General features: G+C 43.5%; 54 protein-coding genes, 1 pseudogene and 1 other annotated feature (1 of these 56 running past the window's edge). Of the genes and pseudogenes, 1 reads left to right on the top strand and 54 read right to left on the bottom strand.

The features are described from left to right. From QZ998_RS02855 to QZ998_RS02810, 10 genes are all read right to left on the bottom strand, one after another. Positions 1-3,418: part of a non-ribosomal peptide synthetase coding region (locus tag QZ998_RS02855; RefSeq protein ID WP_296557845.1), annotated on the bottom strand (this coding region is incomplete at its 3' end). The annotated region extends 3,820 nt beyond the left edge of the window; the window shows 3,418 of its 7,238 annotated nt. Between the two features lie 80 nt (positions 3,419-3,498). After that, positions 3,499-5,262, bottom strand: a complete 1,764-nt coding sequence (locus tag QZ998_RS02850; RefSeq protein ID WP_296557850.1) for an MATE family efflux transporter — start codon at positions 5,260-5,262, stop codon at positions 3,499-3,501. Between the two features lie 56 nt (positions 5,263-5,318). Next, entirely contained in the window at positions 5,319-6,680 is a 1,362-nt protein-coding gene (locus QZ998_RS02845; protein WP_296557843.1) for a hypothetical protein, read from the bottom strand. Positions 6,681-6,754: 74 nt separating this feature from the next. Next, a complete protein-coding gene (locus QZ998_RS02840; protein ID WP_296557842.1) occupies positions 6,755-8,392 on the bottom strand; it encodes a cation:dicarboxylase symporter family transporter in 1,638 nt (545 codons plus the stop codon). Positions 8,393-8,473: 81 nt separating this feature from the next. Next, positions 8,474-9,109: a 4'-phosphopantetheinyl transferase superfamily protein gene (locus QZ998_RS02835; RefSeq protein ID WP_296557841.1), complete on the bottom strand. Its 636-nt coding sequence runs from the start codon at positions 9,107-9,109 to the stop codon at positions 8,474-8,476. A 199-nt stretch (positions 9,110-9,308) separates the two neighbouring features. Continuing rightward, positions 9,309-9,794, bottom strand: a complete 486-nt coding sequence (locus QZ998_RS02830) for a ferritin family protein (RefSeq protein ID WP_296557840.1) — start codon at positions 9,792-9,794, stop codon at positions 9,309-9,311. 55 nt (positions 9,795-9,849) lie between these two features. Then, on the bottom strand, positions 9,850-10,293 hold the full coding sequence (gene msrB, locus QZ998_RS02825) for a peptide-methionine (R)-S-oxide reductase MsrB (RefSeq protein ID WP_296557838.1): 444 nt from the start codon (positions 10,291-10,293) through the stop codon (positions 9,850-9,852). 58 nt (positions 10,294-10,351) lie between these two features. After that, entirely contained in the window at positions 10,352-12,412 is a 2,061-nt protein-coding gene (locus tag QZ998_RS02820) for a thioredoxin domain-containing protein (RefSeq protein ID WP_296557836.1), read from the bottom strand. 86 nt (positions 12,413-12,498) lie between these two features. Continuing rightward, positions 12,499-14,181: a hypothetical protein gene (locus tag QZ998_RS02815; RefSeq protein WP_296557834.1), complete on the bottom strand. Its 1,683-nt coding sequence runs from the start codon at positions 14,179-14,181 to the stop codon at positions 12,499-12,501. Continuing rightward, entirely contained in the window at positions 14,181-14,903 is a 723-nt protein-coding gene (locus tag QZ998_RS02810; RefSeq protein ID WP_296557832.1) for an ABC transporter ATP-binding protein, read from the bottom strand. Before QZ998_RS02810 ends, QZ998_RS02815 begins: the two co-directional genes overlap by 1 nt. A 224-nt stretch (positions 14,904-15,127) precedes the next feature. Here QZ998_RS02810 and QZ998_RS02805 point away from each other — a divergent pair, with 224 nt between their 5' ends. Beyond that, positions 15,128-15,991 carry a 4Fe-4S binding protein gene (locus tag QZ998_RS02805; protein WP_296557830.1) on the top strand — a complete coding sequence of 288 codons (864 nt, stop codon included), beginning with the start codon at positions 15,128-15,130 and terminating at the stop codon, positions 15,989-15,991. Between the two features lie 119 nt (positions 15,992-16,110). Here the strand turns inward: QZ998_RS02805 and QZ998_RS02800 are convergent, their stop codons facing one another. The 44 genes and pseudogenes from QZ998_RS02800 to QZ998_RS02590 all read right to left on the bottom strand — a co-directional run. After that, complete coding sequence (locus QZ998_RS02800) at positions 16,111-16,731, bottom strand: ABC-2 transporter permease (RefSeq protein WP_296557829.1); 621 nt, start codon at positions 16,729-16,731, stop codon at positions 16,111-16,113. After that, complete coding sequence (locus tag QZ998_RS02795) at positions 16,728-17,588, bottom strand: ABC transporter ATP-binding protein (RefSeq protein WP_296557827.1); 861 nt, start codon at positions 17,586-17,588, stop codon at positions 16,728-16,730. The genes QZ998_RS02800 and QZ998_RS02795 overlap by 4 nt, the downstream gene beginning before the upstream one ends. A 1-nt stretch (position 17,589) precedes the next feature. Next, positions 17,590-17,964, bottom strand: a complete 375-nt coding sequence (locus tag QZ998_RS02790) for a GntR family transcriptional regulator (RefSeq protein WP_296557825.1) — start codon at positions 17,962-17,964, stop codon at positions 17,590-17,592. 385 nt (positions 17,965-18,349) lie between these two features. Beyond that, the gene (locus QZ998_RS02785) at positions 18,350-19,030 is read right to left on the bottom strand and encodes a SprT family zinc-dependent metalloprotease (RefSeq protein WP_296557823.1); all 681 of its coding nucleotides are present in this window, start codon (positions 19,028-19,030) and stop codon (positions 18,350-18,352) included. Between the two features lie 55 nt (positions 19,031-19,085). Further along, positions 19,086-22,598, bottom strand: a complete 3,513-nt coding sequence (locus QZ998_RS02780) for an AAA family ATPase (RefSeq protein ID WP_296557821.1) — start codon at positions 22,596-22,598, stop codon at positions 19,086-19,088. Beyond that, on the bottom strand, positions 22,595-23,815 hold the full coding sequence (locus QZ998_RS02775) for an exonuclease SbcCD subunit D (protein ID WP_296557820.1): 1,221 nt from the start codon (positions 23,813-23,815) through the stop codon (positions 22,595-22,597). The genes QZ998_RS02780 and QZ998_RS02775 overlap by 4 nt, the downstream gene beginning before the upstream one ends. A gap of 139 nt (positions 23,816-23,954) precedes the next feature. Then, positions 23,955-24,356, bottom strand: coding sequence for a hypothetical protein (locus QZ998_RS02770; protein WP_296557818.1), 402 nt, complete (start codon positions 24,354-24,356; stop codon positions 23,955-23,957). 142 nt (positions 24,357-24,498) lie between these two features. Beyond that, positions 24,499-25,866 carry a cation:proton antiporter gene (locus QZ998_RS02765; protein ID WP_296557816.1) on the bottom strand — a complete coding sequence of 456 codons (1,368 nt, stop codon included), beginning with the start codon at positions 25,864-25,866 and terminating at the stop codon, positions 24,499-24,501. Between the two features lie 275 nt (positions 25,867-26,141). After that, positions 26,142-27,371: a U32 family peptidase gene (locus QZ998_RS02760; protein WP_296557814.1), complete on the bottom strand. Its 1,230-nt coding sequence runs from the start codon at positions 27,369-27,371 to the stop codon at positions 26,142-26,144. 31 nt (positions 27,372-27,402) lie between these two features. After that, the gene (locus tag QZ998_RS02755; protein ID WP_296557813.1) at positions 27,403-28,080 is read right to left on the bottom strand and encodes an O-methyltransferase; all 678 of its coding nucleotides are present in this window, start codon (positions 28,078-28,080) and stop codon (positions 27,403-27,405) included. A gap of 73 nt (positions 28,081-28,153) precedes the next feature. Further along, a complete protein-coding gene (mltG, locus tag QZ998_RS02750) occupies positions 28,154-29,236 on the bottom strand; it encodes an endolytic transglycosylase MltG (RefSeq protein WP_296557809.1) in 1,083 nt (360 codons plus the stop codon). A 102-nt stretch (positions 29,237-29,338) separates the two neighbouring features. Next, positions 29,339-29,707 (bottom strand): YlbF family regulator, encoded by a 369-nt coding sequence (locus QZ998_RS02745; protein ID WP_296557807.1) that lies wholly within the window; start codon positions 29,705-29,707, stop codon positions 29,339-29,341. Between the two features lie 73 nt (positions 29,708-29,780). Next, positions 29,781-31,478, bottom strand: coding sequence for a ribonuclease J (locus QZ998_RS02740; protein ID WP_296557849.1), 1,698 nt, complete (start codon positions 31,476-31,478; stop codon positions 29,781-29,783). A 43-nt stretch (positions 31,479-31,521) separates the two neighbouring features. After that, the gene (locus tag QZ998_RS02735) at positions 31,522-31,971 is read right to left on the bottom strand and encodes a Fur family transcriptional regulator (RefSeq protein WP_296557805.1); all 450 of its coding nucleotides are present in this window, start codon (positions 31,969-31,971) and stop codon (positions 31,522-31,524) included. Positions 31,972-32,192: 221 nt separating this feature from the next. Further along, positions 32,193-32,354: a hypothetical protein gene (locus QZ998_RS16850; RefSeq protein ID WP_366512380.1), complete on the bottom strand. Its 162-nt coding sequence runs from the start codon at positions 32,352-32,354 to the stop codon at positions 32,193-32,195. Positions 32,355-32,362: 8 nt separating this feature from the next. Further along, positions 32,363-32,650 (bottom strand): DUF1292 domain-containing protein, encoded by a 288-nt coding sequence (locus QZ998_RS02730; RefSeq protein WP_296557804.1) that lies wholly within the window; start codon positions 32,648-32,650, stop codon positions 32,363-32,365. Between the two features lie 84 nt (positions 32,651-32,734). Continuing rightward, positions 32,735-33,151 (bottom strand): Holliday junction resolvase RuvX, encoded by a 417-nt coding sequence (ruvX, locus tag QZ998_RS02725; RefSeq protein WP_296557803.1) that lies wholly within the window; start codon positions 33,149-33,151, stop codon positions 32,735-32,737. A gap of 30 nt (positions 33,152-33,181) precedes the next feature. Next, a complete protein-coding gene (locus QZ998_RS02720; RefSeq protein WP_296557801.1) occupies positions 33,182-34,126 on the bottom strand; it encodes an aldo/keto reductase in 945 nt (314 codons plus the stop codon). A 115-nt stretch (positions 34,127-34,241) separates the two neighbouring features. Continuing rightward, positions 34,242-34,493 carry an IreB family regulatory phosphoprotein gene (locus QZ998_RS02715; protein ID WP_026396169.1) on the bottom strand — a complete coding sequence of 84 codons (252 nt, stop codon included), beginning with the start codon at positions 34,491-34,493 and terminating at the stop codon, positions 34,242-34,244. 112 nt (positions 34,494-34,605) lie between these two features. Next, entirely contained in the window at positions 34,606-37,245 is a 2,640-nt protein-coding gene (alaS, locus tag QZ998_RS02710) for an alanine--tRNA ligase (protein WP_296557800.1), read from the bottom strand. An 86-nt stretch (positions 37,246-37,331) separates the two neighbouring features. Then, positions 37,332-37,562: a binding site (T-box leader), on the bottom strand. Between the two features lie 45 nt (positions 37,563-37,607). Continuing rightward, positions 37,608-38,681, bottom strand: a complete 1,074-nt coding sequence (locus tag QZ998_RS02705; RefSeq protein ID WP_296557798.1) for an AI-2E family transporter — start codon at positions 38,679-38,681, stop codon at positions 37,608-37,610. Beyond that, a complete protein-coding gene (locus QZ998_RS02700; RefSeq protein ID WP_296557797.1) occupies positions 38,682-39,209 on the bottom strand; it encodes a hypothetical protein in 528 nt (175 codons plus the stop codon). Positions 39,210-39,309: 100 nt separating this feature from the next. Then, positions 39,310-39,954: an acetolactate decarboxylase gene (locus tag QZ998_RS02695; protein ID WP_296557795.1), complete on the bottom strand. Its 645-nt coding sequence runs from the start codon at positions 39,952-39,954 to the stop codon at positions 39,310-39,312. Between the two features lie 96 nt (positions 39,955-40,050). After that, positions 40,051-40,428, bottom strand: coding sequence for an iron-sulfur cluster assembly scaffold protein (locus QZ998_RS02690; protein ID WP_296557793.1), 378 nt, complete (start codon positions 40,426-40,428; stop codon positions 40,051-40,053). A 39-nt stretch (positions 40,429-40,467) separates the two neighbouring features. After that, entirely contained in the window at positions 40,468-41,676 is a 1,209-nt protein-coding gene (gene nifS / locus QZ998_RS02685) for a cysteine desulfurase NifS (RefSeq protein ID WP_296557791.1), read from the bottom strand. Between the two features lie 20 nt (positions 41,677-41,696). Beyond that, complete coding sequence (locus tag QZ998_RS02680; RefSeq protein WP_296557790.1) at positions 41,697-42,104, bottom strand: Rrf2 family transcriptional regulator; 408 nt, start codon at positions 42,102-42,104, stop codon at positions 41,697-41,699. A 161-nt stretch (positions 42,105-42,265) separates the two neighbouring features. Beyond that, entirely contained in the window at positions 42,266-44,530 is a 2,265-nt protein-coding gene (locus QZ998_RS02675) for a bifunctional 4-hydroxy-3-methylbut-2-enyl diphosphate reductase/30S ribosomal protein S1 (protein WP_296557789.1), read from the bottom strand. A 7-nt stretch (positions 44,531-44,537) separates the two neighbouring features. Next, on the bottom strand, positions 44,538-45,119 hold the full coding sequence (locus tag QZ998_RS02670) for a lysophospholipid acyltransferase family protein (RefSeq protein ID WP_296557788.1): 582 nt from the start codon (positions 45,117-45,119) through the stop codon (positions 44,538-44,540). Further along, complete coding sequence (cmk, locus tag QZ998_RS02665) at positions 45,116-45,769, bottom strand: (d)CMP kinase (protein WP_296557787.1); 654 nt, start codon at positions 45,767-45,769, stop codon at positions 45,116-45,118. Before cmk ends, QZ998_RS02670 begins: the two co-directional genes overlap by 4 nt. 33 nt (positions 45,770-45,802) lie before the next feature. After that, positions 45,803-47,038 (bottom strand): NAD(P)/FAD-dependent oxidoreductase, encoded by a 1,236-nt coding sequence (locus QZ998_RS02660; protein WP_296557785.1) that lies wholly within the window; start codon positions 47,036-47,038, stop codon positions 45,803-45,805. Positions 47,039-47,064: 26 nt separating this feature from the next. Beyond that, complete coding sequence (locus QZ998_RS02655; RefSeq protein ID WP_296557783.1) at positions 47,065-47,967, bottom strand: MurR/RpiR family transcriptional regulator; 903 nt, start codon at positions 47,965-47,967, stop codon at positions 47,065-47,067. Between the two features lie 2 nt (positions 47,968-47,969). Further along, positions 47,970-48,551 (bottom strand): class I SAM-dependent methyltransferase, encoded by a 582-nt coding sequence (locus QZ998_RS02650; RefSeq protein WP_296557781.1) that lies wholly within the window; start codon positions 48,549-48,551, stop codon positions 47,970-47,972. After that, positions 48,544-48,939 carry a hypothetical protein gene (locus QZ998_RS02645; protein WP_296557780.1) on the bottom strand — a complete coding sequence of 132 codons (396 nt, stop codon included), beginning with the start codon at positions 48,937-48,939 and terminating at the stop codon, positions 48,544-48,546. Before QZ998_RS02645 ends, QZ998_RS02650 begins: the two co-directional genes overlap by 8 nt. Beyond that, on the bottom strand, positions 48,939-49,625 hold the full coding sequence (locus QZ998_RS02640) for a pseudouridine synthase (RefSeq protein ID WP_366512381.1): 687 nt from the start codon (positions 49,623-49,625) through the stop codon (positions 48,939-48,941). Before QZ998_RS02640 ends, QZ998_RS02645 begins: the two co-directional genes overlap by 1 nt. A 14-nt stretch (positions 49,626-49,639) precedes the next feature. Beyond that, on the bottom strand, positions 49,640-50,290 hold the full coding sequence (scpB, locus tag QZ998_RS02635; RefSeq protein WP_296557777.1) for an SMC-Scp complex subunit ScpB: 651 nt from the start codon (positions 50,288-50,290) through the stop codon (positions 49,640-49,642). Continuing rightward, positions 50,283-51,017: a segregation/condensation protein A gene (locus tag QZ998_RS02630; protein ID WP_296557776.1), complete on the bottom strand. Its 735-nt coding sequence runs from the start codon at positions 51,015-51,017 to the stop codon at positions 50,283-50,285. The genes scpB and QZ998_RS02630 overlap by 8 nt, the downstream gene beginning before the upstream one ends. A 3-nt stretch (positions 51,018-51,020) precedes the next feature. Then, positions 51,021-51,662, bottom strand: a complete 642-nt coding sequence (locus QZ998_RS02625; protein ID WP_296557773.1) for a site-2 protease family protein — start codon at positions 51,660-51,662, stop codon at positions 51,021-51,023. Positions 51,663-51,870: 208 nt separating this feature from the next. Next, positions 51,871-52,419, bottom strand: coding sequence for an NUDIX hydrolase (locus QZ998_RS02620; RefSeq protein WP_296557770.1), 549 nt, complete (start codon positions 52,417-52,419; stop codon positions 51,871-51,873). Continuing rightward, positions 52,406-52,888: a transcriptional regulator NrdR gene (gene nrdR, locus QZ998_RS02615; protein WP_296557768.1), complete on the bottom strand. Its 483-nt coding sequence runs from the start codon at positions 52,886-52,888 to the stop codon at positions 52,406-52,408. The genes QZ998_RS02620 and nrdR overlap by 14 nt, the downstream gene beginning before the upstream one ends. Positions 52,889-52,893: 5 nt before the next feature. Continuing rightward, entirely contained in the window at positions 52,894-53,946 is a 1,053-nt protein-coding gene (ftsZ, locus tag QZ998_RS02610; RefSeq protein WP_296557766.1) for a cell division protein FtsZ, read from the bottom strand. Positions 53,947-54,212: 266 nt separating this feature from the next. Next, positions 54,213-55,058, bottom strand: a complete 846-nt coding sequence (locus QZ998_RS02605) for an FtsQ-type POTRA domain-containing protein (protein ID WP_296557765.1) — start codon at positions 55,056-55,058, stop codon at positions 54,213-54,215. Next, positions 55,058-56,161: an undecaprenyldiphospho-muramoylpentapeptide beta-N-acetylglucosaminyltransferase gene (gene murG / locus QZ998_RS02600; protein WP_296557763.1), complete on the bottom strand. Its 1,104-nt coding sequence runs from the start codon at positions 56,159-56,161 to the stop codon at positions 55,058-55,060. Before murG ends, QZ998_RS02605 begins: the two co-directional genes overlap by 1 nt. Positions 56,162-56,164: 3 nt before the next feature. Next, entirely contained in the window at positions 56,165-57,304 is a 1,140-nt protein-coding gene (gene ftsW / locus QZ998_RS02595; RefSeq protein ID WP_296557762.1) for a putative lipid II flippase FtsW, read from the bottom strand. An 18-nt stretch (positions 57,305-57,322) separates the two neighbouring features. Further along, positions 57,323-57,671, bottom strand: a pseudogene (locus tag QZ998_RS02590) (UDP-N-acetylmuramoyl-L-alanine--D-glutamate ligase); the annotation flags it as partial.

The raw sequence follows: 57,671 nt of genomic DNA, 5'->3' as shown, positions 1-57,671 counted from the left end.
TCTCGGTGCTAACGATACTCACCCGGTAAAGGGGCTCCCGATAGAGGTCAAAGGGTTTGATAAAGGCCTCCCGAATCGTTTGATAGTCGGCTTCGGTGGTTTTAAGCAGTAAAACCTGGGGCGCGGCCTGATCATTGCGTTTCTGACAAACCCGGCCATTTTCATCGACCAGATAGGTTTTTAAATAGCTGTGATGATTAATCACGGTTTTTGTTGCCTCGGCCAGCTTTTTCGCACTGATCCGATTAGACAGCCGGATCTCCGAAGGAATATTGTATTGCAAGGCCTCTGGATCCTTTTGGCATTCCAGATAAACCCCCATCTGATTTTCAGTCAGAGGATAGCTAGATTGCTCTGCGTAGGTGACGGCTTGCTCGTGGGGCCCTTCCGATGTGGTCAACACCAGTTTTTCCAGCTTCTCAATGGTTTTATTGCTGATAATATCGGCTGTTTTAATTTCGATCCCGCAAAGTTTATGAAGCTTGACTGATAGTTTGATTGCCATCAGGGAAGAAAAGCCAATCGTAAAGAGGTCACAGGTAACCCCAAAATCATCGTTTCCGACAATCTCGCTGACGACGTCAAAGATTTTCTGTTGCAGTTCGCTCTGGGGGGCGACAATCTCGCCCCGGCTAATGGTGGGCTCCGGCAAAGCCTTTTTATTAAATTTACCATTGGGGGTCAGGGGCAGTTGCTCGAGCTGCATATAGGCCGTGGGGATCATAAAGGCGGTCAATTTTTCGGCCAAAAAAGCCTGCAACGCTGCCACCACTATTTCTTTTTTTGCCGTATAATAGGCACAAAGATGCTGGGTTCCCCCCAGTTCCTTGACATCGACGCAACAAGCCGTAATCCCTTCAAACTGAGCCATCCGGCTTTCGACCTCACCCAGCTCAATCCGCAAGCCGCGGAGTTTGACCTGACCGTCGATCCGGCCGACAAATTCAATTTCGCCATTTTCCAGCCAGCGGACAAAGTCCCCGGTGCGGTAGATCCGCTGGCCCTGCCAGTGGATAAACTTTTCCTGGGTCAGTTCCTCACGATTGAGATAAGACCGTCCCACGCCAGCACCACCGATACAAAGCTCGCCAACGGCACCAAGGGGCAGCAGTTGAAGGTTTTCATCGAGAACAAAGAGCTGGTAATTGCCAATCGGCCCGCCAATTAAAAGACAATCATTTTCGGTCTGAAATTTGCGAACGGTTGCAAAGATGGTACACTCGGTCGGGCCATAGGCCTGATACAAGTCGTAGCATGGCAGATTAATGGAGGGCAGTTTTTCGCCACCGATGGTCAAGGCTCGCAAACTTTTATTGTCGATTTCCTGGACAAACTGACGCCCCAACTGGGTCGTCATAAAAGCCAGGGTGACCTTGTTTTTTTCATAGTATGTGTTGAGCGCAATAAAATCCAGTCGGATTTCTGAGGGGATAATGCAGACCCCAGCCCCGGCGGTCAGATAAGGATAGATATCCATCATATGGGCATCAAAGCCAAAATTGGCGTAGGCACCGCAGCGGTCAGCTTCGGTAACTTCGTAATAGGACTCAAACCACTTGCAGAAGTTAGCCAAATTGCCGTGTTCCAACACACAGCCCTTGGGCATGCCGGTTGAACCGGAGGTATAAAGCACCACAAACTGATCGCTGGCTTCCGGCATATCAAGGATAACCCCCGGATCCTCTTCCAGGGTTTCAAGCAGTTCTTTTCTGATCACCGGGCCGGCATGATCCGGAAGGTGCTGCTCAGGCTTATCGTCTTCGCTAAGAATCAGCTTAACATCGGCATCGGCCAGCATATAGGCCAGCCGATCATTTGGAAAGCTGTAATCTAGCGGCATATAGGCACCACCGGCTTTAAGGACGGCCAACGGATAAATGACCATCAACTCACTGCGGTCAATCATAATCCCGACCACGGTTTCCTTCTGAACCCCCAGCCTACGGAGGTGTTTAGCCAGTTTTTCGGTAAGTAGGTCGACCTCTTGATAGGTCATCGATTTGTCTTTAAAAACAAGAGCAATTTGATCTGGCGATTTTGCGGCTTGATGTTTAAACATTTTGACAATGCTCGGGGATTGATCCAAATAATTCTGCTCGCTCTGGTTAAAGCTTGCCAATAGGCGCTGTTCTTCGCTGGGTGAAATCACTGGCATTTTTGAACAGCTGATTTCCGGATTCTCAATAATCTTTTCAATCATCGTTTCCATGGCTGCTGCCATATAACTAATTTGTTGATCACTGTAGCACTTCGTTTTGTAATCAAAGGCGATCGTCTGCAGTCCCCGGCTGTCATCCTTGGCCAGATTCACCCGCAGGGTGATCGCGGCAATTCCAGTTTTCATCACCCCGGCGCGAGCCGGATAGTCCATCGCTTTGGTAGAATTGGAAACAATCGCCACGTTCATCAGTTTTTCTGATACTTCAGCGAGCAGGTCTGAGAGGATTAGATCAAAGGGGTAGCGAGAATGGCTGAGGCTTTCTTTCATGGCTTCTTTTGACGCCATCAGAAATTTTGAAAAAGTGGTGTCGGCTTCAAAGCCTGTCACCACCGGCACCGTACTGACATACATGCCTAGCGAATGATTGATTTCATCGTCGTAAATCCGATTGCCAAAACCCATTGAAAGAACTGATTTTTTGACATTGTTGAAACGGGCAAAATAAAGACCGGAAAGAGCCAGCGCAAAAACAAAAGGTGAAATCGGTTTTTTAAAACTGTTTAGAAACTCATTGAGCTTGTCGGTGGTTGCCGGTTGTAGTTCCAGGACATGGCGTCTGGCGGCATTGCTTTGGGTGATGTTTACTTTTTGCGAAAGATCTCCAGCATCGCCCAATAGCGCCTGCCAGTAGGCCTTATCCTTTTGACAGTCCGCCGATTCTAAATAGGCTTTTTCCAGATCCAGATATTTCATGGTATTAGACGGGAGCGAATAAAGCTCCTTCCCATCTCTTAAGGCGTCAAATAGCGACATTATATACTCACAAAGAATATTCGTGCTGCTGCCGTCACAGATGACATGGTGAGGAAGCAGATGAACCATGGTTGTGTCAGCTCTTTCAATAATCCCAAAACGGTAAAGGGGCTGATTAAAAACACTGCCAAAGATAAAAAGATCCAGTTCTTCCATCGCTGCATCGACAGCTTCCGGGCTTTTATCCTTCCAGTCATAAACAATAATCCGGGACAGATCGGCCTCCCCCAGATATTGGCTGATCACTCCATTTTCATCCATTTCAAAACGGATATTCAAGTCTCCGGTATGTACTACCACATACGTTAATAGCTGCTTAAGCTGGTCTACACTATTTGCGGGAAATGAAATAATAAAGGGATAATTATTGATGGTGGTATTTTCCACAAATAATTCACTGTCTAAAATCCGCTTCTGCGGGTGACTGATGGGTTTATGTTTCATCGCTTCCTCCGAAATTTTTATTACCTACTAATCATCTTATTGACATATTAATTTATATACTGATATTTACTCACTGATATTTACTCACTGATCATGGTATTGTTGAAGTTTAGCACATAGCTATACTTAAAATCGCGTGCCATTTCTTTTACCAGCCGCAGCCCATAAGTATCGGCGACGCCGTGTTCATGGATATAGGCGACCGGATTAAAGGGTCGTCCATCATCACGAATTCGCAGCACCAGCTCCGACTCCAGAATCGACAAGCGGATATCGATGACATTTTTTTCTTTTTCCTTGAAACCATAGCGGATGATATTAACACACAATTCTTCCACAATCACCCCGACATGATTGGTGCGCCTGTCATCAATGCCGTTTTCGCGGCAGAAATCGATCAGCACCTGGGAAATCCCGGTGGCATCAGCCAGTGAGTTAGCTATCGTCACATCGATTAGCCGGGTATTGCTTTTCTCCAGTAGCAGGATCGGCATCAGCTCCAGTTTCGACCGTTTTTTTATCACCCCAGCCGTCAGCACCACCAGCGCCAGGGTCAGCATTTCTGAGATCACAAAGGCAATCCAGATGCCAATTTCGCCAAACTGGGCTTCCAGCAGCAGAATCAGCGGCAGGATGATCAGGATATTTTCAAAGATGCTGATCATCGATGAGAACCCCCGGCGGCTAACCGTCTGATAGTAACAGATCATCAGAAAATTAATCCCAAAAAAGGGCAATGAGAGCGAAAAGACCCGAATCGCTAGCTGAATCTCGGCCATCATTTTGGGATCGCCGGCGATCCCAAAAAGACCGGCAATCTGAAGCGGAAACAGCACAAAAATGACCACTAAAGAAGCACAAAGGCTTGTCACCGTCATCATCGCCGTTTTGATGATCGCTTCGATCCCGCGATAGTCCTTTTCACCGTAGGTACAGCCGACTACCGGGATAATCGTTTGAGCGGTTCCACCAATCACAATGCTTGACATCGACAGCATATTCAGACAAACCCCAAAGGTAGCCACTCCGATGGGGCCAATGGTAGCAATCAGAATGCTGTTAATGGTAAGGTTCTTGACAAAGCCGGTGGCCCCGGTTAAGGCCGAAGGCACCCCGGTAAATAAGATTTCTCCAAACCGCGTAAAATCGCTCACTGCCGGCCGCACAAATTTAAGATTGCGCTTGGCTGAAAGGAAATAGCTGAGGCTGACAAGCGCCCCCACCAGATAGCCGGTGACCGTTGCCAGCGCCGCGCCACTAATCCCCATTTTAAAGACGCCCATAAAGATCAGATCACAGCTTAGGTTAACCACGTTGGCAATGATTAAAATATTGGCGGCCAGTTTGGGGCGGGAATCGGTGCGGATAAAATAGACCATGCCGGGGATGGTAATCAGCGCCGGAGCGCCCAGCACCAGCACTGAAAAATAATCCTTCACCAGCGGCATCAGTGAACTTCCACCGCTTAGCAGGGCACTGATTGGCGCAGAAAAGATAAAGCCGATCGTGCCAAATGAAATTGACACGACCAGTAGCCCCAGCAGTGCCAGGGTAAAGCTTAGATTGGCACCCTGATGATCCATCCGGCCCTTGCAATGAGCCACCACCGTCGAGCCCCCCACCCCGATTAAGGCATAGATGGCACTAAAGAGAAAGATGATCGGGGCGCAGATATTTACCGCTGCAAAGGCCTCGGTTCCCAGGATGTTGCCGACAATAATCCCATCGACAATGATCCCTAGTGACAGCGCCACGTTCATCATAATGGTGGGAAAAAGATAGGAAAAGAATTTTTTCCTAAGCAAGATCCCCGAGCGTTGATAGGCGGTCGGGTTCGGCATCACTTTTTTCAAATCGTTTCTCCTCATCTTTTATTCTAACTTTTATTCTAACTTTTTTTCTAAAAATCAATAACAACAGTCTTAATTTTTCCACCTTTTGACTGAACCGGTGGCTGGTCAACAATTTCAAACACGACTGCATCCATCTGATTATCTTTAAACAATTGCTTGACATAGTGGGAAATCTGGCTGTCAACCTCTTCTTTATTGCTGCCATTGGCATAGACGATCCGCATCTCTAAAAGTTTCGGAGATTTTTGAACAAACTGGTATTGGAGGATCCCGTCGGTTTTGGTTGGCAGAAAATCCAGCATCACCGGAGCAATCGTCCGGCTTCCGCCGTCAATGTCAAAGGACACGTTTTCTCCGTTTCTTCCTAACAGTCTGACGATTGGCAGCTTGCTGCCGCAGGGGCACTGGCCGTCTTCAATGATGATACTGTCCTCGACATGATAGCGAATAATCGGCTGAAGATAATCCGCCAGGTTGGTGACCAAGACCCCGGCCGACATAGTTTGATCAGTCACCGGCTGATTGTTACTATCGACTGGCTCGATAATAATCCAGTCGTCATTGAGGTGCATATTCCCGCAAGTGCAGTTAAAGGCCACCTCGCCGCCTTCAGTGCTGCAAAAGGAATTGGCGATGGTACAGTTAAAAGCATCCTTCATCATCTTATACGCATACTCGGTGAGCTGTTCTGCCGAACAGGCAATCGCTTTGGGTTCAATTGTTAACCGGCCTTCCAATTTTTCCTTAGCCAGCACCGCCATCACCGAGGGATAACCAGTAATCAGCGCCGGTTCAAAGGCATTGAGATTGGCGACTATTTCGGGAATTGGGTCGAGGATTGAGCACAATAAAAAATTCTCCGGACAGGGCGAACTATTTTTCATCCGCTCAAAAGAGCTCACCGCTGAATGAAATCCCCCGGTCCCGATGATCGAGGCCATCTTGTAACGACTTGAATCCAGCCAGGGATCAATCCCCAGCCGCTCCATCAACCGTACTGCCATCATCGAACCGTGAACCTTGCCATGAAAGCTGTCCCGCACCATCCAGAGTGGCTGCCCGGTGGTGCCAGAGGTGGTCAGTACTGAGAATTCCTCCAGTAAGGGCATCCCAATGTTGTTTAGATCTGAAAAATAAACTTCCAATGCTTCCCGGCTTACCCGTTTATCGGTTACCCAGTCTTCAAAGTGGGGCATCAATTGTTTCTTTGAGGTCATCGGCAGATCGTTAAGGGTGTAATCCTCCGGCAAGTCCTGATAATATGTTTTAAAATAATCGGAATGCTCTCTGGCGTAATCGACCAGCTCATGGAGCCTTTTTTGCTGCAGTAGCTGTCGTTCTTCCTGGGTAAGATACTCAGCCTCCCGAACACTTTTTAGCAGTTCATCCCGTTTCATCTCTCGTATCATTTTTTTGCATACTCCTTTATAATTTATAACTTCGTGAGTTTCTGAATTTCAGTTACCCTAATTTTGTTTTTATTTTAAGCTTCTCTTTTCCCACTTACTTTATTTGTTTGAAGGGTCTTCTTAGCCTCAATTGCTTTTAGTCGATGCTCAGTGTGAAGCATCCCAATGTTGGTGGTCATCACATGGCCAGCAGTCGCCGGATAGTCCATAAAGATATCGATGGTCACTGCCAGAGCCAGGCCTTCCAAAGGAATTCCCAGTAAATTAAACACTATCGTAAAGAGAAATGCTCCCATTCCCGGTGATGGCGGAACCGCTATCGAGAGAATCATACAAAGGATTGCCACCGGAATCATGTCTGCAAATGAAAAGGCAATCCCATAAATATTTCCGACAAATAATGCAGTCAGGAGCAAGCCGGGAATTGCATTCTGTTTATTAAATAGAACCCCAACCGGAATAGAAAAGTGCACCAGGTAATCCCGTATTTTCTGTTTTCCCAAAGCCGTGGCGGTGTGACTGGCAAATGTGGCACTAGAGCTGGCAGTGGACAGCGCAATCAGCAAAAACGGCGCAGCGGATTTAAAATAGGCAATCGGACCGATCTTTTCATAAAACGCTAGGCTCAAGAGCATTACCAGCATGATAATCAGAAAGGATGAAAGCAGCAGAACAATCAACAGAATTGTTCCTAATAGCGCTGATCCCTCACCGGAGATCATCATATTCAAAATACTGATAAATACCACAACAGGCATCAGTGCGCACACTGCATCCAGAATCGTTGTAAAAATCAGGTTGCCCTCGTTAATCATCCGAGCGATGAAGGGAAAACGCCCCTTTAAAGTCAGCATGACAATGCCACCGATGATGGCAAGAAACATAATCTGAAGGGTATTCCCGTCCAGAAAGGGTTTTATCATATTGGCGGGAATAACCCCGAAAATCATTTCCCCAATCTGATTCCAAAGATCGCCCTGAGTCCCATGGTTGGTGGTCGCTGTATTTCCCAGTAAAAAAATCCGGGCTATTGCCAGCGAGACCCCTGTCGCCACAAGAATCACAGCGATGGACCAGGTTAGCAACAGTCGAAAAATCCGCTTCATTTGAGCCAGATTATCCATATTAAAGATGCTGCTGATGGCAGAGAAGAACAAAACTGGAATAACAATTGCGTTCAGGAAATTAAAAAAAGTGCTGCTAACCGGAGTAAGGATTGTCGTCCCGATCTGTTTTCCCAGATCAGGTGCGACTGCTTGAAAAATCAAACCTGAAATAATTGCCCCAACCAGCCCAATAACGGTGGTGATCGCCGGGTTCAGCGGTTTCTGTTTGAGGGTATACGAAACATTGTTACAACCATTTTCATAGGAATAAGTAACTGCTGACAAACCAATCAAAATACTCTGGCCGATCCGCTTATAATCAGACTCCTCATCGTCGGTTGTTTCTGGCAGCGTCAGCGGATTTTCCGGATCACCCCAGTAATTGAGAGCCAGAGTAATGGTCTTAAAGCGTTTCTGAATCGACAATTCAAAATTGCCCTTATCACTGCTTCTTTCCTGCCAATAGGCAATCGTCTCTTCAACAAAAAGCTGGGCTTTCATATTATCCGTGCTTGAACATTTGTATTTTTTTAGCGTCTCTTGAACAAAGGCATTGGCTTGGTCAAGGCTTAACAAACTCAGTGGCAGCAACTTTTTTGTTCCCATATTTTCTCCTTATGCTATTTTTTTTATGCCTATATTAATGGAGAATCATGCCAGGATTTTCCAAAGGACAAACATAAAATCCTAATAATGGCTAAATTCCAGGCTGCTAACAAGGCCCGATATTGGTCTTAATCCCAGCTCGGCAAATGACATCCCGGCAATCGAAAAGACATAGGCTTCTGCCGGGTCTACCAGCACGATGGCTTCTGAATCAATGGTATCCATTTTTTTTAAATTATCGACCAGTCCCTCGCCGGTTTTTTTGAGCAAACTTTCTTTTTTTGTCCAGATTTTAGCAAAGGCCAGGGCTTTGTTATCGCTTTCACTAATCAATTTAAGTTCACGCTCATGACAAACATGTCTAGCCAAGTCGGCATCATAGACTTCCACCCTTTCGATATCGACTCCCACTGCTGAGCGATGAATTGCACAGATCACCCCGTTCTGACAATGGCTGAGATTAAAATGGAGCTGGGGGTAATGGGTTAGCAAGGGCTTTCCTTTTGCGCAGTAACTAAATTCAATCTTTTCTGTTATGCCATACTCCCTTTTTAACCCATAATTTAGCAAAACATAAGCCAATACCGAAAGTTTCCGGTCAATCTTTTGCCGGTATGCGGCCGCCTTTTGCTGCCGCTCAGCAGGAAGCAATGCCAAACTTTGATCATACAAATCATCCGTAAATGTTTCTATCTGGTCAAATAAATAAACTGCCATCTGTTATCCTTCGCTTTTTATTTCATCAATAGCATCATTCCTTTTAATAATACCATTTTTCTAACTAATCTCATTTTAACAAATTTTTTATGTTTTTACTATTGCTTTCATAAAAAAAGGGCTAAACCATTCTTCATTGAAGATCGGTAAGCCCTTTTTTTTATCACATTAACCAGTAGATCGTCTAAAACAATGCGTCTTAATATTTTTCTCTAATACCAAATTCAGCTGCTTCGACCCATTGCTCCGGTCGTTCGACCAGGGTGATCAGGTTGTCAAAGATTTTAAAGTGATTCTCTTCCTGCTTAACCAGGTAGCCAAATAATTGCTTAGTTTGTTCCTCGCTTGCTTCTTTAAAAAATTTCTGATAGAGTTCAATACTGTCTTTTTCCATTTGCAAAGCCATCCGATAAGCATCCAATTGATTGGGGATTTTTTCAAATTCGTTTTTAAAGACCCCTCTGTCTTTAAAAACGTTGTCGGTGTTGGCGAGGGTCTGATTATCAGCTAATTCATAGCTTATTTTTTCGAGCTCGTTTTTTAGTAGCGCAGCATGATCTTTTTCGTCATCGGCCAATAACAAAAATACGGCGTTTAAAGGATTGTCTTTGTTGTGTTCTGCTTGTTCGCGGTAATACTTTTCGCCGTCAAGCTCCATCTTTATTGCAAATTCAACTGTATTCATTGATTTTCACCTTTCATTATTTATAGAATCGTCGCTCACGCGATAACCAACTAACCTACTCAACCAATTCCAAATAATCGCCATAACCCTGAGCTTCCATTTCATCGGCCGGAATAAAGCGGAGGGCGGCACTATTGATGCAGTATCGCAAGCCCCCGGTGGTGATCGGACCATCCTCAAACACATGACCCAAATGGGCATCGCCGGTGGTGCTGCGGACCTCGGTGCGTTTCATCCGCAGCGTGGTGTCACTAAGTTCTTTTACAACTTCTGAGTCGATCGGTTTGGAGAAGCTGGGCCACCCGCAGCCAGACTCAAATTTATCACTTGATGAAAAAAGTGGTTCCCCGGTGGTAATATCGACATAAAGGCCTTTGCGGTATTCGTTATAGTATTCGTTCTGAAACGGCGGTTCGGTAGCATTTTTTTGGGTTACCGCATATTGATCCGGCGTCAGCGTTTTTAATAGGGTATCTTGATCTTTTTTTTGATATTTCATCATGGTTCCTACCTTTCCTGCGACTATTCTATTACTACCCCATTTTTCGGGTTATTAATCAATCTTCGATAATTTTAAGAAAAGCTTCAAGATCATTCACCGGCTGCTCACAGCGATAGTCTTTACAGATATAGGCGGTCGGTTGACCATGAATCATCTGCTGATTGACAGCAAAGGCGTTGATTTTTTTTAGGTCTGTTTCGCTTTTATTAAAAAGCACCACTGAAAAAGGCAAGAACTGCTGATTCAACCGGCGGTTCATTTCGCGGATTGTGGTGTCCTTCTCATAGCCGGCAAAGACCACCTCAGTGGTTGGCTGTTCATGGAATAATTTAGCACAAAGCATCATCGTGCTGGCCATCGGCGCCTGATTTAAGTTTCCGGCAAAATAGCTAAACATACCGTTGACAATATCAAGGTATTTTTGTTGTCCGGTGATTTTCCCCAGCTTAAGCAGACAATAGGCTGCCAGTGCGTTGCCGGATGGCTTGGCGTTATCATAGACTTCCTTGGGCCTGGCAATAAGCCTTTCGGCATCGTTTCCGTATTGAAAGAAGCCGGCCGTTCCAAATTCATCGCCAAAGAGATTGATCATATCAACCGCCCGGACAATCGCCTTTTCCAGATAATCGGTTTTAAAGCTGGCCTGATATAATTCCAGATAGCCCCAGATGACACTGGCATAATCATCCAGATAGCCCAGAATTTTGGCCTCACCCTGGCGATAGCGGGCATAAAGCCGGCCACTTCGCCTGGTCATGTTATTCTCAATAAATGCCATTGCCTCTTCAGCCTGTTTAATATAGACGGTCTTGTTGAATATCCGGCCGGCCATGGCCAATGCTGCAATCATCAGCCCATTCCATGAGGTCAGGATCTTGTCATCCTTGTGGGGATGAACCCGCTTTTCCCGCTGGGCAAACAGATCAGCGGTCATCTCATCGAGAGCTTTTTCAAGTTCCGGATTGGCTTCAATCAGATCAATGTCACTATCAATCATATTGGCAATATTCTTACCCTCAAAATTACCTTTGGTCGTCATCGGATAAAATTTGAAAAAAACCGCAGCGCGCTTTTTACCCAATATCTTTTCGACCTTATCGGCGGACCAGACATAAAACTTGCCTTCTTCCCCTTCGGAATCGGCATCTTCGGCACTATAAAAGGCACCATCTGGCGATCGCAAATCGCGATTGACATAGGTGATCGTTTTTTCGGCTATTTTTTGATAGAGTGCATTACCGGTGGCCTGATAGGTTTCTGTATAAGCCATAATCAGCAGGGCATTGTCATAAAGCATTTTTTCGAAGTGGGGCACCAACCATTGTTGATCGGTTGAATAGCGCGAAAAGCCAAAGCCGATATGATCAAAAATACCGCCCTTGTACATCTGCTGCAGGGTTTTTTCGACCATCACCAGAGCATCTGGCTGTTTAAAGGCCTGATAGCATCGCAATAGATAAAAGAGATGATGGGGGGTGGGAAATTTAGGCGCCTTACCAAAACCGCCGTAACGATCATCAAAGCTTTCATCAAAAAAATCATAAGCATCAAAAAAGATGCTTTGCTTTAGTTCTGCTTGATCTTTTCGCAGCTCTAAATCATTGAGTAGTCCCGTTATCTTATTGGCCGAGTCAATAAGATCCTGATTATTTTTTCGCCACTGACTTTCAATGCCAACGAGAACATCGATAATGCCAGGATGCCCAGGGCGTGAGTGGTTGGGCAAATAGTTTGTCGCATAAAAGGGTTTGCGATCGGCGGTTAAAAAAACATTCAGAGGCCAGCCCCCCTGGCCGGTGCTGACCTGGGAAAAAGTCATATAAATCTGATCAATATCAGGCCGTTCTTCCCGATCCACCTTAATGCTGATAAAATATTTATTCAGGATTTCCGCCACTTTTTCATCTTCAAAGGATTCTTTTTCCATTACATGACACCAGTGACAGGTGCTGTAACCAATCGACAGAAAAACCGGTTTATCCTGCCTTTTAGCCAAATTAAAGGCCTCATCCGACCAGGGATACCAATTGACCGGATTATAAGCATGTTGTAATAAATAAGGACTCATTTCATGAACAAGTCGATTCGCTTTCTTTTGAACGTCGTCGAGAGCCATTCCTTCAACTCCTTTTGTTTTATTAACTGACTATCAGTTATTATCTGCTATTATCCTTCTCAACCATTAACTTAGGCTTTAATTTATTATTCGAAATTCAGCATTTCTACTTCAAGCCGCTTGCTGATCACCTGGTAAAAAACAACACTGAATCCCAAACTGATCACGGTAAATAAACCATAACCCAGTAACGCGTTGACAAAATATCCCAGCAAACCACTTATTCCAATTAGCAAGCCTGTATAGGCCATCCCTACAAAAAGCGTGATCACGACGTTCATATTGTTCTTTATTGCTTTCTGGGGATTATCCCAATTGAGTAGCGGTCGGTTCATGTCCATGAACAGTCCGAATAATAAAATCGGCAGAGATCCCAGGAGACCCAGGATAATCGTTAGTAGCAGGGTCGACAGAGCTAAGGGAAAAAAGAATTGTACCGCAATAATCGAAAACACAATCCCCAGACTCTGAATCAGTACCGCCACTCCGGTACGTCCAAGAATCTGGTCTTTTGCTGTCACCGGAATCATTCGGGTAAGCCAGGAGGTCTTGCCCTCCCGGGAAAAGGTCGTTGCCGTGGTGGCCGTGGTTCCTCCGAAAAAAATAAAAAAAGCAATCAGCAAGAAGTTAACCAGCACCGGCATTTCTCTAAAAAAATTCTGAATTCCCTGTAAATCGTCTGCTGGTATTTCAATAAATGAAAAACTGAGCAGGATGCAAAGCGGGGCAATAATGACCACACTGATATTATTAAAAAAATAAACCGGTGTCCGCATCAGCAAGCGCAAATCCATTATAAATATCGCCATCGCCCCATGGCTTTTTCTAGTGAGCGCTTTGCTTCGCGCATCGCCACTTAAGCGCTTGCCCTTTTTGATCACTTTTCCGCTGACAATACTCTTAATATAAACCCGTTCACCAATTGCTACCATCAAGGCGCAAGAAAAAAAGGTAATTCCCAGCAGCGCGCCGACCCAGGCAAATGACATCAGGGTAATTTTATTTAGCGCCCAGGCCATTAAAAAGCTGCTGGGCATGATATAGCCAATGATGTTTAAAAAACCCTCATTACTTGTCAGCATTGTATTCATCAACAGTTGAAAATCGACCTCGTCGCCACTTCCCAATTGGCTGGAAAACCAGATCTGCAACCCAAAAATAGCCGCAACACCGAGAAATACAAAAACAATCTGGATCATATCCTTTCGGCCTTTAAGGGAAGCCGATTGCATAATAAACATAATCACCGCGGTCACCAGTGAAAGCGGCAACACCGGGATGGTTAGAAAGACAAAAAATGCCAACAGCCCATAAAGCGGTCCCATTCCCTGGCCGATGCCATAAATAACTAGCACCGGAATAAATATTAAGCCCGCAAAAATATATTCAAAGGCCAAAATACTAAAAAATTTAGCAACGATCAGTTTTCTTTGGCTGATCGGCAGCGGGATCAGTTCTTCAATATTATCTGAAAAATAAAATTCCGATAGCACATACATCACCCCAAAAACGAGAATCAGCACCGTTGCTATAATATAGCCGATACTCAAAAAAACTGAACTTTGATTAATCATTGATAAGCCGAAATAGGTGGCGGTCATCACCGAGATGTACATAAAATAGGCCGGTATCAAGGCCACCGGAACAATAATCAGGGTAAAGAGCTGTTTGTAGAATTCTTTTTTATTGTATTTTTGATTATAAAAAAACAGCGATACACCCAAAGACTCATTAATAAAAAGTCTGGTCAGACTGATAATTTCTTTCATTATTCTGTCAACTCCAGGAAAATGTTCTCTAATGATTCCTGGCTCCCGGCTTTTTTTCGAATTTCGTCCATCGTTCCTACCTCAATGAGTTTTCCCTTTTTTATAATGGCGATCCGGTCACAGATTTTTTCCGCTACATCGAGAACGTGGGTAGAAAAGAAAACTGATCGCCCGCTATCGCAATGATCGCGCATGATTTTTTTTAGTTCAAACGATGCCTTAGGATCAAGACCGACCATTGGTTCATCGAGGATAAAAACCTGGGGATTGTGAATCAGTGCCCCCACCAGTGCCAGTTTCTGCTTCATCCCATGGGAAAAAGACCCAATCGGATCGTTGATGGCATCCTTAATTTCAAAAATATCCAGATATTTTTCGATCCGTTCCTGTCTTTCGCTAGCGGGCACCTGATAAACATCGGCCATGAATTTCAGATATTCAATCCCCTTAATCTTTTCAAACAGCTCCGGGGTGTCCGGGACATAACTGAATTGTTTTTTTGCTCCCAGGATGTCTTGCTGATTGTCGATGCCATTGATCGTTATTTTACCACTATTGGGTGCCAGCAGGCTGACAATCATTTTAATGGTAGTGGTCTTACCAGCGCCATTGGGTCCGACAAATCCAAAGATTTCACCAGGACGCACTTCAAAGCTGATGTTGTCAACTGCTTTCTCATTCTTATTTCCATATGTTTTTGAGACCTGTTCTAGTTTTAGCATAGTCGCTCCTTTTATATTTTTTATCCAGTTTATTTTAACACAACTACGCTGTTTTGCGACAGAAAAATTTAATATTGTTTTTAGAATCAAGGCATACAATAGTAACAATAATCTATACGGCACTCAAAAAAGTGACTAGTCAGGGATGATCAGGGTGAGCATCGCATCCGCGGTCACTTATTTTTTGGGAATTGCCTCATCCCTTAATGAAAGCAGGTAACCGCGTGATCACACAAAATGAAATTGCAGCATTGAAGGCCCAGGGGATCTTAGCCCAGCAGCAGGAAGGCTATTTTTCGATTCGGATTTTAAGCCGAGCCGGAAATTTCACCGCCGCTGAATTCCAGACACTGGCCGAAATCGCCCAAACATATGGGCGAGGTTATTTGGGCGAAACCACCCGATTAGCCATCGAAATCCCCTGGATCACTTACGACGATATTCCATTAGTTAAATCTGCCCTGACCGCCGGGGGACTTGTTTACGGTGGTACCGGTAAGAAAGTCCGACCGCTGGTAGCCTGTAAGGGTACCGTTTGCCAACATGGCCTTTATGACACCCAAAAACTATGTGGCATCTGTCATGACCAGTTTTTCGGTCGCGACCTTCATGCCAAAACCAAAATCACCTTTGTCGGCTGTCCCAACAATTGTGCTAAGGCTAACACCAATGACATCGGCCTGGTGGGACAAGCCTATATACAGTTTGACTGGGATGCCTGCATTAACTGCGGCAAATGCACCAAGGTCTGTCGATCTCAGTCACTAACGATGCTCAACCAAAAGCTCCTTTGGAATGAACGAAAATGCGTCAACTGTGGCAAATGCGCCCAGATTTGTAGCACCGGTTCGATCACCGAAGAGGTTCGCGGCATTGCCGTCTATCTGGGCGGGCGGATGGGTCGCGGTTACCGCTTTGGCGATCAATTAACGGATCTTTATGCGCCAGAAGAAATTCCTAATCTGATTGAAAAAATTCTGGAAACTTATCTGGAGCTTGGCAAAGACGGCGAACGGATCTGCCACCTTCTTGATCGTATCGGGATCAATTCCTTCGAAGATTCTTTGCAGGAACGGCTGGACGGTTAGTGACGGGACTTTTAAAAAACTGTTACCCGGCGCACAATAAGGGGCTGATTTCTCAGCCCCTTTTTTTATTAATAAGCACATTAAATATGTTTAGTGATGTCTTTCCGAATGGCTTCTTTCTAAAACTCTTTTTGCGAATAAATTTTAAGTGAGATCAGATAGGAAAGGATCACACCGGTGACCGAAAAACCGATCAATAAGATCAGATAGATCCAGGGATTTCCGGTGGTTGGCAGGGGGACATTGAATTGTTCCGCCAGCAGCATCAGGGCCGTGGGCAGCAGCGCGCAGAGAATCAGCATCAGCCGGGCTTTTTCAGTGCCAAATTTATAAATCAGGGGAATAATCACAGACCCAAATATTAAGGCAATCAGGTAGATTGCTCCAATAATAGCCAGAATTTCCAGGTCAAAGCTTTGTCCCATAATTACACTGCCGACTGCTCCGACAATCAATGATAATACCGCCCCCAGGGTGTTCAGGATGGCCATCACCAGATATTTACTGAGCACCATTTCTTTTCGAGTCACCGGCATGGTCAAAGCATAGGCATCCCACTTGGCCAGATCGTCATAGCTGATCGTCGTCACCACCATCATCGCAAACATCAGGATAATTATACCAAAAATAAAGCTATTTCCCTGGGGTATGAAAACAACGGCGAAAAAAAGCATCATCACTCCCAGCATTTTAAATGTACTTTTAAGATTAAGCAAATCTTTTAAGATCAGTCCCTTCATTGTTTTCCACCCCTTCCATAAAATAACATAATTTGTTCAATGGTTACCCCATCCATAAGGGCATTTGGATATTTTTTTCGGATAGCAGCCTTATCATTCACCAGCACTTCAAAACTAAACTGATTTTTGCGATAGCGGAGATACTCGCTTGCTTCAAGCTTGCCAAAATCTTCTTCTCCACATTTAAAAACCCCCATCTTAGAAAGCAAGGTCTCTTTTTCTTCATTCAGCAGAATTTTACCCTGGTGAATAAAGACAATATAGTCAGCGATCTTATCCAAATCACTGGTAATATGGGATGATATCAAAATGGAATGTTCCTCATCCTGAATAAAATCCATAAAGACATCGAGAATTTCCTCCCGGACAATCGGATCTAATCCGCTGGTGGCTTCATCTAAAATTAGCAAGTCTGGTTGGTGGGATAGGGCCACCGCAATTTGCAGCTTCATCTTCATCCCCCGGGAAAATGCCTTGATGATCTTATTGTCCGGGAGCTTGAATTTTTTCAGATACTGCTGATACAATTCCTGATTCCATTTTTTGTAAATACTGGCCAACATCTTAGCAATATCACCGGTTTTTAAATTATCATGAAAGTTACAACCGTCCATCACAACGCCGACTGATTCTTTTATTTTCTTTTCATCTTTTAAGGTGTCCATTCCCAGCATCTCAATGGTTCCCCCATCCCGACTGACCAGATTAAGCATCGCTTTTATGGTGGTCGTTTTGCCAGCCCCATTTTCACCGATAAAGCCAACAATACTACCTCTGGGCACCTTAAAACTAACATCTTTTAGTTGAAAATCTTGATATTTTTTGTTTAAATTTTTAATTTCAATAGCATTAATCATGTTATTCTCCCTTATACAATAGTTCTAGCAACTCACTGAGTTCTTCCCAGGAAATATCACTGCTTTTGGCAATATCTACCGCTTTCTGCAGCAGCTCTTCGGCCAGCCTTAATTGCTCTTCCCGGATAAAGGACAAATTCTGGTTAGCCACAAAACTGCCCTTGCCGGTGACGGTTTCAATAAAGCCATCCCGCTCCAGATCCGAATAGGCCCGTTTGGTGGTAATCACGCTGATCCGCAGCTCCTTGGCCAGAAAACGCATGCTCGGCAATGCTTCCCCGGAACTCAGCTCGCCACTGATAATCATTTTCTTAATCTGCATGGCAATTTGCTCATAAATCGGTTTGTCACTGGAATTGCTGATGGCGATATTCAACAAGTCACCTCGTTTCTTTCGTCTTATTGTATATATACTATATGCACACTATAAACTCTTTTTTTCCAGCTGTCAAGTTTTTTAGCAAAAAAATAAGCGAGATGGTCTCGCTTATCAGACTGTCAAAAAAGATAACCCAGTACCGGCAATTGTTACATCATGTTGTGACCTAGGGGTCAGACCCTACGCATCGGAGCGGACACAGCAGAGCCTGTCCGATTCTGCGCGCAGGCAACGAGCCAATCACAAGCTTGCTTGTAGTTGGCGACTGCCCGCGACCAGTGCGAAAGGAGCGTAGCGAATTTCGCATGGCGCGGCGAACAACAGATTAACAATTGGTCGGTACGGTAGTTTAGCGACAACCTCATAAGCGAGATAGTCTCGCTTATTCCCAGCTCTGAACACTCAATTTTTTCTGGAGATTTTTTAGTTTTTCCCGTTCCGCTTTATAATTAGGCAAAACCTTCTCTACAATTCCCCAAAAGTTGGGAGAATGGTTCATTTCTAGCAGATGGGCCAGCTCGTGAACCACCACATAGCGAATGGTGGTTTCTTCAGCCATCACCAGATACCATGAAAAATTAAGATTGCCAGCACTGGAGCAGGAACCCCACCGAGTTCGGGCACCGTTTATTTTGACGGCCTTGGGTTTAAGACCCATATGCCTTGCTAACTCATTGACCATCGTGCTGAGCACCTTTTTTGCCAGCCTTCGGTAGACACCCACCAGACTGGCTTTTAATTCCTCGGCTGACATCTCGCCATAAGCATAGAAACGCTGTCCATCATAGCCAAAGATCGGTTTTTCGACTGGCACCAGCGGCAATTCACGACCCAGAAAAAGCAGGTTGCTGCCAAATCGCAGCTCAAAATTCTCCCGTTCCGCCAACCGTTTAGCCACCGCATCTTGGTGGGAGTTAATCCAGTGCTGATGCTGGTTTACGAAATCCTCAATAACTTTTTTGGGGGTTGCCTTGGGCACCCGGACCTCGATTTCAGCATTTTTGGTAATATAGAGGCCTAGTGTTTTTCGTTTTGAATATTTTATCGTATAATTCTTTGTCATCTTAGTCCTTTTAATATTTCATTTCTTTATATTTCAATACATTTTTCAATCCGTTTTATTTTTCAATCCGCACCCTACTGCCACCAACGCCAGCTTCCCCCGGGGTAATCAGCAGTTTGACCGGCATCCGGTTCTTGATCGATTCCACATGGCTGATGATCCCTACCTTCAGGCGGTCGTTATGGAGCCTTTCAATCGAATTCATCACCACCTCCAGAGCATCTTCATGAAGGGAGCCAAAGCCCTCATCGAGGAAGAAAAATTCCAGTGGTGCCCGTCCTTTTAACTGTATTTCAGCGGAAAGCGCCAAGGCCAGTGATAAGGAGGCCAGAAAGGTTTCGCCGCCTGATAATGTTGAAGCATCGCGGGCGGCGCCGCCGTTTTTGTAGTCCCGAATAATAAATTTACCCTCATCATCGGCTTCCAGCCCATAATTGCCGTTGCTGATCTCCGTAAGCCGTTTAGATGCCTCAATGGAAATGTACTTGAGCCGGGAAACAGCCACAAACTCAACAAAGCGCTTTCCCGCAAACAGCTTTTCCAAATCGGCAATCAGTGCCAGCCGGTGATCGACCTTTTCCTTTTCTACTAAATAGCTTGCCAGCTCCGTGAGCCGTTTTTCCAGCTCGTCAATACTGCTTTTTAAGCGAATTTCCAGGGCCTTCTGCTGCTCAATACTTTCTTCTAACAACTGATGGGAGGTAACGATCTCATCATAAGCCGCTGCGGTCATTTCCCTGTTATTAATTTTTTTATTCAGGTCTTCCAGCTTGCCACTTAATTTGGTGCAATTCTGGTAATAACCGGCAATCTCAGTTTCCAGCTTTTTTATACTGTCATCCGCTATCCAGGAATTTTCGGCAGTGGTCAGATCTTTAAAACCCAGGCTGTCTAACTGCTTTTTCAGGGCTGACTGATTAATCTCAAATTGCCTTTGCAGGGTCTTAAGATTAGCTTTTTTTATGGTCACTGCTTCCTCAGTTTTTTGATACTCTAGCCGGGCAGTCTCGAGCTTTTGCTTTGCCGTGGTCCAAGCATTTTCAATCCATTTGATGTTCCCGATAAATTTATCTTTTAATTCACCCAGCTCTTTTAGCTCATAATCTTTTCCCAGCTTCTCTTCGATAGCAGTCCTTTTTTCTTTAAACTGTCTGGCCTTTTCGCCAATCAGCAGCAAGAATTCCTGAACCTGACGGTTAATGCCATGAATGCTTTCACCCAGTTTTTCGAGCTGCTGCCGATCGGTAGCAAGTCCTTTTTCCAGAATTTCGAGACTATCCATCAATTCGCCCCGCCGCGCATCCATCTTTTTAATGGTTTCATTGGCGGCGTGAAAATCAAAGGCTTTTGGCACCTTAAGCTTAATTTTTAAGTCCGTCGCTTCTGCCATCAGCTGTCTAAATGCTGCTTCGCGATTCTTTTTCAGCTCCTCCAATTCTAGGTTTTGCAGCATCAATGCTTGTCTGCTTGCGGTTTTTTCTTTAAGATCGCCTTCCCGTCTTAACAACTGGTTTTTTATTTCATGACTCCGGGTTTCTTGTTTTTTTTGCCACACTTCCCAGTCTTCCAGAGACTTAATCAACTCCGTATTGGTGGCTTCTAGTAACTCTGGTTGGCCTTCAGGAATGGGTTGGCCAAGACTGATGATTTCAGTTTTTAGATTCTTCTGATTTTCAACTAAAATGGTAAAACTGCCGGTTAGTTGGGCAATTTCTGCGGTTATTTCTGCCAATTCCTTTTGCTGCTGCGAATAGGTATTATTGATGACCTCCACCCGGATCGCATCATCCGATTCTTCTGGATAGACCGTCAACGGATGTTCGGTTGAGCCGCAAACCGGGCATGGTTGTCCATCACAAAGCTGTTCTCTGAGTTTATGTCCCATATTTTTGTTTTCCAACAGTGTCAGTTGTTTTTCTACTGCTGTCATTTTTTCTTTTAACAGCTTTTCAATAGCCTTTTTCGATTCAATGGTTTGAACCAGGGCATCAATCTGCTTTTCCTGGGCGGTGAGGCTCACCTTGCCAGCCGTTTGCTTGAGAAAAATATTTTTGATGCGGATGATCTCATCTTTTTCCGTTCTGATGCTGTCCCAGGTAGCCGGACGAGCCGCTTCATGGGCTTTAAGCTCCTGATCAACTGCTGACAGCTCGCTTGCTAGTGCCTGCCTTTGTTCTTCAAGGCTTTTCTCGTTTTCGAGAAGCTGGTCTATTTCGGTCTGATTTTTCTTGAGACGCTTTTCATCGCTTTCGATTTCGCTATTCAGCCGGCTAGTTTCTTCTGTAATCGTAATCCCCCGGGTAATTTTTTCGCGATGATCCGGTTCGATCCGACACTTCTTTTCCTCGCTACGTTGCCCCTCAAGTTGTTTTTTTACTTTTTCGATTTCTTGAGTCAGTCTTGTTTTATCATTTTCCAGGTTGATCTTGTGATGATTTTTTGTATCCATTTTTTTATTCAGTTCACGAATTTCCGTTTCTAGCGCTAACTGGGCTTCTTTCCAAATCATGGCATCAGCCACCTTTTCCAGTTTGCTTTGAAATTTAAAAAGATTTTCGCTTTTATAGTCATCGGTTTGATTAAAATTATTCTCGCAAGCTTCTTTTTTAACAAGCAGCTCTACCAGTTTTTCTTCGCTGCCAATCAGACTACAGCGGCTCTCTTCAACCTGGTTTTTGAGGGTTTCAAAAGCTTCCATAAAAGGCCGCACTTCCAGTGCCTTTTTGCCCAGCGCCAGCTGCTGCTCTTTTTCGGTGATTTCGATTTGCCTGGTTTCAAGATTTCGGACTTCATCTGTGGCGTTCTTCTGCTCAGTGAGTAAATCCATTAAAAGCTTAGCTTCTGATAATTGGCTATTCAACTGTTCAAAGCGTTCGCGGTTTTCTTTGAGCTGCTGATGGTTCTGCTCGTAGCTGCTCTGCTTTTCGGCCAGCGCTTCTGGGCTAACGCCTTCATAGGTCTTGATGCTGCCGACGATCTGGTTGAGCTTTTCAAGCTCATTGATCCGCTCTAATTTAAGGCGATTGGAGAGTTCATCACCATATTTGGATAGGTTAAAAAGCCGTTCCAACATATCCCGACGGGGCTTTCCTTCGAGCTTTAAGAAATCGCTGAATTTTCCCTGGGGCAGCACCACGGTTCGGGTAAAATCGGTCAGACCCAAACCAATGATTTCTTCACAGGCATTGGTTACTTCGGTGGTTTTGTCCGCCAGCACCAATGCCCCTTCGGGTCTTAATTCCAGCAGCTGACATTTCCCCTGATTGATGCCTTCATTTTTATTGCGCTTAAACTCGCGGCTGACCTGATAGGTTTTCTCTTCCTGCCCGGCGATGATAAATTCATACACGACGCTGGCCTTTTCGTCGTTGACATTGATGTAATTACTGCTGTTTCGGGACAGTTTGCCATAAAGCGCCAGGGTAATACCATCCAAAATGGTCGATTTACCGCTGCCGGTGGGTCCGAAAATACCAAAAATACCGGCTTGGGTCAGGGTCTTAAAATCAATCAGCTGTTCTTCCTGAAAGCTGTTAATCCCTTTAATTCTTAGTCGGATCGGTCTCATCGTTTTGCCTCCTCTACAACCAACGAAAGCAGCAATTCCAGAACCTCATCATCAGCTTCGGTGCCCCGTTCCCGGCGGTAAAATTCTTTAAATACATCGCCAAATGATTTTTCGGTCAATGCTTCCAGACTGGCCTCGGTTTCTAAAGTGGTCAGCTTGGGGATCACCTCCAGAATATCATCCTTATGAGCCTTCATTTTTTTAATCTCATCTTCCCGGATATAGTGATCGGTCTCAATTTCTAGATAAACCCAGCAGGATCGCTCCCGGTTGGCTTGGCATCTGGCAATGGCGGCATCGACGTTTTCGCATTTCCAGACCTCGATCGGCTTGTAAACTTTTAGCTCGATTTCGCGGATCTCATTTTTTGTGGTAACGCCCGCTTCAACGATAATTTCCACCACCATGCATTTTTTTCCATAGGCAATTTCGCGGCGGTTAAAATGGAGTGGCGAACCAGCATAACGTCCCCGGCCATCGGTGCCAGGAATCACCTGTGGTTTGTGAACATGTCCCAGCGCGATATAATGGGCTTTTTCGGGAAAGCACTGGCCATCGACAATATAGGTGCCGCCCAGTTGGATGGTCCGCTCTGATCCAGCTTCTTGGCTGCCCATGGCAAAGATATGGGTGGTCACCAGATTGATGGTATCGTCTCTGAAATGGCACTCCAGTTGCGAAAAATAGTTATGAATCCGATCACTGTAAGACTTTTGATTTTGATCTTCGGCGGTGGTCAGATCATATAAAACCTCGTTAAGCCGTTTTTCGCTGGGATAGGGCAACAGCAGGATCACGGCCCGTTCTCCGTTAATTTCCAGCTCCACATAACCTGCTCCTGATGCCACCACCTGATGCTTACCATAGGCCCCGGTTGGGATGATCGTTTTGGGCACCCCGGCCATCAAAATCCCATGATCACGGGCCAGCGGTCCCGGCGCTTCAAGACGCTGGGGATTATCGTGATTGCCGGCGATCACCAGAATCAGTCGTTTCCCGCCGTCGGACAATTGCTTTAGGGTCTCATAAAACAATTCCTCGGCTCTGGCCGGTGGGTTATAGCTGTCATAAACATCCCCAGCGATGATCAATAGATCTATTTTTTCGTCCTTGACTATTTTAACAAAGTCCGCCAGAAAGCAGGCCTGCTCATCGATCCGGCTGTGACCTTCAATATTTTTTCCTAAATGCCAATCGGCAGTATGTAGTATTCTCATTTGTGCGTCCTCACTCGTATCCGTTTTATTTATTATCCCACAGTCACTTTTTTTTGTATAGACTAAACTAAAAACAGTATCAACAAACATTACTGTCCGTTGATACTGTTAAGATTTTTCGCTACATCGTGTCTGTTTCTTACTTGATGGCATCCACTGCTGCCATCAACTCCGAAATCGAGCGATACCAGTCTTTAATCATATGGCGCATCAGCCCCACCTGCTCGGCCTTGGCCAGCAATCCAAAAACCGGAATCTTTGATCCGTAGGCAGCGCCGATTTCGGCCCAGGCATCACAGCCGGATGGACCAATATAGATAATTAGATCGGCACTGGTGACCGAATCAATACAAAAGTTGAAAACTCGCGACCCTTCAGGCGACTCAATAAAACCCTTCAGCTCTTTTTGCGAAAGGAAGGCTTCTTCCGGCCGTCCCTCGCGGATCCAGGACAAAATGGTATGACCCCGGATTTCTAGTAAATCGGTCAGCATTTCAACGGCATGCTGATGCTTCCATGAAGCGGCAATATATATTCTCATGACACCTCCAACTTGCTTGTTCTTTATTTTACGTTCGCTACTTATTATAACCTTACCCGGTTTTATTAACAAGTAGGGTTACCTTTCCGGTCATAAAATATTGCTGGACAAGAACTCCTATAAAAGCATCGATAAAATCAGTTTATTTCGCTGGATTACCAGCTATTTTTATCTTTTTCTTTTGCGGTTTGACTTTGTTCCTCTTATTTCTACTAAGCAATATATAGCCCTGGCCGACCGTCAATCCCTGTACCACCGTTGTAAAGAGGACAATGGCGTAGGTTGCCACTAAAAACAGATTATAGATTGGCGTCGTCAAAGAGATGCTAGTACCCATAATCAAGGCCAGACAGAGACCGCCTTTTAAACCTGCCCAGGTCATAAAGGTAATGAATTTAGGGTTTTTCATACCCTTACCTTCTGGCGGGTTTTTGTTGAAAATCATCGATGCATATACCCCAGCCATTCTAGCAATCGTATTAAATACAATCGCTCCGATGGCGATGGTCAAAATCATCCCGACCGAGAGGGTGTTGATGTTCTTGATATTCAGTAATAAGACGCCAACTAACAGGAATAAGATGCCATTTAAGAGGTTATCCACCACTGACCAGAAAGAATAGAATAAGTTATGTAATTCCTCAGACATACATCTGTGATTTTTTCGCTTCATTCCGGCGATTCCAGTCGCATAGTAAAGTCCGCAAATGACTGCGGCAATCGGTCCTGAGAAAACAAAGTATTCACAAATCAAATATGCCAGCATCACCGTCAGAAGACTGGTGAATATTTTGATAAAATTGTCATTTGATCGTTTGAATATTTCAAATAACAGGAAGGAAACAACAAAGCCGACAGCCACTGCACCGAGAATTTCAGTGGTTAGTCCCCACGTAAAACTCATGACTGAGACACTGTTGGCAGACAGTTTTAAGGCTGTTAGCAGGGTGGCAAAAATAGCCACGGCGACGCCATCATTGAACAAGGCTTCCCCTTCAATAATCAGGCCGATTCGCTTCGGTAATCCGGCCTTTGCCAGAATACTCATCGCCGAAATTGGATCGGTCGGTGCAACGATTGAGCCCAGTAAACAGGCTTCCAGAAAGGAGATATTGACATGGATCAGATAGCCCAAGCCGAAAAATAAGAGACCATAAACAACTGTAGATACCAGTGTTCCGATAACTGCCATACTCCCAATCAGGAATTTATCGGCTTTAAAATCGCCAAATTCGATCCGTGATGCCCCGCTAAAGAGCATAAAGCACAAAACACCTTTAAAGAGAAAATCGGTAAAATTAAATTCCCGGTAGAGATTTACAAGTTCCATTGGTAAATGGACAATATTCAAGTTCCGGCCAATGATATAAATAACAACAAAGATAAATCCAAAAACAACCAGACCAATTTCATAGGGCAGTTTTATAGTTTTTTCGTTAATGAAACTAAACGCGACCACCAATAACAACAGCACACTGAACAAACTCAGCAATTGATCGAAATTATACATTTTTTCTCCTTCTAACTCGATAAGACAAACGCCAACAGGCAAAATTTGCGCAAAAAAAAGGCCATAACAAGATAGGCTCTATCTATTATCACCTTTGATAAATCCGAGTCTACTACAACAGCATGCTAGCAAACATCTGCATCGATGTTAACCTAGTACACTCCTGAAACATTCTGAATTATAGCACCTTAATAATGCGGTGTCAATAACATTTCTCAAGAATATTATTCGATCTCTGCTGTAAACGAAAATCATTTTTAATTGTTATATTTCTATCAAACTAGCTCCTGTTTTCTGATGATATCCATCGCTTTAACTGGCATCTGCATCTTTAAATAGTAACGCATTTTGGGATGAGGTGTAGACTCGATTTCTGCGCCGGATTTATCGGTCAAGATCTCAATTCTTTGCGTAAAAAAACCTTTGCCAGGAATCATGATCTCGATCTGATCACCCAAAACGACCTTATTGCGCTGTTCAATTAAGGCCATCCCGGTGGTTTCATCGTATTCCAGAACCAGACCGACAAAATCATAGTGGCGAGTATAACTGCTGGTGCCGTAATTTTGATCCACTGATGTTGTTTTACCGCTATAAAAGCCTTTGGTATAATTGCGGTGGCTGACCTTTGTCAACTCATCATAATAGCCCTCACCGAGTTTTGTTAGCTCGGGATTATCATAGGCGTAATCAATGGCACTACGATAGGCCGATACCACAGTGGCCACGTAATAGAGACTTTTCATTCGGCCTTCGATTTTAAAGCTGTCCACCCCTGCTGCCATCAATTCCGGAATTTCATCGATCAGACACAAATCCTTGGAGTTAAAAATAAAGGAACCGGTGGCATCCTCTTCGATCGAAAAGACTTCATCTGGCCGGGTTTCTTCAATCAGATGATACTTCCACCGACAGGGATGGGCGCAATCGCCCTGATTTGAATTTCTGCCGGTCATGTAATGGCTTAATAAACAACGTCCGGAGTAGGAGATACACATGGCGCCATGAACAAAGATCTCAATCTCCATTTCTGGTGACACTTTTTCACGGATTTCCTGGATCTCGTTAAGACCCAGTTCCCTGGCCAGCACAATCCGTTTGGCACCCTGGGCGTGCCAGAATGCAACGCTGCGCCAGTTGGTATTATTGGCCTGGGTGCTGACTGATATTTTTAAAGCCGGAGCCACTTCCTGAACCACAGAAAAAACCCCGGGATCGGCTACAATCACGCCATCAATACCCAGGTCTTGCAGTTCGCTTACATATTCAGGCAGACCGTCTAAATCTGCATTGTGGGGAATCATGTTGAGGGTAACATATATTTTTTTATCGCGCTCATGCACATAGCTAACCGCCTCGGCCAGAGCTGCCAGGTCAAAATTGTCAGCCTTTGCTCTCAGCCCAAATCTCTGGCCGGCGCAATAGACCGCATCGGCACCGTAATGGAGGGCATACTTAAGTTTTTCAAAATTTCCCGCCGGTGCCAGTAGTTCCGGTTTTTTCATGCTGTATCTCCGTTCTTTTTCTTAGATTCCACTACGCTTGACAACACGAAGCTTCGTCCTTAATCGTCTTTTTTAAGCTGATCGCCAAACCATCACCCAGTGGCAGGATACTGGTAATTAGTTGGGGATGGTTGGAGATGGTTTCCAGATATACCCGCATCCGTTTGACAATGGTAATTTTCCGTCGGATCACCAATTCGTTGCTGGCGATCATCCCTTTAAACAGAACATTATCAGAAATTAATAGTCCGCCGGGTTTTAAACACCGCAGGCAATCGTCTAGCAAATGGATGTAATGACCTTTGGCGCCATCCAAAAAAATCATATCATAGCTTTGATCAAGTTCTGCCAGTTTTTCCTGGGCATCGCCAACCATCAGATTAATCTGATGGTTAAGACCCAAGCTACTAATATTTTCTTCTGCCTGAACCACCATCTTAAAATTTCGTTCGATGGTATCCACCCGTCCCCGCGGACCCATTGCTATAGCAAAGACAGATGCCGAAAATCCTACGGCTGTACCGACCTCAAGAACGGACTGGATTTTTTGGGCGGTGATTAATAATTCGATCTGCTTCTGAACTTCTTTATGGATGATCGGAATATCAGTCTCCTGGGCTCTTTGCCTGAATTCTTCTATTTGCAGACAATCAGCTGGTATTAACCCTCTGATATAATCCTCAATGTAATCTTGTACAATTTCACTCACTGTCTGGCCTTCAATCTTTTTTTATTGCAACCCCTTAGTAATAGGGGCTGATTAACATTTCTCGACGTCTTAATCAGTCTCCCATATATCTTTGCACATCTTCTAAATGCTCATCATAGGTTTCATTGAAATAGATCTTTCCCGAGTCCATATCGGCAACAAAATATAAATAGCTTGTTTTAGCCGGATTTAAAGCCGCTTCTAACGATGTTTCCCCAAAGGAACAAATCGGTCCAAAGGGCAGTCCGGTATTGATGTAGGTATTATAGGGTGACGGAAATTTGGTTTGTTCAGTTGTTAGTACGGGAGTTTTTTCACCCCGGGCATAATCGACGGTAATGTCGGATTGAAGCGGCATGTTCTCGGCGATCCGATTGTAAAAGACACTGGCAGCATTAGCCTTATCCTCAACAAATTTCGTCTCTAATTCAACAATAGAAGCCATGATCACAATTTCATCCACTGTTTTGTCCATTTCTTTCGTCTGTTTTAACAGCTTTTGATCATATACCTCCTCAAAACGATCCAGCATCGCAGTGACCACTTTTGCAGGGTCAGTGTTTGGGGAAAAGGTGTAGGTATCAGGAAATAGATAACCCTCAAGCGTTCGATTAATCCCTTCTTTTTCAGTCAGGGGAATACTACTGAGAAAGGAATATTCTTTTTGATATTCTGCCACTTTTTTGGATTCTTCGATAAAAGCATCGGCGTCGCAGATATTCTTTTCTTCAAATATTTTAGCAAATTCGGAAATATTGCGACCTTCGGGAATCGTAACCGTAGCATCTGCGACATCGCCGGTGATCAGACGATCGAGAATCTGCTGGGCTGATTCTGCCGGGCTAAAAGCATAATAGCCGGATTGGATCTGGTGGGCAGTTTTATCTTTCTTAGCTAACATCTCGAAGGCAAAAGTATCCCTGATCAAGTTGTTTTCAGCCAAAAGCTCAGCGACTTCGCTGATAATGGCACCTTGCTCTATTTCAACATAGACAAGCTCTCCATTACCGACTGGTTCTAACATTTGTCCAATAAAATAATTAAAGCTAAACACCCCAGTCGCACCAAATACGACTAATAATAATAGAATAATGGCAATCAGTTTTCCTGTTTTTTTTCGCGGCGCTTGTCTGGTTTGGCTTGTTCGGTTGCTCATCCTTTCACCTTCCTTTCATTTCTTAAACCATAAAAAGAATATAGGACCGCTAATTAGGTGGCACCTATATTCTTTTCGAATCGTTCTATTTAAAATGGTTGTTTAGATGCCACAGCCTTCTTCTTCTGAATCAAACAGACCCATATCCAAGTCGACAGCTTTTGCCATGATGTCGGTAATGTCCTGAAAAACTACTGAAAAATGCATCTGGGCTTGAAAAAATTCGGCGATTTCAGGAATACCCATAATCGTGTTGGCTAGCGTATTATAGGCTGTGATCTGTTCCTCGGTTAATTCATTTCCCAACATCTGGAAGGATTGAATTTCCATTTGTCGGCGCATGTAATCTTTGGCCATTTCATACTTTTCGGGATCTTGTTCGAGCTTTTGTTTCGATTCTAAAAAGTTCTTGTATTCCGTGGATTCTTTGAGGGCTCGTGCCAAATTATTGGCTTCATCATAGACGTTCATATACTACTCCTATTTTTTAAATTTTATCGGCAATTATTACAGAAATGCATCTCAAACAATCGCCTGCTTGAATCTATACTTCCATCAAAATGGGGAGTATCATCGGTTTTCTCTGAGTCTTTGCATAAAGATATTTAAATAGACTTTCACGGATGACGTTTTTAATCGAATTCCAGTCAATAATACCCTTTTCTTCACAAGAAATCAAGGCTTTCTTTACCTCTTCCCGGGCATTGTTGATGAGTTCTTCTGACTCTCTCACATAAACAAATCCCCGCGAGATGATATCTGGTCCTGAAACCGCTTTACCCTTGTGCATGGTACAAACTACAATAAAGAGACCATCTTCTGACAATCGTTTCCGGTCGTTGAGAACGATATTACCAATATCTCCGACTCCCAAGCCATCAACCAGAACGGGTTCAGCCTGGGTTTTGCCGACAATTTGAGCGGTGCGTTTATCAATTTCCAGGATATTTCCATTCTCAGCGATAAAGGTTTTTTCCTTGTTCATCCCAACGTTTTGAGCTAGCTCAACATGCTGCATAAGCATCCGACTTTCGCCATGAACAGGCAGAAAATGTTTCGGTTTAACCAGGGTAATCATTAGTTTTAATTCTTCCTGTCTGGCATGGCCTGACACATGAATTTCGGCAAAACGTCCATATACAACGTCTGATCCCAGTTCAACCAGTTTATTGATGACTTCAGAAACCATTTTTTCATTTCCCGGTACTGGAGATGCTGAAATGATAACCATATCCTCTTTTTTTATGGTCAGGTGACGGTGCTCACCCAATGCCATTCGTCCCAGAGCAGCCATCGGTTCACCCTGGCTGCCGGTCGTAATGATCACTAATTCTTTATCTTTGTATTTTTTGATGTCTCTTAATTGAACTAATACATTTGGAGGAACCTTGAGATAACCAAGATCCATCGCCACTTCACTAACGTTTTCCATGCTTCGTCCGCAAATAATAACCTTTCGATTATATTCTACTGCGGCATCAATGGCCTGCTGCAGACGATGGACATTAGAAGCAAAGGTTGTTACGATTATTCTCCCTTTGGCTCCTCGAAACAAGTTATATAAGGTTGGTCCCACAGTGCTTTCCGATGGCGTGAATCCGGCTCCTTCGACATTGGTGCTATCTGACATTAGCAGATCGACACCCTGGGATCCAATTTTAGCGAATCGCTGCAAGTCGATTACTTCGCCACCAATTGGATGATAGTCTATTTTAAAATCCCCGGTGTGGACAACCGTAGCTGCTGCACATTTGATGCACAGTCCGACGGCATCAGCAATACTATGATTGACGCGAATAAACTCGACGTTAAACTCGCCAATATCAATCCGTTCTTTGGGCTTGACAATAATTCGAGTGGTTTTGGTAAGTAAACCATGTTCTTTGAGCTTCTTATCAATCAGACCCATGGTAAACTTCGTCGCATAAATGGGGATGTTAATCTTTCTCAGCAGATAAACAAGCCCCCCAATGTGATCCTCATGCCCATGGGTTATGACAACCCCTCTAACCTTATCCTGATTCTCCAAAATATAAGTGTAATCTGGCAGAACAATGTCAATTCCAAACATATCGTCATCTGGAAACTTCAGCCCGCAATCGACAAGGATGATATCATCCTTGTATTCAAAGACATTCAGATTTTTTCCGATTTCGCCTAAACCGCCCAAGGGTATTAGCCTCAACTTATCTTTATTTTTCTGAGGTTGCGGCTTTCGTCTTGATCGTGAACGACCCTCCAGTTGTTGGGCTTCCGTCGTTATTAAGTTTTTATTTTCAGTCAAATTATTCTCCTTTCGTTATGGCACAACAATCCGAACAGTATCCGTACACCTTAAGTTCGTGATTGATTATTATAAATTCTTTCCTTTCTTCTATTTCTTTTTCCAGAGCTTCCAGGAAATCGTCTTGCATTTCGATTACCTTTCCGCATTCTAAGCAGATTAAATGATGATGCCAGTGCTTTTCATCGAGCTCACAGAGTTCGTAGCGAGCAAAGCCATCATCAAAATTACGTTTGGTAATGAGTCCCATTTCTTCTAATATTTGCACCGTTCGATAAATGGTCGACATTCCCACTTCAGGATTGCGCTGTTTAACACCAAGGAATAATTCTTCAACACTAAAATGCTGTTCCCTAAAGGTCAACAGAACCTCAATGGTGACCAGACGTTGAGGGGTTAATTTGTTCCCTCTTTTTCTGAGTGCATCCACGATTTGTTTTTCGTTATTCATGGTGGTCACACCTCTTTTTAAAGTCTCCTCTGATAAACAGTCACAGGTAATGCTCTGATAATTTCTATATTTACTCCATCAATATCACAGGAAAGCGCACGGATCTCTATTCCCAGACTATGACATTGACCCAATAAACATGTCGCTTACCGATTATTACGCGATCTAGCAAAAACGCCTTGACAGCATTGTGTTGCATAACAAATTTAGCCAGTATCTACTCATCCTGATGAATTCTGATTAACTCGACAAGAAGTTTGGATCCCAAAAACAAGAAGCTCACTCATGCGACTGCTGTTAGGCACATGAGCGGCTGTCTCTTCCTGGTTAATCATTACTTTGACAATGAAACGATTCGTTCGGCTAAAAAGGCCCGTTAACAAGGGGGCATTTACTCAACTTCACCGTCATCGTCATCTTCGTCTTCATCTTCATCTTCATATTCTTCGTCCATGATACGATCATATTCGGCTTCAATTAAGGCAAATTCTGCTTCATCTTCAACCGGAACTAAAATTTCACCATCTTCGTCTTCATCGATAAAGAAAGCAAACACATCATCACTTTCTTCGCCTTCAGTTAAAAGCACATAAGTCTTTTCTCCGAGAGAAAAGGAAACTTCTAAATCGAACTCTCTTGCAACGCCATTTTCATCTTCTAAAATTATTTTTTCTTCCATATCAACTTCTCTTTCAATTTTATTTTTTCGCTCATAATCTTTAAATTATACCTTTTCATGCTTAAATAATTCATTATTTACAAATTATTTAACAGCGCGATCCATATAGGATTGCAGAATGATTTGGGCTGCCAGCATGTCAATATAATCCTTGCGGTTCTCCCGGGAAACATTTCCTTCGATCAGCACTTTTTCAGACCAGGACGAGGTTAAACGTTCATCAATATAGATAATTTCAATGTTTAACCGTTTCTTGATAAACTGACAAAAATTCACTGTTTTCCGGGTCTGAGCCGATTCTGAACCGTCCATGTTAAGCGGTAGACCAGCCACCACTTTTTTGATCTCATATTTTGCAATCAACTCGCGAAATGCTTCTAAATCGTCATCGCGGGTCTTTCGCTTGAGGGTCATTACCCCCTGGGCGGTAATCTGCAAAGGATCCGTTACAGCAACCCCAATCCGTTTGTCGCCAACATCAATTCCTAAAATTCTTTCCATTCATAATCCCATCTATTTGTTATCATTGCGCTAAATCACTTTAATACAAAAGTCTTTACATGCGGAACTGCAATAACAGCAGAGTACACATTTTTTTTGATCAACTTGAGCTTTTCCACCAACCAAAGCCAAGGCTCGCTGCTTGCAGCGCTTCACACATTCCCCGCACCCGGTGCACCAGTTACTGATATGTAGTGACTTTGAAGCATGCGAGACCGCCGCCTCTAAATCCACCGATATGGTCTCGCCATTAAATTTTTTAACATTATACAACACTTCGTTAACCGATTGAACCCCAATCGCAATCGCGTCGAGATCGGCCAAATTTAAAACATACTCAAAACTGGCCTGTTTCCGGGAAAGCAGATTGCCGCCACCTAAAGGTTTCATGGCGTAAATGCCCTTACCCAATTTTTTGGCCTGATGGATGGCCGCTGTCATTTCTTCAGCGGTGCCGTCTTCAATGCCGATGCCGGTTAGATTAATCAGCGGATGAATCACATCCAGTTCGGGAAACAGATTAGCCCCGTAAACACCCTCGACCCGATGGGTGGAAATGCCAATGGCTCTTACTTTTCCTGCTTGTTTTTCAACCATCAGCGCCTCAATGGCTTCCCAATGACCTGCAACGGTTTTTTGGCTTTCCTGCTCATGGAGCAGGTAAAGATCAACATAATCCCGCCCCAGTTCAGAAAGAGCACGACTCAGACTTTTACGAACGCCCGTCGCCGTATAATCATAGGATTTTGTGGCAATGACCACATCCTTTTTTACTTGGATCGCTGCCCGTAGGTGATCGTAGTTATTGTATAAATCCGCGGTATCAAAAAAATTAACGCCGCCGTCCAAAGCAGCCGCGATGATTTCCCGGCTTTCCGAAAGGGTTTTATTTTTTTGGAGGGGGCCAATCGTCAAACTACCAAAGCACATGCGCGATACCATGATACCGGTATTGCCTAACTTATTGATTTTCATCTTAAAATCGTTCCTAACCACAAACAAAATGTCCGCGAGTTTTTGCGCTAACCCTCACCTTGCCTGAACTAAAATAGGACTGCCTCGGTTGAGACAGCCCCAATTTATCAGCCTACTAAATACTCTTTAAGTAACGTCGGACAAGTTCCTCAAGCAACTCATCGCGTTCAATTTTCTGTATGGCGTTTCGCGCTTCTCTGTGACTTGTGATATAGGTCGGATCTCCTGACATGACATAACCTACAATTTGATTGACGGGGTTATACCCTTTTTCAACTAGAGCCTTATGTACATTGCGCATCACTTCGTCGATCTTCTGAGACTTTTCGCTATCGACCTCGAACATAATGGTTCCTCGATCAATCACCGTATTTTCTCCCATTGTCATCAGACCTCCTTCACAATCAATTTATATCATTTTAACCCAAAGGAAAAGAAAAGACAAGTCAAATGATGTAATTTTTCATTTTCTTAATCAATTAATTTAACTGCTCGCGAATGCACGTCTCTCCCTTTGACAGTGATTCTGCCAATTTTTCCGGAAGTTTCCCCCCAGCTTGCGCCATATCAGGACGTCCACCACCACCTCCACCGGCTAGTGTCGCCACTTCTTTGATGACTTTACCAGCATGGAAGCCGCGTTTGACAACATCTGGAGTGGCTGTTGCAACAAAATTAACCTTGCCATCCAGGGCACTCCCCAGCAGCACAACACCTGATCCCATCCGGTCTTTGAGTAAATCTCCGATGGTGCGCAGCTCTTCCATCGGCATTTTGTCAACTTCGGCAATGGTAACCTGAACCCCACTAATGACGATCATTTTCTGATGGATATCGATAATCGCATTGCCGGCAGATTTCTGTTTCAGTTCGGCAATGGTGCGTTCCTTCTGTTTGTTGATTTCGGCCATTTCGGTTACTTTTTCCAGCAGTTGATCAGGATTGGTTTTCATCAAATTGGATACCTCAACCAGGGTATCATCCATTTTTTCAACCAGGTGCCAGGCATTAAAACCGGTTGCCGCTTCAATTCGACGAATCCCGGCAGCAACGCCACCTTCACTGATGATTTTAAAAAGCCCCACTTTGGAAGAATTGTTGATATGACAACCACCACAAAGCTCAGTACTGAAGTCACCAACCTTGACGACGCGAACAATTTCGCCGTATTTTTCGCCAAATAAAGCGGTTGCTCCTAATTCTTTGGCCTGATCAATATCGGTTTCAAAAATAGACACCTCATAAGCCGCTAATATCGCTGTGTTGACAATCTCTTCAACCTGCCGTTTTTCATCCCGAGTCATCGCCTGGAAATGATTAAAGTCAAAACGCAACCGCTCTGGGGATACAAATGATCCGGCCTGTTCGACATGATCGCCTAAAACCTGTTTCAGAGCTTTTTGTAATAAATGCGTCGAGGTGTGGTTGCGCTGCACAGCATCGCGCAAATCTTTGTCAACCTCGGCAATCACACTTTCACCGACCTTAAAGGTTCCTGACTTCACCGTACCTGCGTGAATATGGCGACCCAGGCTGCCTTTTTTACAATCATTGATTTCAATCAGGCCATCACCTTTTTGAATGATCCCATGGTCACCAGTCTGGCCGCCACTTTCGGCATAGAAGGAGGTCTGATCGAGCAATACCAGTACCTCATCGCCAGCCTTGGCTTGATCCACCAGGGTTTCACCCACATAGAGCCCGATGATGGTGCCTTCCGCTTCGAGGTTGTCATAACCAACAAAGGTATTGACTGCCTCTGCTCCCAGCGGATTAAAGGGATCATCAGCCCAGACCGCTAAATCGCTATTGAGACGATCTTGTCGTGCCCGTTCTCGCTGGGCTTCCATTTCTTTTTCAAAGTCTTCGACAATAATGGTCAGTCCTCGCTCTTCAACAATTTCCTTGGTTAAATCATAGGGGAAACCATAGGTATCGTAGAGTTTAAATGCCCCACCACCTGGAAATACGGTTTCTTCCATTTCGATAATCTTATCCAGTTCTTTATTTAACAGCGCCAGACCCTGATCGATGGTTTCTTTAAACCGTACTTCTTCAATCCGAATCAGCTTTTGAATGAAATCCTGTTTTTCTCGCAGTTCGGGATACGCCCCTTCTGAAACCCGAATCGCTTCTTTGGCTACATCATAAAGGAACAGATCTTTAATACCCAATAATTTTCCGTGACGAACAGCCCGACGCAACAGTCGGCGCAAAACATAACCACGACCTTCATTACCGGGCATCACACCGTCCGCGATCATAAAGGTAACACTACGGATATGATCGGTGATAACCCGGATGGAGATATCGTCCTGAGGATCATCGCCATAGTTTACCCCAGCTTTTTTACAAATATAATTAAGCACATGGCCAACCGTATCAATTTCAAATATCGTCCCGACTCCCTGCATCACTACCGCCAGACGTTCTAGTCCCATCCCGGTATCGATATTTGGTTTTGGCAATAGGTTATAATTGCCAGCTTCATCTTTATCAAACTGGGTAAAGACCAGGTTCCAGAATTCGACATAACGGTCGCAATCACAACCAACACTACAGGTGGGGCTGTCACACGCGTATTCTTCGCCGCGGTCAAAATAGAGCTCGGAACAAGGGCCACAGGGTCCCAGGCCATGCTCCCAGAAATTATCTTCTTTTCCCAACCGAACAATTTTTTCTTTGGGAATCCCAACATCTTCATTCCAGATTTGAAAGGCTTCATCATCATCCAGATAAATGGTGATCCAGATCTTGTCTGCCGGAATTTCCATAACCTCAGTGCAAAATTCCCAGGCCCAGGGAATCGCCTCTTTTTTGAAATAGTCACCAAAAGAAAAATTGCCCAGCATTTCAAAAAAGGTTCCATGTCGGGCAGTTTTTCCGACGTTTTCAATATCCGGCGTACGGATACATTTTTGACAGGTGGTCACCCGATTTCTGGGCGGGATTTCATCGCCGGTAAAATAGGGTTTCAGCGGTGCCATCCCCGAGTTGATTAATAACAGACTCTTGTCGTTAATTGGCACAAGTGGAAAACTATTTAATCGCAGATGTCCTTTCTCTTCAAAAAATGCCAGATATTTTTCTCTGATTTCATTTAATCCTAGTGGTTTCATTTTTTCTCCTTATCAATTTTTTATTTTTGCTTGTCAACATGTGATGTTCTTAGTTTGTTATTAAAAAAAAAATCCCCTGCAAGTCTGCAAGGGACGGTTTAATCCGCGGTACCACCCAATTTAGCCGCCAAACAATCATTGGCAACTCACTTTATCAATAACGGTTTCCCGACTAAAAATACTCAATGAATGTAAAATTCAAGTTTTCTTCTCAGCTGCTCAAACGGGGCAACCCTAAAGCAACTATAAAAGACTTTCAGCCACGTCTCTCTCTCTGCAATAGTTATTTTTAGAGCCTTCGTTCTCGATGCATTTCTTATATTAACCTGTGTGAATGATTATATTAATTCCCTATTTAAATGTCAATCCTTTTTTAGATCAGTAACGTCCTTTGAGGCAAATAAGGCAATAACATATCCGGCAATTACCTTAATCGTTCCAGCCATCGGTACCGCCATAATCATCCCTACGCCCCCAAACATGGCGCCAAAAAAGAAAATCGAAAAGATAATAAATACCGGATGGAGGCCGACATTGCCAGACATCAGCGCCGGAGCCAGAAAATTACCACAGACCACCTGAACCACCCCAATGACAATCAGCATCGGAATAATCATCAAGGGATTGATAAACAATACCAGCACCACAATCACGATGGTTCCTACCGCCGGGCCAAAATAAGGTACCATCGTCGTTATGCCAGCAATTACCCCAATAATAGTTGCATAGGGTAAGCCAAGCGCAAAAGCGCCAATCCCCGTCGCAATCCCGGCGATCAGGGAAGTTAAGCCCTGTCCTTTAATAAAACCACCAATGACCAGATCAATGTCACAACACATTTTAAGCATGCTGTTGCGATACTGCAATGGCACCAGATACATAATGCCCTTGATAAAAAGTTCCTTATCAATCAGTAAAAAGATTGTTACCAATGGCACAATGATGACATTCATCAGCTGGCCACTGTTTTGCAAAATAGCATTAGAAATCCCCTGGAGCGCTGTTGCAAAGCCCTGGATCACATTTCCCAGAACCTGTTCGAGGTTAAAAAACTGGGTAATGTCATAGCCGGTAAAATTTGAAATATAGTCAGACAAATCGGTGATGTAGATTTGGGTTTGCTCAACAAAATTTGGAATGCTCTTGATCATACTGGCAATATTGGTAATCAGACTGGGGACAAAGCTCATAAAAGCGCCGGTCACCACTGCTAATACCGCAAAGAAAACGATCAGTACCGCCGTCCCCCGATTTGACCCTTTGTTTTCGAGCGTTCGAACCAGAGGATTAAGTAAATAGGCCAACACGATGGCAAAGAAAAACGGTGCAAACATACCGGCCAAAGTTGGCCAGATAAAAAAGCAAAGTGAACCAATGATAACGACAACGATAAGATTGAGAAATAGCAATCTTTTTTTTATCGATGAATTGTCCATTTATCTTACCCCCAGAAGTTTATTGGCGATTCCACTTCCCTGTTTTTTGAATTCCAAATTATACATTTCTTTTTCGTAGTAGAGCACCTGATCTTGATAACACAATTCACTGGCCGGAATAATAGCAAACCCATAATCAATATCATCAAAAAAACTTCGTGAAATTTCATATTCGGTAATAACAAAGGTTTCCGCTTCAATGGTCGCATTAACCACATGACCAAAAGACTCCCTATTTTTATCGACCACCGGATAATCCATCAGCGGAAATGCTTCATCCAGATAGACCTTAACCTTCCGGCCTTTTGCCTTGATAATGACTTTCTCATTTTCAATAATCAGACGCTTATAATTAACGTCGATTATATTTTCTGGTTTAAAAAACTGTGCCTGTGAGAAAATTCCCCCGGGATTGATCACCAGATATTTTACAACATGATTGACAACCACCAGACTCTTGACCAATCCATGTCGTCGCCCTGTCTTTTGCGAAACAACTTCCACATTGAGCAAAATATTCGCTTTCATTTCGTGTTCCTTTCCTTTTCTGTCATATGCATATCTTACCCTATTATTTTTTTTATGGCAACGTTGTTTTTTCTTTTATTCATGATAAAATAGCAACTTTTCAATCATTTTTTGATATAATGGCTAGTTTTTCTGTGATCTTAAATTTAATATTTAGAGAAGCCGCGATGAGATTATTGACATGGCCGCCGATTTTTTTATCTTCTGATAAAAAATGAAAATGCCACCCTATCACATTTAATCCGCGCGCCGAGTCGGGGCAGAAAATACCTACCAGAGAGCCTCTAATCTTTTCAAGAACCAGCACTGACTGCTCACTGACAATTTTGTCCAGCTCTTGATAGGGCTGGCTTTGAGCCCATACCCCATGGATCTCGATGATCTCAAACCGGCCTGAGATTCTGCTCAATATTGGATTTTCAGTGTTATCAATAGACTTGTTTAGATTTGCTATCAGTTGACTCATATCTCCATTTATCTCGAGCACCTGTTCTTTGCTTTTTTCCAAAACGCCAAGGGTCGCAAAGGGGGTTGTATCCGATAAATCTGCCACTTCTACCGAACAGTCTCCCACGGCGCGATAAGCCACTCCATCCAAGACAATCATTTCTCCATTTAGTTTATCATAGGTACCAAACCCGGTATCGCCATAGGACAACATGTTTTTTATCGATATCTGTCCGTCATAGCCTTTATTCTGAAATGCTGCCAGCGTCGATACCTGAAAGAGTTTATTGTTTTTCATGGTTTCCTCCCTTTATAATCATCAAAAGAAAGACGCGGTCTCCAGTAAATAGAAACTGCGTCTTTTTATTTAGGATGCTTTTTTTACAATGCTTTGTTATTGGGCTTTCTTATTATGATAATCTTGAATAGCCGCCTGAATGGCTTCAGCGGCTAACACTGAACAATGAATTTTTTCGACTGGCAATCCGCCCAAGGCATCAACCACATCGGAGTTCTTAAATTTTCCCGCTTCTTCAATGGTCTTGCCGATGATCATGTCGGTTGCCATACTGCTGCTTGCCACGGCTGCACCGCATCCAAAGGTTTTGAAAGAAGCATCTTCGATGACGCCGTCATCATTAATTTTTAAGAAGATTTTCATAATATCGCCACAGGCTGGGCTGCCCACTTGACCAACACCATTTGCGCCTTCAATCTCGCCCACATGTTTGGGACAGGTAAAATTCTCCATTACTACATCTGTATATTCCATTTTATTTTCTCCTTAATTATATTTTTATCTAATTTATTTTTAGTGATGGTGATGCTCGGCTTTATCAAAGACCGCATCATCAATCGGACAATCAGCGTTAATCGGGGACATTTTTCGCAACCGTTCAATAATCTGGATCAGGTTTTCAACTACATAGTTGATGTCCTCGACGGTTGTATGCTTGCCAATGCTAAGTCTTAGCGATCCATGGGCTACCCCCGCTGGTAAACCTATCGCCAGTAAGACATGCGAGGGATCCAGTGAACCCGATGTACAAGCCGATCCACTCGAGCCTGCTACCCCGATAATGTCCAAGCTAAGCAGGATCGACTCACCTTCGATGTAATCGAAACAAAAGTTAGCATTTCCAGGCAAGCGCTTCTCGGGATGTCCATTTAACCGAACCTGAGGAATATTATCCATTACTCCTTTAATTAACAGGTCTCTTAATTTTTTCATATGGGCGGCATTTTCTGCCAGCTGCTCAGTCACCATTTCGGCTGCTTTACCAAAAGCTACAATTTCAGCAGTGTTTTCAGTACCGGCGCGTTTCTTGCGTTCCTGAGCACCGCCGTGGATTAAATTATCAATCGGAACTCCCTTTCTGATAAAAAGTGCCCCAATCCCTTTAGGTCCATATATTTTATGCGCCGAAATAGCGAGTAGATCGACATTTAGATCCTTTACATCAACGGGGATATTGCCCAGCGCCTGGACGGCATCGGTATGAAAAATAATTCCTTTTTCCTTTACAATTTCGCCGATTTCCTTGATCGGTTCAATGGTTCCGATTTCATTGTTAGCAAACATAATCGTCACTAATATGGTATCTTTTCTAATTGCATTTCGTAAATCATCCAAGGAAATCAGCCCGTATTCGTCAACTGGTAGATAAGTTACTTCAAAACCCTGTTTCTCAAGGTATTCACAGGTATGGAGAACCGCATGATGCTCAATGGTCGAGGTGATGATGTGTTTTCCCTTGGCCTGATTTTTCATCGCTATCCCTTTTATCGCCCAGTTATCCGCTTCTGATCCGCTTCCGGTGAAGTAAATTTCGCGGGGATCAGCATTAATAGCTTTGGCAATCTGGATCCGGGCGGCTTCAATGCTTTTCTTAACCCCTCTACCTTCTGTGTATACCGAAGAAGGATTCCCAAAATATTCAGTAAAAAATGGCAACATCGTTTCGACAACGGTCGGATCAACCGGTGTTGTTGCTGCATGATCTAAATAAATTCGTTTCATAACTTATACCTCTTTCTGGCTTATTTTCCTAATAAGTCCTGTAATGATCGATTGTCAATGATATTACTAATGCTGTCACTTATATCTTTCCAAAGCCCTCTAGTGACGCACTCTGGTGATTTTGAGCAAACTTGCTGGCCGCCACCATCAATGCATTCCGCCAGTTCGATCGGCCCTTCTAGCGCTCTGATGATTTCACCTACGGTAATGTCGCTAGGATCCCGGGCTAAAACATAACCGCCCCGGGCTCCTCTCATACTTTTTACCAATCCGGCATTTTTTAGGGTGGAAAAAAGCTGTTCCATATATGAATCTGAAAAACTTTGTTTTTCGGCGATTTCCTTTATTGAAACTGGTCCATCTCCGTATTGAAGCGCCAGTTCCACCATGGCCAGTACACCATATCGTCCTTTTGTTGAAAGTCTCAAGTGCTTTAACCTCCCTGGATTATTTCCGAGTATTCCACCGGGATTTAATGTCATTATAGCACGAAATCTTAATTTTTCAATAGGAAAATCGTTTTTTTGTTAAAAAAAAGACCTAATCTCCAGAAATAATCCAGAGATTGGGTCTTTTAAAAAGTCAGTTCTTATTTATCGTCTTCGCTGTCTTCGAAAGTAAGACCGCTGAACATATCAGCGAATGCATCTCCGAGGGTTACATTAGCAGTTTCTTCGTAAACTGTTTTGTTACGATTGTTATTGCTGTTATGGCTTTGTTGCGGTCTGCGGTTTCTGTCTCCGCCACCGTAGTTACTGGTTCTGTCACGATCGCCAGAGCTGGCATTGCTGCTACTATTGCTGCTTCGTGCTGTTGGAGCCGGACGTGCTGGCGCTTCTTCAGTCGCTTTTTTACTTAAGCTGATTTTTTCTTTTTCAGGGTTAATACCGATGATCTTCACCGTTAATACATCCCCTGTGTTTAATACTGAAGCAACCGATTCAACCCGGTTATAGCTGATTTCAGAAACGTGAATCAAACCTTCAACGCCTGGAATCACTTCAGCAAAGGCACCAAAATCTAAAATATTAGTAATGGTAACTTCAACTTCATCATCAACATTATATTTAGCAACGAAATCATCCCAAGGACGATCCATTAATGCTTTGACGCTTAATTTTATTTTTTTGTCTTCTTCATTTTTAGCAATAACCTTAGCTTCAATTTCCTGGCCTTTTTCGACAATGTCTTTTGGCTCATTAATTTTTTCCCAGGTCAGGTCTGAACGATGCACAAAACCGTCAATGCCATCAAGATCAACAAAGATTCCGAAATTGGTAATGGTTTTAACCACCCCTTTAACGACATCATCGACGTTTAATTCTTCAAAACGTTTGTCTTTCATTTCTTTGACTTGTTCGCGACGTTCTTTCATATCTTTTTCAAGAATAATTTTTTGAGAAAGAATCGCACGACGTCTTTTGGGGTTATAATCAATGATGATTCCCTTAACTTTTTCACCGATTAAGGTGTTCAAGTCTTTGACGTAACGGACATGATATTGTGATGCTGGCATATAAATATCAGTAAACCCGATATCAACGATTAAACCATTTCCAGAAATATCTTTGATTGTTCCTTCTAAGATCGTTTTATTATTAAAGGCGTCACTTAACTGTTTTTGTACGAGACGGTTATCATATTTGATTTTTGAAAGTTTGACATTTCCTGAACCTTCATTTAAATCAGTTACGATACACCAAACTTTGTCTCCTAATTGTACAAGTTCAGATAATACCTCATCGCTTCTCCATGTGAAATCATTCTTTTTAATGATACCATCTGCTTTGTAGCCAATGTTTAAGATCACTTCATCTTCAGCAATGTGAATTACTTCGCCTTCGATTTCAGCACCCCGACGAATTGTTTTTAATGATTCTTCAATTTCTGCTGCGAAATCAAAATTAGCATCATCATATTCGTCTTTTTCAATGGTTTCCACCACTTCCTCAACTACAACAGTTGGCTGTTCTTCAGTCGCCACTTCTACGACTACGTTTTCCTCAGCAATTTTGTTTTGCTCTTCCATACCTTCCAATACCTCCTTAACGATCCAATCCGGTGTTGATGCCCCTGCGGTAATACCAATTTTTTGATATTTCTTAACTTCAGTGAAATCTAAGTCCCGGATGGTTTCTATATGACAAGTTTTTTCGCAATCGACTTTACAGATATCCGCCAGTTTTTGTGTGTTCGAACTGTGGTATCCACCGATTACAATCATATATTCTACTGCTTTTGCAGTTTTCGCTGCCGCTGCTTGTCTTTCAGCGGTGGCTCTGCAAATAGTATTAAATATAACGACTTCATTGACTCTCGACCGGATCGCATCACAAATTTCATTGAATCTGGATTCGATGATGGTGGTCTGAGCCACGATACATATTCTATCATAACTTTCAATATTTTCCAACTGATTTATATCATTAATTATTAAAGCTTTATTTTGACACCAGCCCTTAGCTCCAATCACCTCCGGATGATCTTTATCGCCGACAATGACAACCTGATAACCGGCAGCATCATATTTTTCCACTTTTTTTTGAACGGCTCGAACAAAGGGGCAGGTGGCATTGATAACCCGAAGGCCTTTATGATTAATCGCTTCTATGGTTTTCTTGCCAACTCCGTGAGATCGAAGGATAATACAGCCGCTTTCAATGTTTTTTAGATCTTCATCCACTATTATCTTAACCCCCTGATCAGTCAGGCGCCTGGTTTCTTGAGCGTTATGACTGATCGGTCCTAAGCTGTATATATTTTGCTGACCTGATGCGATTGTATCGCTTACCATTTTCATGGCATTTTCAATTCCAAAGCAATAACCAGCCTTATCTGCAATAATTATTTCCATATTAACCTCAAGTCAATTCTAAAGCATAGACTGTATCCATGATTTTTCCGCTTAACTGCCGTGTTTCTTCTTCAGATAGTTTTTTGCCATAGTATTCTTCCAGATAAACAGGCGTGCCAATTATAATTTCAATCTTGCTTCTAAATCGGTACTTTCCTTTGATTCGCACTGGAATAATCGGTGATTTTGTTTTGATCGCAAAGACCACAAAACCGCTAGCCGGTGGCGTCCGGTCTTCCGGGTTGACACGATGGCCTTCCGGAAAAATCCCCAGCAGCTTGTCTTCCTTTAAAATTTTTAAGGAAGTCTTAATCGTTTCAACCCCGACCTTTTCACGATTAACCGGAAAGGCTTTGACCTGTTTAAAAAACCAGCTCAAAAGCGGATTTTTAAACAGTTCCGCCTTGGCCATATAATGAATTTCGCGGGGCGTTGAAAATGAAATCACGACCGGATCAATATTACTGATGTGATTGGGACAGATCAAGGCTCCCCCATTTTTAGGGATGTTTTCTTTGCCAGTAATGGTGATCCGAAAAAGAATAAAACTGAGCAGGTAGGTTAAAAATCGGCCAACTTTATAAATCATTGGCGCGCCTCGTCGATATGCGTTTTCATTTCTTGATAAACTTCTTCAATACTCTTTCCGGTTGTATCAATGACAATGGCATCCTCGACCTGCACTAATGGACCTTCTGAGCGATTTTTATCATTGGCATCGCGGCTCTCGATATCATTTTTTATCTCTTCCAGCGCTTTGCCGTTTCCTTTTTCATCCATTTCTTTTTTTCTTCGGATCGCCCGTTCCAGAACGTCGGCATCCAGAAAAAACTTAAGCTCAGCCGTTGGCAGGACTACCGAACCAATATCTCTACCATCCATCACCACGGCATGGTCTTTGGCATATTCGCGCTGCTGAGCAACCATCAAATCCCGGACTGCTTTGATTCTGGCCACATCCGAGGTATGCCGGGAAACCAGCGGGGTTCGTATTTCGCTGGTAACCTCCTTATTATTACAGAACACCTGATTGCCTTCAAAGCGGATCTCCGTTTTCCGGGCAATGTTAACAATATCTGTCTCATTATCAAAATGATCCCCAATCTGATTTAAAACGCTATGAGCAATGCAACGATACATGGCACCGGTATCCAGATAGGTCATATTATAGGCTGCTGCTATTTTTTTTGCTATGGTACTTTTTCCTGCACCGGCAGGACCATCAATGGCAATTTGCATCTTACTCTCCCTCATCCAACTCTTTCTAAGCACTTATTCAACGGCGTTTCCGGCCAGCCAACCGGTCGAAACGGCAATTTGGATATTATAACCACCCGTCAAGGCATCGACATCCAGCATTTCCCCAGCGATATAAAGATTTTTGATCAATTTTGATTCCATCGTTCCCGGATCGACTTCTTTTACGCTGACACCACCAACAGTGATGATCGCTTCGTTAAAATCCCGCAGCCCGGCAATGCCTATCTTTAAATGTTTAAAACACGCCACCAGCTTGTTTCGCTGCTCTTTAGTAATCTGGTTAACCTTGGCGACCGAATCAATTCCGGACAAGGCAATCATCACCGGAATCATTTTCGCTGGCAATAGGTCGCCCAGGGCATTGCTAAAATCCTTGTTCTGATATTTAAGAAAGTCGCGTTGAATCCGGGCATCCATTTGTTCGATACTCAAGGCCGGTTTTAAATCCAATTCCAAACTATAATCTTTTATATCTCCGCTCATATCAGAGCTAAGTGATAAAACCAGCGGTCCGGATATGCCAAAATGGGTAAACAACATCTCCCCCAGCATTGACTTGACCTTCTTTTGTCCCTTAGGTGTTTTTTTATTCAGGGTTAAGACGACATTTTTAAGTGACAGCCCCTGGAGATCCCGCGGCCAGTCTTCTTTGGTGTTGATTGGTACCAAACCCGGAGCCTGGGGGGTGATCTGATGGCCGTATTTTTTTAAGATTCTAAAAAAGTTGCCATCCGAACCGGTCGACGGATAAGTCCTTCCACCGGTTGCCAGAATCACTGCATCATATTTCTTTTGTTGGCCATTTTCAAGAATAACTCCGTTGATGCTGTTATTTTCAATTAATAAATCGGTTATTCTGGTGTTTAAGTAAACCTGACAACGGTTTTCTTTCAATGCTGTTTTAAAGCCACCAATCACATCGCTGGATTTATCAGAAATCGGAAAGACCCGATCGCCCCGTTCTATTTTCAAGGGTACCCCATGTTTTTCCAAAAAGGCCATAAAATCGGTATTGGTGTAGGAATAAAGGGCGCTATATAAAAAACTATGATTGTGGACAATGCTATCAAAATAATCGCCGATATCAACGGCATTCGTCAGGTTGCAGCGTCCCTTACCGGTGATATACAGTTTTTTTCCTAATTTTTCATTGCTTTCAAACAAATCAACCTGATGCCCTTTTTCTCCTGCCGCCACCGCCGCCATCATGCCGCCGGGGCCACCTCCAATAACTGCTATTCTACTCATTGATTATGCTTTCGTCCTTTCATGAACTAATTTTCCACTTCATCGCCGGTATAAATATAATGTTCGCGCCAGATTTCTTCAAGTTCATTAAAGGTCTCTTTGGTTTTTCCGATATTTCTCAGTCCGACCGAAATTACCAGCGCATTGATCAGTGAAAGGGGAGCCACTAATGAATCAACAAAGGAGTAAACATTGCTTTTAGCAATCAGCCGATGCTCAGTAAAAACATTGATCGGCGCATTTTCACTATCCGAGATTGTAATGATTTTTACCCCTTTATTTTTAAGAAACTCAAGCGCTTCAAAGGTTTTTTGGGCATAACGGGGAAAACTGATGGCGATCACCACATCTTCTTCATTGACCCGGATGAGATGCTCATAAATATCGGATACCCCATAATTAACCACCCGGACGTTATCGAGAATCAGATTAAGATAATAACCCAGATGTTCAGTTAACAAGGTCGTGGTTCGAAAGCCGATAATAATAATCTTGCGCGCATCTAAAATCAAGTCAATACAAGATTTGAAAATCTCATAGTCAAATTCCTCGAAGGTCGCATTGATATTTGAGAGATCTGATTTTAAAACATTATGAACGGTATCCTGGAGTGCCTTTTCTTTTTGCTCATTTCTTAAGGTCATGTCAATTCGCTCAATCGTTGTCAACTTGCTGTTAATTTCATCTTTTACTGCCCGTCGAAATTCCGGATAACCTTCAAACCCGAGGGTGACCGAAAAGCGAACCACGGTTGCCTCGCTGACGCCAACACTTTTTGCTACCGTTACCGCCGACATTTCAGCAACACTTTCATAATGACTCAACATAAAGTCAGCAATCAGTTTATGAGATTTACTCAATTTGGGATAACACTTTTTGATTGCCGAAAAAAAATCCCGGCTTTCTTTTATACATGAAATGTCTTTCATATCTACCTCATGCTCTCGATGATAACCAATGTAGGTGGCGATTCTCGATTTAAGGTGCGAAAATGATGCGCCACAAATGGTGCTTTCAAAGCCTCACACCAGCTGATCACAGCCTGGGACTCTGTTTTTCCGCCGAGATGACCCGGGTAAAGGCAAATGGTTATTAATCCACCCGCGGCTAATAAGGACAATGCCCCATTTAAGGCCGCCAGGGTCGTTTCTACCTGGGTGATGATGGTCTGATCACCATTAGGTAAATAACCAAGGTTAAACATAATCGCCTTGACCGAGTGTTTCCTGACAGCAACTGCCTGCAATGCCGGCACGATATCCGCGTGACTTTGATGAATCAGGGTGACCTGGTCGGCATACCCGCTTTTTTCCAAAAGGTCATTGGTTTGCTGTAAAGCCACCGCCTGAATATCAAAGGCAAAAACCTGACCACTTGCTCCCACACATTGGCAGAGAAAGAGGGTATCCTGACCCGTTCCGGCGGTAGCATCGACGACAATATCGCCAGAATTAATGATCGGTCTCAAAAATTCCTGAGCCAGATCGATAACCCGCAATGGTTTATTATTCACTACAGCCTGCACAGGGCTTAAAAAACTCTCCGATAAAGGCTTTATGAATCAAGGTATCGCCTTCCTCAGTAAATTCATGCTCTTTGAAATAGGCTGCAAATTCGCCGCTGGCTCCCTTTACTGATAATGATGTACAGCCATCTTCGGCCATTTTATATAGCAGGGTTCTGATAATTCCGTCGAAAACAGCCATCGCCTGATCGCCCTTCATGGTCATGATCATCTCGTAAATATTAACCTGTTCTGCTTTATATAAAAAGCGAACTGCTCCCAAAATTTCTGAATTAACAGTATTTTCGGCCACGATATACAAATCCCGTTCTTTTTCTTTTTCGGGAAATAATGCCTGAATCTGACTAAACGCTTTTGGAAATCCTATTTTTACCATTATTTTTCTCCTTTTAAATAAGTAATTTCATCGTGATTTAAATATCGCCATTCTCCGGGTTTCAAATTTCCCAAGCTTAGATCACCCATTGCTACCCGTTTCAAATCAATAATCGGATGGCCGATGGCGGCACACATTTTGCGGATCTGTCTTTTTCTGCCTTCGTGAATCCGCATTTCCAACAGACTGGTATCCTGATCTATTTTCAAAATCTTAATCGTCGCCGGTGCGGTACGATAATCCTCTATTTCAATGCCATCGCGGAAGGACTCCAGACTATTTTTATCGGGGCGACCTTTAACCAGACCCAGATAGGTCTTGCCAAACTCATGGCTGGGGTGAGTCAGAGCGAAGGTCAGGTCGCCGTCATTTGTCAGTAGCAGCAGCCCTTCAGTGTCCATATCCAATCGTCCAACGGTATAAAGCCGCTCTTTGATCGGCACCAGATCGAGCACCCGCTGACGACCATGGGTATCTTCAGAAGTTGATAGAACCCCTTTGGGTTTATTAACCATGATATATATTTTTATAGCTTCGCTTAATCTTTTTCCCGAAACGATAATTTGATCCTTTTCCGGATCAACCGGAAAACCGGGTTCGTAAATGGTAACACCATTAACTTGAACCACTCCTTTTTGGATTAGTTGTTCAGATTTTCGCCGCGAAGCGATCCCACACTGTGCCATATATTTCTGAATTCTCACTGGGCTGCCTCCAGAATTTCGGCCTCACCGATGGTTTTTTTTAGCATCTCGGCCAGCAAGTCTTGACTGGCTGGCTCTCTATTCTGTGATTCATTATTAAGCAACTCCAGATTAAAACTTTCCTGTTTGCCCTGAGAAAAAATCTCAAATTCTGGAATTTCCTTAAGGCTGGTAAAGCCCATCGCTTTAAGAAAGGCATTGGTTGTTTTATAAAGAATCGGCCGACCTGGGGCTTCCAGACGACCGCCGTCGCAGATCAGCCCGCGATCCAGCAAGCGCTGAATCGCACTGCTGGAGCTAACCCCTCTGAGTTCATCGACGGCCAGCCGGGTAACCGGTTGACGATAGGCAATAATCGCCAGGGTTTCGAGAGCTGCCCGCGACAGCCCGGTTTTTTCCTGATGCCTGGTAATTTCTTTAATATACCCGTAATAGTCGGGTTTTGTAGAAAGCTGATACGAATCCTTGATCTGAACCAATCGGATACCTCTTGCTTTAGATTGATAATCCTGTTTGAGTATTTCCATGGCAAACTGCACCTCCGATACCGATTTCTCTAGACATCGGCACAGTTCGGTGATCGAAACCCCATCTCCTGCGGCAAAAAGGATGCCTTCGATAATCCCTGCCAGTTCATCACTATTCATCGTTTTCTACCTCCCTGTGAATCTGAAAATCAATAAAGACCCGATTTTGAAGCAGCCGTAAACCGCTGATTTTAACCATTTCCAGTAGCGCCAATAGGGTTACTACTACCTCTTCTCGGGATATCTCCGGATGCAGCAGCTCAGAAAAACTGACTCCGGCGGCTCCGGCTTGAATTAGAACATCCGTTATTTCAGCAATTTTTTCTTCGATGTTGAATAATTCACGGATAATCTTCTGCGGCGGAGCGATCGCCTCTAATTCTTCCTCCTTCTGAAACAACAGCCGTTTAAAACATTGTTCAAGAGTATTGGGGTCGATGACCAGGGGAACTTCTTCGATATTCTGGGGGATATACTCCGGATCTCGATAAACCGTACTAAGCTCAACCTGTTCCCGCATTTGAAAATACCGGCTGATCTCTTTAAAGATCTTATACTCAACCAGTTGACGAACCAGTTTTGCCTTGAGATCTTCGGCGTCTTCCTGTTCATCATCGCTTTTAGGCAGCAAGGCTTTGGCCTTAATTTCCAGCAACCGGGCGGCCATGACAACAAATTCACTGGCCACATCCATATCCATATCCTGCCAGCTGCGGATCTGTAATAAATATTGATTGGTGATACTGGCAATCGGAATATCGCAAATATCGATCTTGTTTTTCTGGATCAGATTAATCAGCAGATCCAGCGGTCCTTGATAGCCATCCAGACTGACTGCATAGGCCATAAGCTAGGACCAGATCAGATTAAAAATTGGCAAAAGTATCGCTGAATATAAATTCACAATTGCATTAATTGCCGGGTTGATAATCATTCCCAATAAACCGGTAAAGGCCAAAACAAAAATCGCAATCATGCCGTAACGCTGATATTTATAGTAGGTCATCAGCGCCTTCGGCGGCAAAAACAAGGCCAGTATCTGAGATCCATCCAGCGGCGGAATCGGAATAATATTGAAGACGGCAAACATAATATTATAGATATAAACATACTGTAAAAGCGTCAGCAACAAGTCATTATTCAGGGGAACCACGGCCAGATAAGCCGCCATGCCCAAAAAAGCCAACAACAGATTGGTGAGCACTCCAGCCAGCGATACCACAATCATCCCCTTTTTACGATCTTTAAAATTTCCGGGATTAACCGGCACCGGCTTAGCCCAGCCAAACCGAAATAATAGCATCGAAATAAAGCCCAATGGATCAATGTGTTTAATTGGATTTAAGGTTAAACGGCCAGCATTTTTAGGGGTCGGGTCACCCATTGAATCAGCGGCATAACCATGGGCCATTTCGTGAAAACTGATCGCAATCAGTATTCCCGGCAGGCTCAGTATTAAATTAAAAAAATAGTCCGGTGTAAAATTAAACATTTCTCTTTACCTCATTATTCGCGTTGTAGATCTGATTTTGTCAGAGCCAAAATTGTTTTTTAATCGGCAGCTAACTTCAGCCAACTCTTTTCTTTGTGGTTTTCTGTATTAAACAGATCACACTCGATAGATAATATAAAATAGATGATTTATTCTAATGCTGACCTCTGCATTGAAATAAACCACCTATCCTCATTGAACATTATTATTATTCTGCTATCAATCTTCTTGCAGCAATAGAAAAATAATACCCCAGCGCTGCAACCGTTTTACCATCAATGAATTGGCCATTAATAAACAGGGTTCGGGCTGTCCGTACTGGTATTTTTACAACTCGGATAAACTCATCCGGATCTTCCTCGAGGGGGTCCCAAATTAATTCGGTGGCACAAAAAAGAGAAATTTTCTCTGAACAATAACCCGGGGTAGGAATAAAATCTCCCAATTTAAACAGATTAGTCGGACGATAGCCGATTTCTTCACGACACTCCCTGATCGCTGCATCGATTGGATCTTCTCCAATTTCTAACAAGCCGGCAGGGATTTCAGTTAGCAGCTGCTGACTGGCAATCCGGTATTGCTTGACAAAGATCATTTGTCCATCTTTGACAGTTAAAACGGCGACCGCTCCCTGATGCTCGACAATTTCTCGTTTGGAAAAACTGCCGTCTGGAAGCTTAACATCATCGATCCGTAACTTGACAATCCGGCCATCATAGAGCACTTCGCTTTTGACCGTTTTTTCAAACTGTTTCATGAGGAACCTCGGCCTGCTTTTCAGAAATCAATCGTTCCAACTCATCCATAAACGAAGCGACATCTTTGAATTGTCGATAGACTGAAGCAAAGCGGACATAGGCGACCTGATCCATGGTTTTTAAAGCCACCATCACCTGTTCGCCAATCAACGAAGAGGGTATTTCTTTCATTTCACCCTGGTATAGACTCCGTTCCAGATCATCCACTACGATTTTTATCGCGTCAATCGGAACCGGACGTTTTTCACAGGCTTTGATCATCCCATTGAATATTTTGTTTTTGTCAAAGGCTGTTCGTTGACCGCCTTTTTTAACAACAATCAGGGGGATATTCTCGACCCGTTCGTAGGTCGTAAAGCGTTTATTGCACTTGTTACACTCCCTGCGTCTGCGGATCATTGTCCCTTCTTCAGATGGCCGCGAATCGACTACCTTGCTGTCATCGAATGCACAATACGGACACTTCATCGGTATTATTCCTGAGTTAGGAAATCTGGAATAGAAAATTCACCAACCGAATCACTGGCGCTTTTGACAACTTTTTTAATAACGGCTTTCTTTTCTTTTTCGCCCCCCGATAAAAAGCCAGTGGCGATAACGGTAATTTTGATTTCGTCCCCTAGCGACTCATCAATGGTTGCACCAAAAATAACGTTGGCATCTGGATCAGAAGCTTCTCTGGCAATGCTGGCGGCCTTATCGACTTCAAATAAGGACAGATCTTCACCTGCTGTAATATTAAGCAGAACCCCTGTTGCCCCATCAATCTGAGTTTCCAGCAAGGGACTGAGAATCGCCTGTTTAGCGGCTTCTTCGGCACGATTATCACCCGTTGCACGACCAACACCCATATGAGCCAGCCCGGTGTCTTTCATAATCGTTTTGACATCGGCAAAGTCAAGGCTGATCAGTCCTGGCATCGCGATCAGATCCGAGATACTTTTTACACCCTGGAGTAACACATCATCAGCCAACTTGAAGGCATCTTTCAGAGAAGTTGATTTATCAGCCATTCTTAGCAGTCGGTCATTGGGGATGGTAACCAACGAGTCAACGTTTTCCTGTAAAAACTCACTGGCAATCTGGGCATTACGCATCCGTACCCGGCCTTCAAAAGAGAACGGTTTTGTGACCACACCAATGGTTAAAATTCCCATGTCTTTGGCGATTTTTGCAATAATCGGTGCAGCTCCAGAACCGGTTCCACCGCCCATACCGGCTGTTAAAAACAAGAGATCGGTGTCTTTGATCATATCAGCAATGGCATCTTTGCTTTCTTCGGCCGCTTTTTGACCGATCTCGGGATTCCCCCCAGAACCAAGTCCCTGGGTGATCTTTTCCCCAATTTGAAGCTTTTTTTCAGATAAAGCCAGGGCAAGAGCTTGTTTATCGGTATTGATAGCAATAAAATCGACACCCTTCATTCCTGCTTCAATCATTCGATTAATGGCATTATTTCCGCCACCACCGACACCGATTACCCGAATTTTTGCAAAATTATCGTAATTCCCATCTAATTCAAACACTTTTATTCCTCCTCTTACTAAACAGCTTTCTGGTTCTTAAATAATGATTTTGTATCTTTTTTCCTGAACATTAGATCAATTTCAGTTGTTTTTTCATCGATAATAACACTTCTTCCCATTATTTATGGATAAAGAAATGTTCACCCCTTTATATTAACCTTTATTTACAAATTTTTCAACTATTGAATAATAAATTAAGTAAAATAACTCTTATTATTTTATACTCAGACAAAATATTCGATTGATCTCAAATAATTGCCGATCGTTTATCGCGGTTTAATAACTGGCTTTGTTCCCACCGCCAGGTTAATAATCATATTACTGGTATTTTTGTCCAGGTTATTTTGGATATACGCCTTGTTGTCGATATAATTATCATAATCCCAGAGGATAAAAATCGTCCCATTCTTTGTGACAATTTCATAGGTATTCACTTCTGTCATCCGTACCTCGGATATCTTTTCCAGATTGTTATCATTTTTCAAATCTCTGAGAATATTCATAATTGTGTCAAAACGCCAATAGGGTTCAACCACCACTTCTTTGCCAATTTCTGTAATGGTAACAGCGTCACTGCCAAAGATAAGCGGGATATCTGTTTTTCTTAGGTACTCTCCGTCTTCAATCAGTTTTTTATCTTCTGTAATATAATAGACCTTGTTGTCATAATTCACCGCACAAATTGGTACCGATTCGATCATTCGGATGAGAATTTTACTTGGCATGATCTTGGAGATTTCCAACTCATCAAGATTCATCAAGGCATTAATGTTATAATTTGCCTGATTGATATCAATCAAAAAAATGCTTTCCCCAACGTTGATTCCCGATGCCTCAATAACTGTCTCGGTGTCAACAATTTCGTTTCCAACTACCTCAATTTCGGCTACATTAAAGATACCCAAATTAACGGCCTGGTAAACACCGAAGCCGACGACACCGCATATTCCAAGCACAACCAAGGTGCTAATCAAAGCTTTCATAATACGTTTGCGCTTATTCGCTTTTCGCTGCCGCCGCCGTTGTTCCCGGAGTTCCTGTTTTGTTGGCACCAGGTTTTGCGGTTTTTTTATTTTTTTCTCGATGGGGTTTTTCTTCTTCGATCGTTTCATCAATTCTCCATCAACTTATTTATTTCATCATAAATCCGATCGCCGGCATTAATAATGCTTTGTTTTTTTGTTACCTGACTCATCATCCGGCATTTTTTTTCGTCTTCCAATAGTGATTCAACGGTTTGAATCAGCCGTGCCCCCGTCAGTTCTTTGTCTTTGATGAGAACCCCCCCACCCGGATCGGTTATCACCCGGGCATTGAATTCCTGGTGATTGCCGGCTGCCATCGGATAGGGCACTAGAATTGATGGCACCCCAACCGCCTGGATTTCGGCCACTGACATCGCTCCAGAGCGGCTGATCACCAGATCGGCTGCCCCTAAAAGACGGTGTACCTCATTGCTGTAAGCTTCCACAAAAACATGGCCCGATGGTGAGAGCCCCAGGTTTTCAACTTCTTTTTTAATCGACTGATATTGGTCTTTGCCGGTTAAATGGTAAATAACCCGATCGTCTCGATCTTTATAGGATGCGATCAGTGATAGGGCGCTATGATTGATCGAACCCGCACCCTGACTCCCCCCCATAATCAAAATCATTTTTTGCGAATCTGAAAGGTTCAAATTATTTCTTAATTCACTTCGGTCAATCTGATGATAGTCTGCCCGCACCGGGTTTCCGGCCAAAAAGGTTCGTTCCTTGGGAAAATACTTTTCGGCCTCTTTAAAACTAATCGCAATCCGATCGACCCGACTTCCCAACATCAGATTTGTTTTGCCGGGATAGGCATTCTGTTCATGGATGATCGTTTTTATTTTTCGTCGGCTGGCAATTAAGAGCAGCGGTCCGGCGGTAAAACCGCCAGTGCCAATAACCAGATCCGGCTGATGTTTTTTAATTATTTTTTTGGCATCGTTAAGTCCGTCAAAGATTCCCTTAATCGCTAGCAGAGTTTCCCATGAGGCCTTGCGCTCAAATCCCCTGACCCGGATATACTCAATCGGATAGCCATACTGGGGGATAATGTTTTTTTCCATCCCTACCATCGATCCAATAAAAACAATTTCAGCTCCGGGATTTTTATTCTTTATTTTTTCAGCAATCGCCAGTCCCGGATAGATATGACCCCCGGTTCCACCTGCTGCAATGAGTATTTTCACGGACTACCTCACAATCTTTTTCTTGTTAAGTGCCGGCATTTTGCTCGACTCCATTTTCTTGCCGAGGTCAACATTTCGGGAGATATTTAAAATCGGACCCATCATCGCAAACAGGATCACCATCGAGGAGCCGCCAGCGCTGATAAAGGGCAAGGCCATCCCGGTTACTGGGATAATTGCCGTTGCAACACCGATATTCACTAATACCTGAAAGGCCAGCAACAGCATCACGCCGCTCGTATACAAGTAGGCAAAGGTATCCTGAGATTTCTGGGCGATTTGAAAGCCCCGCCAGATTACATAGGCAAATAGACCTAAAACAAGCAAACAGCCAACGAAGCCAAATTCTTCGGCAATATTAGCAAAGATAAAGTCATTTTGTAACTCCGGCAAAAATAAATATTTTTGTTTTCCATTACCCAGTCCTCTACCAAAGATCCCCCCGGTGCCAATAGCTAAGAGCGACTGCGATATCTGGTAATCATAACCACCTTTACCTAAAAAAACATTAAAGCGATCCAATCGCCATGGTTCGGCGATCATTAAACCAGCCACCGCCAGTACCCCAAACCCCAGATAGGGATAAAAGAGCTTGAACTTAATGCCACCAAAATAAAGCACCCCGCAAGCTGCCAGGGCAATCGCCATAGCCGCACTTAGCGAAGGCTCAATAGCGGTCAGTCCGCAAATAATTCCCAGTGGCAACATACAGTTTAATAAAAACGGCAGGTTTTCTTTGATAATCCCAGGTTTTCGCGAAATGATGGTGCTAAAATAAAGAATCACCGCTACCTTGGCCAATTCTGAGGGTTGAAAAGTAGTTACTCTTAAGTCAATCCATCGCCTCGCATCATTTACCTTTAATCCAATTCCCGGAATTAAAACGATGATCAAAAGAAAAATAGAAATCACAATGCCGACAAGATAGTATTTTTTATAAATCCGGTAATCAATCTTGCTCATGATGCCCATTACTGTCACGCCTAAAATAACAAATGCCAATTGTTTCAAAAACAAAGCGTAACCTTTTTCCCCACTAATGGTAGATGCGTACATGCTGGCACTAAATACCATGATCACCCCAATGCCTGCTAAGAGCATCAGGGCAATCAAAAAAGGTCGATCTATTTTTCCATTTTTCATGGTTCACTCCTCGAATTCTTATTGATTTTCGGTCACCAATCGCTTAAAAACCCGACCTCGGATCTCATAATTATCAAACATATCCCAGCTTGCACAGGCCGGTGATAACAAGACTGTATCGCCAGAATCTGCCGCTGCTTTGGCACAGGCGACCGCTTCCTCGTAATTATCAACCTTAGTGACAGCGGTAAAGCCCTTGATCGCTGCGGCCTTGATCAGATCATCCGCAGTCACTCCTAAAACAATTAGTCGCTTGACCCGCTTTGCGACCAGCTCCATCAGTTCGGAATAATCTTCCTTTTTATCATAGCCCCCAGCCAGCAGAATAATCGGTTCTGTCACCGCATTAAGAGCCGTAATGGTTGCA

Origin of the sequence: uncultured Acetobacterium sp. (assembly GCF_927416815.1) — a bacterium.
Taxonomy (GTDB): Bacteria; Bacillota; Clostridia; order Eubacteriales; family Eubacteriaceae; genus Acetobacterium.
Note: the sequence above shows the minus strand (reverse complement) of the source record. Positions and strands in the feature narration are given on the sequence as shown.

Excerpts from the sequence above, each read along its gene's own strand:
- ruvX (WP_296557803.1), bottom strand. The coding sequence starts at position 33,151 with ATGGAAAGAATTTTAGGAATTGATGTTGGCGACAAACGGATTGGGGTT.
- QZ998_RS02770 (WP_296557818.1), bottom strand. The coding sequence starts at position 24,356 with ATGAGAATATATATTGCCGCTTCATGGAAGCATCAGCATGCCGTTGAA.
- cmk (WP_296557787.1), bottom strand. The coding sequence starts at position 45,769 with ATGCAAATTGCCATTGATGGTCCTGCCGGTGCAGGAAAAAGTACCATA.
- QZ998_RS02645 (WP_296557780.1), bottom strand. The coding sequence starts at position 48,939 with ATGGTAAAAATAGGATTTCCAAAAGCGTTTAGTCAGATTCAGGCATTA.
- QZ998_RS02810 (WP_296557832.1), bottom strand. The coding sequence starts at position 14,903 with ATGCTAAAACTAGAACAGGTCTCAAAAACATATGGAAATAAGAATGAG.
- QZ998_RS02640 (WP_366512381.1), bottom strand. The coding sequence starts at position 49,625 with ATGGCACAGTGTGGGATCGCTTCGCGGCGAAAATCTGAACAACTAATC.
- QZ998_RS02705 (WP_296557798.1), bottom strand. The coding sequence starts at position 38,681 with ATGGACAATTCATCGATAAAAAAAAGATTGCTATTTCTCAATCTTATC.
- ftsW (WP_296557762.1), bottom strand. The coding sequence starts at position 57,304 with ATGAAAAATGGAAAAATAGATCGACCTTTTTTGATTGCCCTGATGCTC.
- QZ998_RS02660 (WP_296557785.1), bottom strand. The coding sequence starts at position 47,038 with ATGAGTAGAATAGCAGTTATTGGAGGTGGCCCCGGCGGCATGATGGCG.
- nifS (WP_296557791.1), bottom strand. The coding sequence starts at position 41,676 with ATGAAACGAATTTATTTAGATCATGCAGCAACAACACCGGTTGATCCG.
- QZ998_RS02795 (WP_296557827.1), bottom strand. The coding sequence starts at position 17,588 with ATGATTAATGCTATTGAAATTAAAAATTTAAACAAAAAATATCAAGAT.
- QZ998_RS02700 (WP_296557797.1), bottom strand. The coding sequence starts at position 39,209 with ATGAAAGCGAATATTTTGCTCAATGTGGAAGTTGTTTCGCAAAAGACA.
- msrB (WP_296557838.1), bottom strand. The coding sequence starts at position 10,293 with ATGAAATATCAAAAAAAAGATCAAGATACCCTATTAAAAACGCTGACG.
- QZ998_RS02835 (WP_296557841.1), bottom strand. The coding sequence starts at position 9,109 with ATGGCAGTTTATTTATTTGACCAGATAGAAACATTTACGGATGATTTG.
- QZ998_RS02845 (WP_296557843.1), bottom strand. The coding sequence starts at position 6,680 with ATGATACGAGAGATGAAACGGGATGAACTGCTAAAAAGTGTTCGGGAG.
- QZ998_RS02730 (WP_296557804.1), bottom strand. The coding sequence starts at position 32,650 with ATGGAAGAAAAAATAATTTTAGAAGATGAAAATGGCGTTGCAAGAGAG.
- QZ998_RS02800 (WP_296557829.1), bottom strand. The coding sequence starts at position 16,731 with ATGAAGGGACTGATCTTAAAAGATTTGCTTAATCTTAAAAGTACATTT.
- QZ998_RS02785 (WP_296557823.1), bottom strand. The coding sequence starts at position 19,030 with ATGACAAAGAATTATACGATAAAATATTCAAAACGAAAAACACTAGGC.
- QZ998_RS02720 (WP_296557801.1), bottom strand. The coding sequence starts at position 34,126 with ATGAAAATCAATAAGTTAGGCAATACCGGTATCATGGTATCGCGCATG.
- QZ998_RS02630 (WP_296557776.1), bottom strand. The coding sequence starts at position 51,017 with ATGGCCTATGCAGTCAGTCTGGATGGCTATCAAGGACCGCTGGATCTG.
- QZ998_RS02620 (WP_296557770.1), bottom strand. The coding sequence starts at position 52,419 with ATGAAACAGTTTGAAAAAACGGTCAAAAGCGAAGTGCTCTATGATGGC.
- QZ998_RS02695 (WP_296557795.1), bottom strand. The coding sequence starts at position 39,954 with ATGAAAAACAATAAACTCTTTCAGGTATCGACGCTGGCAGCATTTCAG.
- QZ998_RS02605 (WP_296557765.1), bottom strand. The coding sequence starts at position 55,058 with ATGAAACGATCGAAGAAGAAAAACCCCATCGAGAAAAAAATAAAAAAA.
- QZ998_RS02670 (WP_296557788.1), bottom strand. The coding sequence starts at position 45,119 with ATGATTTATAAAGTTGGCCGATTTTTAACCTACCTGCTCAGTTTTATT.
- QZ998_RS02690 (WP_296557793.1), bottom strand. The coding sequence starts at position 40,428 with ATGGAATATACAGATGTAGTAATGGAGAATTTTACCTGTCCCAAACAT.
- QZ998_RS02625 (WP_296557773.1), bottom strand. The coding sequence starts at position 51,662 with ATGTTTAATTTTACACCGGACTATTTTTTTAATTTAATACTGAGCCTG.
- QZ998_RS02765 (WP_296557816.1), bottom strand. The coding sequence starts at position 25,866 with ATGTATAATTTCGATCAATTGCTGAGTTTGTTCAGTGTGCTGTTGTTA.
- QZ998_RS02760 (WP_296557814.1), bottom strand. The coding sequence starts at position 27,371 with ATGAAAAAACCGGAACTACTGGCACCGGCGGGAAATTTTGAAAAACTT.
- QZ998_RS02745 (WP_296557807.1), bottom strand. The coding sequence starts at position 29,707 with ATGAACGTCTATGATGAAGCCAATAATTTGGCACGAGCCCTCAAAGAA.
- mltG (WP_296557809.1), bottom strand. The coding sequence starts at position 29,236 with ATGAGCAACCGAACAAGCCAAACCAGACAAGCGCCGCGAAAAAAAACA.
- QZ998_RS02820 (WP_296557836.1), bottom strand. The coding sequence starts at position 12,412 with ATGGCTCTCGACGACGTTCAAAAGAAAGCGAATCGACTTGTTCATGAA.
- QZ998_RS02655 (WP_296557783.1), bottom strand. The coding sequence starts at position 47,967 with ATGAAAGACATTTCATGTATAAAAGAAAGCCGGGATTTTTTTTCGGCA.
- nrdR (WP_296557768.1), bottom strand. The coding sequence starts at position 52,888 with ATGAAGTGTCCGTATTGTGCATTCGATGACAGCAAGGTAGTCGATTCG.
- QZ998_RS02775 (WP_296557820.1), bottom strand. The coding sequence starts at position 23,815 with ATGAGAATACTACATACTGCCGATTGGCATTTAGGAAAAAATATTGAA.
- alaS (WP_296557800.1), bottom strand. The coding sequence starts at position 37,245 with ATGAAACCACTAGGATTAAATGAAATCAGAGAAAAATATCTGGCATTT.
- scpB (WP_296557777.1), bottom strand. The coding sequence starts at position 50,290 with ATGAATAGTGATGAACTGGCAGGGATTATCGAAGGCATCCTTTTTGCC.
- QZ998_RS02675 (WP_296557789.1), bottom strand. The coding sequence starts at position 44,530 with ATGGAAATAATTATTGCAGATAAGGCTGGTTATTGCTTTGGAATTGAA.
- QZ998_RS02815 (WP_296557834.1), bottom strand. The coding sequence starts at position 14,181 with ATGAAAGAAATTATCAGTCTGACCAGACTTTTTATTAATGAGTCTTTG.
- QZ998_RS02735 (WP_296557805.1), bottom strand. The coding sequence starts at position 31,971 with ATGAATAACGAAAAACAAATCGTGGATGCACTCAGAAAAAGAGGGAAC.
- QZ998_RS02830 (WP_296557840.1), bottom strand. The coding sequence starts at position 9,794 with ATGAATACAGTTGAATTTGCAATAAAGATGGAGCTTGACGGCGAAAAG.
- QZ998_RS02780 (WP_296557821.1), bottom strand. The coding sequence starts at position 22,598 with ATGAGACCGATCCGACTAAGAATTAAAGGGATTAACAGCTTTCAGGAA.
- QZ998_RS02840 (WP_296557842.1), bottom strand. The coding sequence starts at position 8,392 with ATGGGAACAAAAAAGTTGCTGCCACTGAGTTTGTTAAGCCTTGACCAA.